General features: G+C 51.7%; 55 protein-coding genes, 6 tRNA genes and 1 other RNA gene (1 of these 62 running past the window's edge). 48 read left to right on the forward strand and 14 right to left on the reverse strand.

The features are described from left to right. The first annotated feature begins 382 nt into the window (after positions 1-382). Positions 383-1,066, forward strand: a complete 684-nt coding sequence (ung, locus tag BZG14_RS03565; protein WP_069363430.1) for a uracil-DNA glycosylase — start codon at positions 383-385, stop codon at positions 1,064-1,066. A 71-nt stretch (positions 1,067-1,137) separates the two neighbouring features. On the opposite strand, the gene BZG14_RS03570 is transcribed toward ung, so the two are convergent. Continuing rightward, the gene (locus BZG14_RS03570; protein WP_046074061.1) at positions 1,138-1,317 is read right to left on the reverse strand and encodes a DUF3545 family protein; all 180 of its coding nucleotides are present in this window, start codon (positions 1,315-1,317) and stop codon (positions 1,138-1,140) included. 242 nt (positions 1,318-1,559) lie between these two features. On the opposite strand from BZG14_RS03570, the gene BZG14_RS03575 reads away from it, so the two are divergent. Further along, positions 1,560-2,984: an alanine/glycine:cation symporter family protein gene (locus BZG14_RS03575; RefSeq protein ID WP_158011724.1), complete on the forward strand. Its 1,425-nt coding sequence runs from the start codon at positions 1,560-1,562 to the stop codon at positions 2,982-2,984. 93 nt (positions 2,985-3,077) lie between these two features. Further along, a complete protein-coding gene (yaaA, locus tag BZG14_RS03580) occupies positions 3,078-3,851 on the forward strand; it encodes a peroxide stress protein YaaA (protein ID WP_077608000.1) in 774 nt (257 codons plus the stop codon). 69 nt (positions 3,852-3,920) lie between these two features. On the opposite strand, the gene serA is transcribed toward yaaA, so the two are convergent. The 5 genes from serA to zapA all read right to left on the reverse strand — a co-directional run bounded on the left by serA (position 3,921) and on the right by zapA (position 7,349). Further along, a complete protein-coding gene (gene serA, locus BZG14_RS03585; protein WP_069363433.1) occupies positions 3,921-5,153 on the reverse strand; it encodes a phosphoglycerate dehydrogenase in 1,233 nt (410 codons plus the stop codon). Between the two features lie 354 nt (positions 5,154-5,507). After that, positions 5,508-6,167, reverse strand: a complete 660-nt coding sequence (gene rpiA / locus BZG14_RS03590) for a ribose-5-phosphate isomerase RpiA (RefSeq protein ID WP_077458839.1) — start codon at positions 6,165-6,167, stop codon at positions 5,508-5,510. A 57-nt stretch (positions 6,168-6,224) separates the two neighbouring features. Next, a complete protein-coding gene (locus BZG14_RS03595) occupies positions 6,225-6,824 on the reverse strand; it encodes a 5-formyltetrahydrofolate cyclo-ligase (protein ID WP_077484362.1) in 600 nt (199 codons plus the stop codon). A 33-nt stretch (positions 6,825-6,857) separates the two neighbouring features. Continuing rightward, positions 6,858-7,040, reverse strand: a non-coding RNA gene (ssrS, locus tag BZG14_RS03600) — 6S RNA. 3 nt (positions 7,041-7,043) lie between these two features. Then, positions 7,044-7,349 carry a cell division protein ZapA gene (zapA, locus tag BZG14_RS03605; protein ID WP_077608001.1) on the reverse strand — a complete coding sequence of 102 codons (306 nt, stop codon included), beginning with the start codon at positions 7,347-7,349 and terminating at the stop codon, positions 7,044-7,046. A 483-nt stretch (positions 7,350-7,832) separates the two neighbouring features. Here zapA and BZG14_RS03610 point away from each other — a divergent pair, with 483 nt between their 5' ends. From BZG14_RS03610 to gcvH, 4 genes are all read left to right on the forward strand, one after another. Next, positions 7,833-8,408 (forward strand): UPF0149 family protein, encoded by a 576-nt coding sequence (locus tag BZG14_RS03610; RefSeq protein ID WP_069363437.1) that lies wholly within the window; start codon positions 7,833-7,835, stop codon positions 8,406-8,408. A gap of 56 nt (positions 8,409-8,464) precedes the next feature. Continuing rightward, positions 8,465-9,655, forward strand: coding sequence for a 2-octaprenyl-6-methoxyphenyl hydroxylase (gene ubiH / locus BZG14_RS03615; protein ID WP_077608002.1), 1,191 nt, complete (start codon positions 8,465-8,467; stop codon positions 9,653-9,655). Next, on the forward strand, positions 9,652-10,884 hold the full coding sequence (locus BZG14_RS03620; RefSeq protein WP_077608003.1) for an FAD-dependent 2-octaprenylphenol hydroxylase: 1,233 nt from the start codon (positions 9,652-9,654) through the stop codon (positions 10,882-10,884). Before ubiH ends, BZG14_RS03620 begins: the two co-directional genes overlap by 4 nt. 162 nt (positions 10,885-11,046) lie before the next feature. Beyond that, positions 11,047-11,436, forward strand: coding sequence for a glycine cleavage system protein GcvH (gene gcvH / locus BZG14_RS03625; protein ID WP_321166657.1), 390 nt, complete (start codon positions 11,047-11,049; stop codon positions 11,434-11,436). A 98-nt stretch (positions 11,437-11,534) separates the two neighbouring features. On the opposite strand, the gene BZG14_RS03630 is transcribed toward gcvH, so the two are convergent. The 5 genes from BZG14_RS03630 to ygfZ form a co-directional block, all read right to left on the reverse strand. Next, complete coding sequence (locus BZG14_RS03630; protein ID WP_077458833.1) at positions 11,535-11,780, reverse strand: DUF1107 domain-containing protein; 246 nt, start codon at positions 11,778-11,780, stop codon at positions 11,535-11,537. A gap of 118 nt (positions 11,781-11,898) precedes the next feature. Further along, entirely contained in the window at positions 11,899-12,099 is a 201-nt protein-coding gene (locus tag BZG14_RS03635; RefSeq protein WP_077608004.1) for a hypothetical protein, read from the reverse strand. Continuing rightward, positions 12,099-13,070, reverse strand: coding sequence for a LysR family transcriptional regulator (locus tag BZG14_RS03640; RefSeq protein ID WP_077608005.1), 972 nt, complete (start codon positions 13,068-13,070; stop codon positions 12,099-12,101). Before BZG14_RS03640 ends, BZG14_RS03635 begins: the two co-directional genes overlap by 1 nt. A 20-nt stretch (positions 13,071-13,090) precedes the next feature. Next, complete coding sequence (locus BZG14_RS03645; RefSeq protein ID WP_077608006.1) at positions 13,091-13,582, reverse strand: aminoacyl-tRNA deacylase; 492 nt, start codon at positions 13,580-13,582, stop codon at positions 13,091-13,093. A gap of 3 nt (positions 13,583-13,585) precedes the next feature. Beyond that, complete coding sequence (gene ygfZ, locus BZG14_RS03650; protein ID WP_077608007.1) at positions 13,586-14,563, reverse strand: tRNA-modifying protein YgfZ; 978 nt, start codon at positions 14,561-14,563, stop codon at positions 13,586-13,588. Between the two features lie 216 nt (positions 14,564-14,779). On the opposite strand from ygfZ, the gene BZG14_RS03655 reads away from it, so the two are divergent. From BZG14_RS03655 to BZG14_RS03665, 3 genes are all read left to right on the forward strand, one after another. Beyond that, positions 14,780-15,043 (forward strand): FAD assembly factor SdhE, encoded by a 264-nt coding sequence (locus BZG14_RS03655; protein WP_069363445.1) that lies wholly within the window; start codon positions 14,780-14,782, stop codon positions 15,041-15,043. 52 nt (positions 15,044-15,095) lie between these two features. Continuing rightward, entirely contained in the window at positions 15,096-15,422 is a 327-nt protein-coding gene (locus BZG14_RS03660; RefSeq protein ID WP_077484378.1) for a hypothetical protein, read from the forward strand. A 107-nt stretch (positions 15,423-15,529) separates the two neighbouring features. Continuing rightward, entirely contained in the window at positions 15,530-17,362 is a 1,833-nt protein-coding gene (locus BZG14_RS03665) for a methyl-accepting chemotaxis protein (protein WP_077608008.1), read from the forward strand. A gap of 78 nt (positions 17,363-17,440) precedes the next feature. Here BZG14_RS03665 and nadB read toward each other — a convergent pair whose 3' ends face one another. Then, the gene (nadB, locus tag BZG14_RS03670) at positions 17,441-19,057 is read right to left on the reverse strand and encodes an L-aspartate oxidase (RefSeq protein ID WP_077608009.1); all 1,617 of its coding nucleotides are present in this window, start codon (positions 19,055-19,057) and stop codon (positions 17,441-17,443) included. 332 nt (positions 19,058-19,389) lie between these two features. Here nadB and rpoE point away from each other — a divergent pair, with 332 nt between their 5' ends. The 11 genes from rpoE to acpS all read left to right on the forward strand — a co-directional run bounded on the left by rpoE (position 19,390) and on the right by acpS (position 28,336). Continuing rightward, on the forward strand, positions 19,390-19,971 hold the full coding sequence (gene rpoE / locus BZG14_RS03675; RefSeq protein WP_077608010.1) for an RNA polymerase sigma factor RpoE: 582 nt from the start codon (positions 19,390-19,392) through the stop codon (positions 19,969-19,971). A 32-nt stretch (positions 19,972-20,003) separates the two neighbouring features. Beyond that, a complete protein-coding gene (locus tag BZG14_RS03680; RefSeq protein WP_077484384.1) occupies positions 20,004-20,636 on the forward strand; it encodes an RseA family anti-sigma factor in 633 nt (210 codons plus the stop codon). Beyond that, positions 20,633-21,616: a sigma-E factor regulatory protein RseB gene (gene rseB, locus BZG14_RS03685; RefSeq protein WP_077608011.1), complete on the forward strand. Its 984-nt coding sequence runs from the start codon at positions 20,633-20,635 to the stop codon at positions 21,614-21,616. The genes BZG14_RS03680 and rseB overlap by 4 nt, the downstream gene beginning before the upstream one ends. Next, positions 21,613-22,110: a SoxR reducing system RseC family protein gene (locus tag BZG14_RS03690; protein WP_069363451.1), complete on the forward strand. Its 498-nt coding sequence runs from the start codon at positions 21,613-21,615 to the stop codon at positions 22,108-22,110. Before rseB ends, BZG14_RS03690 begins: the two co-directional genes overlap by 4 nt. 78 nt (positions 22,111-22,188) lie before the next feature. Continuing rightward, on the forward strand, positions 22,189-23,985 hold the full coding sequence (lepA, locus tag BZG14_RS03695; protein ID WP_077608012.1) for a translation elongation factor 4: 1,797 nt from the start codon (positions 22,189-22,191) through the stop codon (positions 23,983-23,985). 14 nt (positions 23,986-23,999) lie between these two features. Continuing rightward, positions 24,000-24,896, forward strand: a complete 897-nt coding sequence (gene lepB / locus BZG14_RS03700; RefSeq protein ID WP_077608013.1) for a signal peptidase I — start codon at positions 24,000-24,002, stop codon at positions 24,894-24,896. Between the two features lie 12 nt (positions 24,897-24,908). Then, positions 24,909-25,580: a ribonuclease III gene (rnc, locus tag BZG14_RS03705; RefSeq protein WP_077484501.1), complete on the forward strand. Its 672-nt coding sequence runs from the start codon at positions 24,909-24,911 to the stop codon at positions 25,578-25,580. Continuing rightward, positions 25,580-26,485 (forward strand): GTPase Era, encoded by a 906-nt coding sequence (gene era, locus BZG14_RS03710; protein WP_077458824.1) that lies wholly within the window; start codon positions 25,580-25,582, stop codon positions 26,483-26,485. The genes rnc and era overlap by 1 nt, the downstream gene beginning before the upstream one ends. 40 nt (positions 26,486-26,525) lie before the next feature. Then, positions 26,526-27,221: a DNA repair protein RecO gene (recO, locus tag BZG14_RS03715; protein ID WP_069363455.1), complete on the forward strand. Its 696-nt coding sequence runs from the start codon at positions 26,526-26,528 to the stop codon at positions 27,219-27,221. Between the two features lie 2 nt (positions 27,222-27,223). After that, complete coding sequence (pdxJ, locus tag BZG14_RS03720; RefSeq protein ID WP_077608014.1) at positions 27,224-27,955, forward strand: pyridoxine 5'-phosphate synthase; 732 nt, start codon at positions 27,224-27,226, stop codon at positions 27,953-27,955. Continuing rightward, on the forward strand, positions 27,956-28,336 hold the full coding sequence (gene acpS / locus BZG14_RS03725; protein WP_077608015.1) for a holo-ACP synthase: 381 nt from the start codon (positions 27,956-27,958) through the stop codon (positions 28,334-28,336). A gap of 85 nt (positions 28,337-28,421) precedes the next feature. On the opposite strand, the gene barA is transcribed toward acpS, so the two are convergent. After that, positions 28,422-31,187 carry a two-component sensor histidine kinase BarA gene (gene barA, locus BZG14_RS03730; RefSeq protein WP_077608016.1) on the reverse strand — a complete coding sequence of 922 codons (2,766 nt, stop codon included), beginning with the start codon at positions 31,185-31,187 and terminating at the stop codon, positions 28,422-28,424. 146 nt (positions 31,188-31,333) lie between these two features. Here barA and rlmD point away from each other — a divergent pair, with 146 nt between their 5' ends. From rlmD to rpoS, 13 genes are all read left to right on the forward strand, one after another. Beyond that, on the forward strand, positions 31,334-32,659 hold the full coding sequence (gene rlmD, locus BZG14_RS03735; protein WP_077608017.1) for a 23S rRNA (uracil(1939)-C(5))-methyltransferase RlmD: 1,326 nt from the start codon (positions 31,334-31,336) through the stop codon (positions 32,657-32,659). An 82-nt stretch (positions 32,660-32,741) separates the two neighbouring features. Further along, positions 32,742-34,958 (forward strand): GTP diphosphokinase, encoded by a 2,217-nt coding sequence (gene relA, locus BZG14_RS03740; RefSeq protein ID WP_077608018.1) that lies wholly within the window; start codon positions 32,742-32,744, stop codon positions 34,956-34,958. A 50-nt stretch (positions 34,959-35,008) separates the two neighbouring features. Further along, positions 35,009-35,806, forward strand: coding sequence for a nucleoside triphosphate pyrophosphohydrolase (gene mazG / locus BZG14_RS03745; RefSeq protein WP_077608019.1), 798 nt, complete (start codon positions 35,009-35,011; stop codon positions 35,804-35,806). 151 nt (positions 35,807-35,957) lie between these two features. Next, positions 35,958-37,592, forward strand: coding sequence for a CTP synthase (locus BZG14_RS03750; RefSeq protein WP_077458818.1), 1,635 nt, complete (start codon positions 35,958-35,960; stop codon positions 37,590-37,592). Positions 37,593-37,668: 76 nt separating this feature from the next. Next, a complete protein-coding gene (gene eno / locus BZG14_RS03755; RefSeq protein WP_046074096.1) occupies positions 37,669-38,967 on the forward strand; it encodes a phosphopyruvate hydratase in 1,299 nt (432 codons plus the stop codon). 158 nt (positions 38,968-39,125) lie between these two features. Next, positions 39,126-39,404, forward strand: a complete 279-nt coding sequence (ftsB, locus tag BZG14_RS03760) for a cell division protein FtsB (RefSeq protein ID WP_046074097.1) — start codon at positions 39,126-39,128, stop codon at positions 39,402-39,404. A 42-nt stretch (positions 39,405-39,446) separates the two neighbouring features. Further along, a complete protein-coding gene (ispD, locus tag BZG14_RS03765; RefSeq protein ID WP_274532383.1) occupies positions 39,447-40,163 on the forward strand; it encodes a 2-C-methyl-D-erythritol 4-phosphate cytidylyltransferase in 717 nt (238 codons plus the stop codon). Beyond that, positions 40,160-40,642, forward strand: a complete 483-nt coding sequence (ispF, locus tag BZG14_RS03770) for a 2-C-methyl-D-erythritol 2,4-cyclodiphosphate synthase (protein ID WP_077608020.1) — start codon at positions 40,160-40,162, stop codon at positions 40,640-40,642. The genes ispD and ispF overlap by 4 nt, the downstream gene beginning before the upstream one ends. Then, a complete protein-coding gene (gene truD / locus BZG14_RS03775) occupies positions 40,639-41,673 on the forward strand; it encodes a tRNA pseudouridine(13) synthase TruD (protein ID WP_077608021.1) in 1,035 nt (344 codons plus the stop codon). The genes ispF and truD overlap by 4 nt, the downstream gene beginning before the upstream one ends. Continuing rightward, positions 41,657-42,394, forward strand: coding sequence for a 5'/3'-nucleotidase SurE (gene surE, locus BZG14_RS03780; RefSeq protein ID WP_069363467.1), 738 nt, complete (start codon positions 41,657-41,659; stop codon positions 42,392-42,394). The genes truD and surE overlap by 17 nt, the downstream gene beginning before the upstream one ends. Before the next feature lie 85 nt (positions 42,395-42,479). Further along, positions 42,480-43,100 carry a protein-L-isoaspartate(D-aspartate) O-methyltransferase gene (locus BZG14_RS03785; RefSeq protein ID WP_069363468.1) on the forward strand — a complete coding sequence of 207 codons (621 nt, stop codon included), beginning with the start codon at positions 42,480-42,482 and terminating at the stop codon, positions 43,098-43,100. 34 nt (positions 43,101-43,134) lie between these two features. Next, positions 43,135-44,037 carry a peptidoglycan DD-metalloendopeptidase family protein gene (locus BZG14_RS03790; RefSeq protein WP_069363469.1) on the forward strand — a complete coding sequence of 301 codons (903 nt, stop codon included), beginning with the start codon at positions 43,135-43,137 and terminating at the stop codon, positions 44,035-44,037. A gap of 101 nt (positions 44,038-44,138) precedes the next feature. After that, positions 44,139-45,113: an RNA polymerase sigma factor RpoS gene (gene rpoS, locus BZG14_RS03795; RefSeq protein ID WP_077608022.1), complete on the forward strand. Its 975-nt coding sequence runs from the start codon at positions 44,139-44,141 to the stop codon at positions 45,111-45,113. A gap of 125 nt (positions 45,114-45,238) precedes the next feature. On the opposite strand, the gene mutS is transcribed toward rpoS, so the two are convergent. Beyond that, positions 45,239-47,842, reverse strand: a complete 2,604-nt coding sequence (mutS, locus tag BZG14_RS03800) for a DNA mismatch repair protein MutS (RefSeq protein WP_443508498.1) — start codon at positions 47,840-47,842, stop codon at positions 45,239-45,241. A gap of 87 nt (positions 47,843-47,929) precedes the next feature. Here mutS and BZG14_RS03805 point away from each other — a divergent pair, with 87 nt between their 5' ends. The 14 genes from BZG14_RS03805 to BZG14_RS03870 all read left to right on the forward strand — a co-directional run. Continuing rightward, positions 47,930-48,415, forward strand: coding sequence for a CinA family protein (locus tag BZG14_RS03805; protein WP_077608029.1), 486 nt, complete (start codon positions 47,930-47,932; stop codon positions 48,413-48,415). 130 nt (positions 48,416-48,545) lie between these two features. Further along, positions 48,546-49,595, forward strand: coding sequence for a recombinase RecA (gene recA, locus BZG14_RS03810; RefSeq protein ID WP_069363470.1), 1,050 nt, complete (start codon positions 48,546-48,548; stop codon positions 49,593-49,595). Beyond that, the gene (locus BZG14_RS03815) at positions 49,595-50,062 is read left to right on the forward strand and encodes a regulatory protein RecX (protein ID WP_241824612.1); all 468 of its coding nucleotides are present in this window, start codon (positions 49,595-49,597) and stop codon (positions 50,060-50,062) included. The genes recA and BZG14_RS03815 overlap by 1 nt, the downstream gene beginning before the upstream one ends. A 128-nt stretch (positions 50,063-50,190) precedes the next feature. After that, positions 50,191-52,773: an alanine--tRNA ligase gene (gene alaS / locus BZG14_RS03820; protein WP_077608023.1), complete on the forward strand. Its 2,583-nt coding sequence runs from the start codon at positions 50,191-50,193 to the stop codon at positions 52,771-52,773. A gap of 439 nt (positions 52,774-53,212) precedes the next feature. Continuing rightward, positions 53,213-53,410: a carbon storage regulator CsrA gene (csrA, locus tag BZG14_RS03825; RefSeq protein ID WP_077608024.1), complete on the forward strand. Its 198-nt coding sequence runs from the start codon at positions 53,213-53,215 to the stop codon at positions 53,408-53,410. A 199-nt stretch (positions 53,411-53,609) separates the two neighbouring features. Beyond that, a tRNA-Ser gene (locus BZG14_RS03830) sits at positions 53,610-53,702 on the forward strand. 23 nt (positions 53,703-53,725) lie between these two features. After that, positions 53,726-53,802: transfer RNA gene (locus BZG14_RS03835), tRNA-Arg, on the forward strand. A gap of 8 nt (positions 53,803-53,810) precedes the next feature. After that, a tRNA-Ser gene (locus BZG14_RS03840) sits at positions 53,811-53,903 on the forward strand. Positions 53,904-53,934: 31 nt separating this feature from the next. Beyond that, positions 53,935-54,011, forward strand: a tRNA-Arg gene (locus BZG14_RS03845). A 55-nt stretch (positions 54,012-54,066) separates the two neighbouring features. Then, positions 54,067-54,143: transfer RNA gene (locus tag BZG14_RS03850), tRNA-Arg, on the forward strand. A gap of 27 nt (positions 54,144-54,170) precedes the next feature. Next, positions 54,171-54,247 (forward strand) — tRNA-Arg (locus BZG14_RS03855). 504 nt (positions 54,248-54,751) lie between these two features. Further along, on the forward strand, positions 54,752-55,006 hold the full coding sequence (locus BZG14_RS03860; RefSeq protein WP_069363473.1) for an OadG family transporter subunit: 255 nt from the start codon (positions 54,752-54,754) through the stop codon (positions 55,004-55,006). Between the two features lie 32 nt (positions 55,007-55,038). Further along, entirely contained in the window at positions 55,039-56,829 is a 1,791-nt protein-coding gene (gene oadA, locus BZG14_RS03865; RefSeq protein ID WP_077608025.1) for a sodium-extruding oxaloacetate decarboxylase subunit alpha, read from the forward strand. Between the two features lie 9 nt (positions 56,830-56,838). Next, positions 56,839-57,671: the 5' portion of a sodium ion-translocating decarboxylase subunit beta gene (locus BZG14_RS03870; protein WP_069363475.1), read on the forward strand. It continues 298 nt past the right edge of the window; the window shows 833 of its 1,131 coding nt (coding positions 1-833); it begins with the start codon at positions 56,839-56,841; its stop codon lies off the right edge, out of view.

Below are 57,671 nucleotides of genomic sequence, written 5' to 3' on the forward strand. Positions count from 1 at the left end.
GCGCAATACTTTGATGAAAATTGTAGTAATAAAATTACAAAAGAAAGCGGCGTGTGTGCGCAAAAAAGAGGCAAATTTGCACCACTTGTGCTCATTTTGCGGCTCATACTGTTCGGGATGTTGGCTAATGGTATGATTTTATTGCGTTTGTAAAGTTGGCATTAAAATTTCATTGTCTACGATGAATCCATAATGATGAGGAAAGCACCATGATTAAGCCAACCATGACTCGCGCGAGCTTACCGGCCCCCAACCGCGCGGTACAAGGCCGCTGTCAGCGTCATTACCACGCTCATACCGAACGAACAAAAGATCGTTCTACACACTGATTTTGCCAAGCTGCCTCGTTAGAATAGCGCCAATGTGATCAAAAGGAGCAACCATGACTCAGGCGCAAACGTGGCAGCAAGTGCTGGCTGATGAGAAACAACAAGCTTACTTTCGCGAAACCCTCGCCTATGTTGAACAGACACGTGCCAATGGCGTGACGGTTTTTCCACCGAAAGAAGATGTGTTTAACGCCTTTCGCTATACTGAGCTGGGCGACGTCAAGGTGGTGATTCTGGGCCAAGACCCGTATCACGGGCCGAACCAAGCTCACGGGCTGTGTTTTTCTGTGCGTCCAGGCGTGAAAACACCACCGTCATTGGTCAATATCTACAAAGAGCTTGCCACCGATATTGAAGGCTTTACGCCACCTTCTCACGGGTATTTAAAAAGCTGGGCAGAGCAAGGTGTGTTGTTGCTTAATACCGTGCTCACCGTGGAGCAAGGGAAGGCACACTCCCACGCCAAACTGGGATGGGAAACCTTCACGGATCGTGTCATTGAGGCGGTAAACCAACAATGCCAAGGTGTGGTGTTCTTATTATGGGGCGCGCACGCCCAGAAAAAAGGCAAAGCGATTGATCGTCAGCGCCATCATGTACTCACCGCGCCTCATCCGTCGCCACTGTCAGCGCATCGTGGCTTTTTTGGTTGTCAGCACTTTTCACAAACCAATGCGCTGTTGCAAGCGCAGGGAAAAATGCCCATTGATTGGCAGCCTTATCTCGAGACGGAGTAGGCGAAGTCGCTGATGGGGGATAAAAAAGGTGCTCGATGAGCACCTTTTAACAATCCTATATTGAGGGTGAGTTAATCGAGGTCCAGTTGAGAGAAATCGCCAAAAATATCGATTTCTTCCAATTCTTTTTTTAGCCGCTGTTTGTCTTTCAGCGCTTCAATTTCTCTCCATTTACGTTTGACTGGTTTTGCGCGTCCGTTGCGTTGTGGCTTGTCTTGCTCGAATAGATCGTTAAAGGCAATGTTTTCCATAGTCACCTCTTTTTCACCTTGCGGTCAGTTTCTAAATACCACAGCTCCCCCTAACGTAAAATTGAAGTATTTCTCATTTGTGGCAGTCAGATGAAGTTTTTATGAGACTGCAATCACTGATTTTTAAAATCAGTGACTGTTGCCCCAGCCGTGATGGGTTTGAATTGACCTAGGCGGTGGTTCACGCGAAGATTGCGCCGCATCGCTATTACCCTTACTGAATCACGACGAGGGACAGTCCATTGAGCCTACTCACTTTTATTAATGATCTGATTTGGGGCTCGGTGCTCATTTATGTGCTCATCGGTGGCGGGATCTTTTTTACCTTAAAATTAGGGGGGATTCAGTTTCGTCACTTTTCTCATATGTTTTCGGTTATGCGTCATAGTCGACGCCGTGAGGGGAGCAGTATTTCGTCTTTCCAAGCCTTGTGTACCGGGCTTGCCGCGCGTGTTGGGACGGGCAATATGGCTGGGGTGGCGGTTGCCCTGTCATTGGGTGGCCCGGGGGCGATTTTTTGGATGTGGCTAATGGCATTCCTCGGCATGGCCACAGCGTTTGCCGAGAGCACGCTGGCACAAGTGTATAAAGTGCGGGATCCCGACGGCTATTTTCGCGGTGGTCCAGCCTATTACATGGAATATGGGTTAGGCATGCGTTGGATGGGCGTGCTTTTCTCGATATTGCTGATCCTGGCGTTTGGCTTGGTGTTTAATTCGGTGCAAGCTAACTCTATCTCWCAAGCGGCACAGGTGGCATTTTCATGGCCGCCGGCCTATGTTGGTGCGGGATTGGTGCTGGTCAGCGGATTGATCATATATGGCGGGCTACGCCAAATCGCGCGCACGGCCGAAGTGATTGTGCCCGTGATGGCACTCCTGTATTTGTCGTTATCCGTGTATGTGGTCGTCACCCATCTTGAGCAGGTACCTGCGGTATTCATGCTGGTGGTAAAGAGCGCATTTGGCCTTCACGAAGCGGCATCGGGGGCATTGGGTTACACCTTGGCACAGGGCATGATTCAAGGCATCAAGCGCGGCTTGTTTTCGAATGAAGCTGGCATGGGGTCAGCGCCCAATGCTGCCGCTTCGGCGACGCCTTATCCGCCTCATCCTGTTTCGCAAGGCTATGTGCAAATGCTCGGCGTGTTTGTCGATACCTTGGTGATCTGCACCGCTACCGTAGCGATTATTCTGCTATCAGGTGAGTACATTCCCGGCGGCGAAATCACGGGAGTCGAGTTGACTCAGCGGGCGTTAAGCGCACAAGTGGGTGACTGGGGGGAGCAGTTTGTGGCCGTCGCGATTTTCTTCTTCGCCTTTACCTCTATTATTGCCAATTATTCGTATGCAGAAACTAACCTGTTGTTTATCAATCATCGTTGCCGTCCGGCGTTGCCGTACTTCCGTGCTTTAGTCCTGGGCATGGTCATGTTTGGGGCACTGGCGGAACTGCCGCTGGTATGGACCCTCGCGGATGCGTCTATGGGGATGATGGCACTGGTAAACATGATTGCGATTTTTTTGTTATCGGGCATCGTCAAGCGTTTGGCAAAGGATTATCACACTCAACGTTCATTGGGGCGACTGCCTGTGTTTGACAGTCGTCGTTTTCCTGATCTGCACAGTCAGCTTGATGATAAGGCATGGCCACTCCCCAAACGTTAGCCATCGGTCAGTGCGATGTGCGGTGGCGGGCGGTGGTTTTTTTATGCGGGAATGATAGGCTTAGCAAAGATATTTAATAAAAGGGCGAGCAACATGCTGATAGTGGTTTCTCCTGCAAAAACCTTGGATTATGAAACGCCATTGCCGACAGACCGTTATACCCAACCTCAGCTGACTGAACACTCAGAGGCGTTGATTGAGGTTTGCCGCCAGCTGACGCCGGCAGACATTGCCTCGCTGATRAAAGTCAGTGATAAAATCGCCAGTCTTAATGCTGTGCGTTTTTCTGAATGGTCTCCCTCTTTTACCCCAAATAATGCACGACCCGCCGCGCTTGCCTTTAAAGGGGATGTGTATACAGGGCTAGATGCCAATTCAATGTCTGAGCAAGACCTCGATTGGRCACAAGATCATTTTCGTATGTTATCCGGCTTGTATGGACTGTTGCGGCCGCTCGACTTGATGCAGCCCTACCGCTTAGAGATGGGCACCAAGTTGTCGACGCCACGCGGTGATAACCTCTATCAGTTCTGGGGAGATATCATCACAGAGGCACTGAATGATGACTTGGCAGCGCAAGGCAGTGAGCTATTGGTGAACCTTGCCTCTAATGAATACTTTAAAGCGGTTAACAAGAAAGTGCTTAACGGCGACATCATCACCCCGGTGTTTAAAGATTATAAAAACGGTCAATACAAGGTGATCAGCTTCTATGCCAAAAAAGCACGTGGCATGATGGCGCGTTATTTGATTGATCAGCGCGCGAGTTCAGTGGCAGACATTAAAGCGTTTAATGTGGCAGGCTATTATTTCAGTGAAGCGGACTCAAAAGGCAACGAGTTGGTATTTCTGCGCGACAAGCAATAAGTGTTGCCAGGTATAACAAGCAAGCATCCAAAAAGCCCCAGTCGGGGCTTTTTTCGTTTCTGGCACGAATCAGTGCAGGATCCGCGCGCGTATGGTGCCTTCGATAGCTTTTAGCTTTTTCAGTGCTTTGTAGGCATGGTCACTGTCTTCGACATCAATCACCACATAACCAATTTGCGACGATGTTTGTAAGTACTGTGCCGCGATATTAACGTTTTCGTCCGCGAACGTTGTATTGATTTTGGTCAGCACCCCGGGACGGTTGGCGTGTATATGCAGTAAGCGCGAGCGGCCTTGATGCTCTGGTAGTGATACTTCAGGGAAGTTGACGCACGACAGAGTCGAGCCATTGTCAGAATACTTAACCAACTTACTGGCGACTTCCAAGCCTATATTTTCCTGTGCTTCCTGCGTTGAGCCACCGATATGCGGTGTGAGTAGCGCATTATCAAACGCTTGTAGCGGAGAGCTGAATGCGTCTTTGTTGGTTTTTGGCTCAACTGGGAAAACATCGATCGCCGCACCGGCCAAATGCTTGCTTTCTAGCGCCCCGCATAGGGCATCGATATCGACCACGGTGCCGCGTGAGGCATTTATAAAGATTGCCCCTGGTTTCATGCGGGCAAAGGCCTCGGCATCAATCATATTCTGCGTACTTGGCGTCTCGGGGACATGGAGCGAGACAATATCACTGCGATTAAGCAGCTCTGTGAGCGAGTTAACTTGAATCGCGTTGCCTAACGAGAGTTTGTTGTCGACATCATAGTAATACACGCGCATCCCTAAGTTTTCCGCCAAGATGCTCAGCTGGGTACCGATATGGCCATAGCCAATAATGCCCAGTACCTTACCGCGCGCTTCAAAAGAGCGGTCAGCAGACTTTTGCCACTCGCCGCGATGCGCTTTAGCATTCTTTTCGGGGATCCCGCGTAGGAGCAGCAGGATCTCACCTAAAACCAGCTCTGCGACACTGCGGGTGTTGGAGAAAGGCGCGTTAAATACGGGGATCCCGCGCTTGGCCGCTGCATCAAGATCGACTTGGTTGGTGCCGATACAAAAGCAGCCAACCGCGACCAGCTTCTTCGCTTTTGCAAAGACAGCTTCCGTTAATTGGGTGCGAGAGCGTAGCCCTACAAAGTGTGCATCTTGGATAGCTTGTTCGAGATCCTCACCAGTGAGTGAGCCTTTGTGGTACTCGATGTTGGTATATCCGGCCTGCTTGAACGCTTCAACAGCAGTAGGATGGACGCCTTCGAGTAATAGGATTTTGATTTTATTCTTGTCCAGTGAATAGTGTGACATGCGGGCTGTTCTCTTCCTTAGAAACAATAATGGTAGCAATGTTGCGCCTGAGTGCCGGGGCGCATCGTACCTTATTCCCTCGCGTGGGTGGCGAAGAGGAGTGGCGGTTGATTGACCTGGTCATTAGCGTGATCTTTTACGTCAAAAGACCGCAGGGCAGGCGATGTGCCGGTATCAGAACAGTGACCAAGATAACAAAAATTCCCATAAGGGGTAAGAATTATCCGTTCTAGACCATAAAAAAAGCACCTTGAAAAAGGTGCTTTTAACTTATTGATTACATTGAGCGCAAACGTTTGGCTTTTTTTGTTATTCCCCGTGGGGTGTAAGCATTTGATTTGCTGTGTTATGCACTCAGTTTGCCACTTTTTTCACGCCAGTGTCGGTACCGGTTAACACTATGTCTGCGCCGCGATTGGCAAACAGGCCAACCGTCACCACACCAGGAATCGCATTGATGGCGTCCTCTAACCCTTTGGGATCTTGGATTTTCATATTGTGTACGTCGAGGATCACGTTGCCATTGTCCGTGATCACACCTTGACGGTAACACGGGTCGCCCCCTAGCTTGAGCAATTCACGCGCGACATAAGAGCGTGCCATAGGGATCACTTCAACGGGAAGTGGAAACTCACCCAACACATCCACATGTTTGGTGTCGTCGATAATACAAACAAACTTGTCTGCGATTGCCGCGACGATTTTCTCRCGCGTCAGGGCAGCACCACCGCCTTTAATCATATGATTGCGTGCATTGATCTCATCTGCACCATCAACATAGATATCTAAACTCGCCACTTCATTGGCGTCGAGTACCTCAATGCCCAAGGCTTTTAGTCGCTCGGTCGAGGCTTCTGAGCTAGACACCGCGCCTTTTATTTGCTCTTTAATTGGCTCGAGGGCATCAATAAAGTAGTTCACGGTCGACCCCGTTCCCACACCAATGATGCTGCCGGGTTTGACATATTCCACCGCGGCTTCGCCCGTGGCTTTTTTCTTTTCGTCTTGGGTCATGCTAACTCCTGAATCTAGGGGGATTGGGCGTGATTATAGCGAAGCCAATCGATGGCGTCAGGGTTTAGGTCGCGAAATACGCGTTGGCCATTGCCAATGTTGGCTGGGGGTCAATATATGGGGTAAAGGCACATCCCATTGCTCGGTCGGTAACGCGGGCCATTGCTGGCAATCATGCGCGAGCCCAACCGCGACCGCATCCGGTGCACATAACCCGAGTGTACGATCGTAGTAGCCTCCTCCCATGCCAAGGCGTTGTCCTTTTGCGTCAAACGCCACCAAAGGCGTGGCAATCACGTCGAGTTTTCTACTCGGTATCAAGGTGCGAATGTCGAGCTGGGGCTCAGCAATCCCATAACCATTAATCCGCATTGGGGTGGTCGGGGTGTAGTGGAGAAACAGTAAGTGACCACGGCTAAAGGGATGAATGACGGGCAAGTAGACATTTTTGTTCGCCCTCCAGCACGCCTCAATGACAGGCGTTGTATCTAGCTCGCCATCGAAAGAGAGGTACAGAGCAACGTTTGTAGATTGTTCAACATCAGCCAGTGCGATAAATCGTTTGGTCACCGCCTCTGCGGCGAACGTTTGTTGCTCAGGAGAGAGCTGACGACGTGCGTCACGGATGGCGTGTCGTATGTGTTGTCTAGGCTGCATAACTGTCCTTGATGCTAGCCAAAGGGTAGTGAAGAGGACCCCGGGGTGCCGTTGGGATCGATGGCCCTTGAACCCGCTGGTTCAAGGCGGGTGGGTAGTATAAACCGTAGGCTTCTCGGTGCATGCCGAGCTTGCTCAGTAGCTTATAACAACGCACCCTTAGTTTTGCTTATCGGCTCAGGGACGTAGATCCGCTGACAAACACCCCAGGGAATTGGGTTATTCTTGCGATCCTTGCGCTGCCATTGCTTTATCGAGTTGTRATGTCATCAGGGCGGTCCGTTGCGTTACCTGATCTTGCAGTGTCTCTAATGACTGTTTGGCATCATTTAATTCGTGGCAAACATTGAGAGCGGCAATGGCAATTAGCTGTTCTGTATTGCTTACTTTAGTGCGCTCAGCCAGCCGATGCAACCGTTGATCGAACTCGCTTGCTGCATCTTTAAGCGCTTGCTCTTGCCCGGGTGGACAATTGACGCGAACAAGACGATCTAGAATTTTAATTTCAACCGGTTGTGTGCTCATAGTCCCACGCTGGCTCCTCATACGGCCCGATTTGTCGAGGGCCCAGTACACAGTAATATGGCGCTATTCTAGCAATTATTCTGGTGAATACACTACATCGAAAACCATCTCCGCCACTGGTGCCGCGAATTTAATCAAAAAGTGGTATTCAAACGACGCATAGGTCTAACAATAACAACCCTTTAAGGGCGATAATATGACGGCAGTCGTGCCTATCATTCACTGAGTGTTTCAGCTTTTAGACAGAACTGTGAATTGGCTCGCTAAGAGGAAAGCCCCCCGCCGGTGTGGGTTGATCCTTGTCATCGTGATTGGCTGGTTGATGCCTTTACACTGTGCTTATCAACCAGCCACCCAACACGCAATGTACCGCGTGGCCGTTGCATCGGCGTGAGATCGTTTTTAATCGCAATGATTCAGCCCAGTGGTGTGAAATGCTAAACTAAGCCTCTTATTTTTGATGGCACAGCAAGGGGCAAGATTGTGACTGATACCCGTTTACCCGCTTATGCGACAACAGCAGACACACTGAGAGCTGATAGTTTGGCGGTAACGCCTGCAGAAATGCACGGTTTAATCGCTGGCATGCTCAGTGGCGGGTTAGAGCTGGAAGATGGTAGCTGGCTAACCATGCTTTATGATTACACCCATCAAGGGATGGGGTGGCCAACAGAGTCTAAGACACTTGCCATGCAAAGCTATCACCAGCTAAAAGCACAGCTTACCGGCAGTGATCTTGATTTAGAGATTTATGTCCCTGACGACGAACAATCCGGTGTCGTGGCTCGAGCCGAAGCACTGGTGGAGTGGATCAACGCGTTTTTAGCCGGTGTGGGATTGATCGGAACTAAAGGTCGCACCTTATCTAAGGATGTGACAGAAGCGTTGGGCGATCTTAAAGACGTGGCGCAGCTGGGTGTCGATGAAGATGGCGACATGCAAGAGCAAGCAGAGTTGCTTGAGCAGGTTGTCGAGCATGTGCGCGTGTGCAGCATGGTGGTGCATGCCGAACTTGGGGCGCGTCCGGACAGTGACGATACGCCTAAAACATTGCATTAATCTCAATGACGCGTTCAGATTGAGGCGTCAGTGACTCAGGGTGAGGAAAGAGTGGGATGAAAGCCTATGACATAGTGATCGCAGGCGGCGCAATGGCCGGGGCGACTGCCGCACTGGCCTTAGACACATTGAGTGGCGGCACACTGCGTATTGCCGTGGTCGAGGCGATGGTGCCCGATCATCGCGAGCACCCAGGTTACGATGCACGCAGTATCGCATTAGCACAAGGCAGTTGTGCAGCCTTTGCGAGCTTAGGGCTTTGGGAGTCACTCGCCTCCTTTGGCACGCCGATTCAGCATATTCATGTGTCTGATCGTGGTCACGCCGGACAAACCCATATTGACGCACAGTCGCAGGGCGTGCCTTATCTTGGCCAAGTTATCGAGTTGGCGGATGCCGGAGCGGTGCTTCACCAAAAGTTGCAACACCGCGAGGCGATCGATGTGTTTTGCCCGGATGCCGTGATGGCGATTGAGCGAACGCCGGCGGCGGTAACGGTGCGATTAAAGCAGGGACAATCTCTAACTGCTTCGCTACTCATTGCGGCTGACGGTGGGCGCTCGTCTTGTTGCCAGCAGCTTAATATTCCGCGTCAGCAACACGATTTTGGCCAGGTGGCAGTGATTGCCAATGTATCAACCGCACTGCCTCATCAAGGCCGCGCCTTTGAACGCTTTACTCAAACCGGCCCTGTGGCACTGTTACCCATGTCGCAAGGGCGTTGCTCGTTGGTGTGGTGTATGACAGCCGAGCAAGCAGAAGGGCTGATGCAAGTGAGTGATGATGCGTTTCTTCATCGCCTGCAGCAGGTGTTTGGCTGGCGTTTAGGCAAGTTGCTGCACGTTGGAGAGCGTCATGCGTATCCATTGACGCTTAACCAAGTGGTTCGCCCGGTGAGTCATCGTGTGGCCGTGGTGGGGAATGCGGCACAAAGCCTACACCCGATTGCCGGACAAGGCTTTAACCTTGGTTTGCGAGATGTGATGACGTTGGCTCACACGCTGACGGAGGCGGCATCGCGTGGTGATGATATCGGTGCGATGCCAACATTGATGGCGTACGCCAAACAACGAACACCAGACCGAGATGCCACAGTGGCATTGACATCAGGGTTGGTTCACCTCTTTTCCAATGATAGCCCGCTTCTGGCGGGGGCACGTAATGCCGGGTTAGGATTAATGTCAGCATTAGAGAGTATGAAACAACCGCTTGTGCAACGCACCATAGGATGGGTAGAACCGAGATGAAAATGATCAATGCCGATGTGGCCATTGTCGGTGGCGGCATGGTGGGGCTCACACTTGCAGCCTCTCTAGCCGACACGGATTTGCGGGTGGTGGTGATAGAAGGTAAAGCGCCGGAAACGACCTTAAACGACGTACCAGAGAACCGTGTCTCTGCCTTAAGCCGAGCGAGTGAAAACATACTGCGCACCCTGGATGTCTGGCTGGGCATCGTCTCACGGCGTGCGGCCAGTTACCAACAGATGCGTGTGTGGGAGAAAGACAGTTTTGCCGACATCCATTTTGATGCGCAGGCGTTTGGCCAGCAAAACCTCGGCCATATTGTTGAAAACCGTGTGATTCAGTTGGCTTTGCTCGATAAAGTGCAAACGCAAGACAATGTGACTGTGTTGATGCCAGCGCAATGCCAATCCATGCTGCAAGGAGAGAGCGAAACCTGGTTACAACTCGCGTCTGGGGKCGGCGTGACGGCGAAACTGGTCGTGGGGGCTGATGGAGCGAGATCCTGGGTGCGTGAGCAAGCCGACTTCCCTATGGTACAGCGTGACTATGGTCATCATGCAGTGGTGGCGACGGTGCGCACGRTGGAGCCGCATCAGGGCGTTGCACGACAAGTATTTACACCGGACGGCCCCCTCGCTTTCTTGCCACTTTCAGACCCGCATTTATGTTCAATTGTTTGGTCTGTTCCCCCAGAACAAGCGACGGATTACGTCGCGATGGACTCAGCGTCCTTTAACCGTGCCTTAACCGCTGCGTTTGATGTGCAACTCGGCTTGTGCGAGGTAGTAGGCCCACGCGCCAGTTACCCGCTTACCATGCGTTATGCCCAACACTTTGCGGCGCAGCGCCTGGCTCTGGTCGGTGATGCGGCGCACACTATCCATCCTCTGGCTGGGCAAGGGGTGAATCTGGGGATGCTCGACGCGGCCGCTTTGGCGCAAACACTGACGTCACTCGCCGACAAAGGGAAAGATATTGGGCATTACGCCGGCTTACGCCAGTATGAGCGTTGGCGTAAAGCGGAAGCGGTGCAGATGATTGCGGCGATGCAAGGGTTCCGCAGCTTGTTCGCAGGCGATAATCCGATGAAAAAGCTCGTCCGTGGCGTGGGCATGCGTGCGGTCAATCATTTGCCCGGCGCCAAGCAGCCGTTTATGGCGCGGGCGTTAGGGTTGGAGGGGAACCTGCCTGATCTGGCAAAGCTTACGACGCGCACGACCACTTTTTGATGATTGCGTGATGGCTGAAATTGGCGAAAAACAGAGAATATGCTAAATAGCACAAAGACCATTGCCGAGTCGGCATGCGATCAGGTTGTGAGAGATGTTGAATGTACCGATTGACGGTGTGAGTTGTCATTGGGTGTAACAAGGAACAAGATTATGAGTGATATCCCATCTGAATTAAAATTTACCGCTACACACGAATGGGTTCGCCCTGAAGGGGAAGGCCTATTTACCATTGGCATTTCTGATCACGCCCAGGCCCTACTGGGGGATATGGTGTTTATCGATTTGCCTGATGAAGATGACACTTTTGATGCGGGTGACGATTGTGCGGTTGCAGAGTCGGTAAAGGCGGCGTCGGATATCTATGCGCCCATTTCTGGTCAAGTCGTGGCCGTCAATGAAGAGTTAGATAGCGCCCCTGAACTGGTTAACAGCGACCCATACGGCGATGGTTGGTTGTTCCAGATTCAAGCGACAGATGAGTCTGAAATCGATAGCCTGCTCGATGCGCAAAGCTATGAAGAAACGTTAGGCGATCAAGACGCAGACTAAAGGGTCAGGGGGAAGCACGTATGCTATGCCTGTCCTTTTTATCTAAATAATAAACAGGGGCCCGTCTGACGAGCCCCTATTTGTATGGTACGGCGAAGTCAGTAAGCGGTCGGCAATGAGCCCGATTGTTCTGGCTCTCGAAGCCCGTCCTGATACACATCTCGAATCAACCCGTTAACTTCCTTCACGGTTCGGTAGTGACAGATGGTGGCGTGATCCGGTGCTTTTAACCAACCATTATCAAAATCAAATCGGCCTCTTCCTGCAATRTAGACGCGACCCGAGAATAATCGTGTGACATGTTTGGCGACAAGCTTGGGGGAATAGCGATTAAAAACGCGCATAACCTCTTCTTACTGGTGTGAGTGGTTGTCACCCTATAGGGGTGTGAAAACGGCACCGATTGTGAAGTGGGTTTATGTCGCCGTGATGACACTGCCTAAAGAAATAATCACTTTATCCTTACCATAAATCCGCTTGGTTGAAGGGACTGTCCAGCATCCCCCAACCATGGCAGTCTTCACGAGGCGTTTCACCGAGCAGCTTATCGATCAAGTGATGAATGACTTCGCCGGTGTCGGCCCCCTCACTGTGCGTGAACGTTTCACTGACCCGTTGAGCAACGTAAGCAGGGTTAAGGATCGACAGAGAGACGATGTTCATTAGGTTTCCTCTTGCGCGTGAGGCTGGGTAGATAACGCTTTCAGGGAAGCGACGCGCTTATCGACAATGGTGGTTATCTGGTCAATGAGCCACTGCATTTTGGGGTGACCGCTGGCTTGATGTCGCCATGCCAAGCCAATATCAAACCCTGGGACATCAATAGGGGGTGGGCTAAATGCCAGATGGTTAGCATCGTTAAAGGTATCAAGTCGCGCCATAAGCTCTGGCACGGTACACAGCAGTTGTCGCCCCTTTAGCAACTGCCTTACGGTTAAAAAGCGCTGCGATCCCATCACCACTTGTCGATGATAGCCTAGCGCTTCTAAACGCGTATCTATCGGGCTAGAAAGCTGGCCGTAAGTGCTCACCAAGGCGTGCGGCGTGGCGACAAAATCGGCCACGCTGATGGGGGCATCCAGTCCTGTACTTTGAGGGTCAAACAGACACACGTGTTGTTCGCGATATAATACCTGGCTGTCGAGAATATCGCTGTTTTCCGGGATCACGCCGATCACCGCGTCGACATCATCATTTTTAATCGCATCCAGACAGTGGCGACGATCGACTGGCCGTAAGCTAAGTTGTGCTAAAGGAAGTTGTTGGTTGAGGGTGTCGAACAACGCCGGCGCGAAGATAAGCTCCGCGTAGTCGGTGAGTCCAAGGCGGATCTGACCATCAAAAAGGGCAGGTTCAAAAGCGGGCGGAGTCAGCACGTCCGTGGCGAGTGTGTCGAGTAGCGCCTCAATTTTAGGGGCGATATCGAGCGCGCGGGCGGTGGGCACCATTTGGTGTCCGCGCCGCTCAAAAAGGGGATCGTCGAGCATCGTACGCAGACGCGCCAAGCTGTGGCTCATGGCTGATTGACCCAGAGATAGGCGCTCTGCAGCCCCAGTCACACTGCGGGTTTCCATTAAAGTGACAAAGGTCACCAACAAGTTGAGATCGTATTTCCGCCAGTATTTTTGCGCCATCCGTTGCGTGACTCCTACATCTAACCGTCTTGAACGCGGCATATGTCACCGCGCAGAGGCTGGCAAAGTACGAGAAGATCTTTCACTCTCACCCATAATCCGGCGTGAGGTTCACCGCTGCTAATGGTGACCGTTTCATAGCGCCAGATCTGCTCATCAAACACCAACGCCAGATCCGGTGACAGTCCCAATGGCGCGACAGTACCGCGCGCGTAGCCGGTTGTGCTTTGCACTTGTTGTGCACTGGCAAGCGTCATTCGTCGGCATCCCAGCAGCTGGCGGACTTTGGGCGGGCTCACTTGTTGGTTGCCTGGTACGCAGGCCACCGCATAACGCCCGCCCATATCGCGCAACACCATGGTTTTAAGCATCTGAGCAGGATCAATCCCCCGTTGTGCAGCGGTGTCTTCAATCGATTGGGTCGCGCGTGACTGCCACAGTATTTGGTAGCGAATATCGGCGCTATCGAGTGCGGCAGTCACGGGTGTTTGCCAATGAGGATCCGTGTGCACGGCTCAATCGTCGTCTTCGAGTGAATAGGGGAGTGGCTCTCGGTGCCATGCATGTGAGGGAGACTCAGCCAGGCGGAAAGCGGTGTCGTCGTCCAGGTTATTTGGTAGTACGGCTAACACGCTCGCATTACCATTCACATCGCGATAGCCAGCAATAACTGTCCCGCCTGAACGCCAATTGTCGCCCACCGCGCGTTCGATTTTATCGCCTGCAACAGGTGTGTGCTCGGCTTGGCCGCTGAGTTTGTACATGGCACGCTTGTTCATGCCTCGATACTTGGCTCGCGCCACAGTTTCTTGGCSGGTGTAACAGCCTTTGGTGAAGCTGATCGCATCCAGCGCCTGAAGGTTTAACGATTGCGGGATAAATTCGCCGCTGGTGGCCTGCTCAATACGGGGTAATGCGGCATCAATATCCCACTTATCCCAATACTCATGGGTGAGCAAGGTCGCAGAGGCTTGATTGATAAGCGCTGTGGCGTTGGCCGCGTCAACCACCAGTAACCAGCGGTGTGGTTCAATGTATACGGCGGTACCCGCTTGCCCTTGGCGAACGTCACCTTGCGGGCCAAAGTGATCGGCCACCCACTTGTCTGCCTGCGTGCCAATCACACCGAGCAACACGGCATCGACTTTTTCAAACGCAATCTTTGAAAAGATGGCGTATTTTTTTACCTCTTGAACTTGGGTGGCTTCAATCGAGGCCGGTTGCACCATGGCGAGCCCGTCTTGGTAATGGAAAAAACGCAGCACAGACCAGATTTTACCTTTTGGATCGCAATGAGCGGCAAGGGTCGATTTATCCTCTGCAAGGCTGGCAATGTCGCAAGTGAGCTGACCTTGTAAGTAGCTTTTTGTATCGTCGCCGCTCACTTTAGTGATTGCCCAGTTATCAAGAGCAACTATCGCCAGTTCAGGCTGTGGGTCACTGGGGTGTGTATCCGCAGGCTCAAAGGCCACGGTTTGATACCATTCGCTCATAACACTCACGCTCTCTGTTGAGAAAATATAGACTCTGTCCCGTATACTAATAGGGAGGATAAAGCTTGTCAGCCTTTGTATTGTAGGGCTATTACGGTGTCTTGCTGATTAACGCTAGAGAGCTCTCAGATTCACCGTTTGTTTTCCGGCAAAAGTAGTCGCCTGATGGCGGCATTGATAGTATGCAAGCACTGACATCATTGATAGAGGTAAGCAATGGTTAACACCGAGGATAAAGCGCGGATTCGTTGGGCATGTCGTCGTGGCATGTTAGAGCTGGATGTGTTGGTTATGCCTTATTTTGAAGCCTGCTACGACACGCTAAATGAACAAGAAAAGCAGGATTTTGTCGCATTTTTGGAAAGCGCAGATCCGGATTTGTTTGCGTGGTTGATGGGGCATGGTAAACCTGACGACCCCAAGATGAAGTCTGTTGTCGATAAGGTCGTCGCTTATAACCGCAGCAAGTTACGTACATAGTCACCTACAGTGCCCGCGTTATGTCACTGTCTGCCTGGTTTTGCTGGGAACGATGGTGACTTGGCTGGCCATGGCGCATGTTTCCCTTCCTTTAAGTGCTCGTGCTGTGCTAACCCTTTGGGCGGTGCGAGACTTGCGCTTTTTCCATGCTCACCTCATCGGTAGCGAGGGGCCTTTTCGCTTTTCCTCTGACGCTTGGGCTGTGATGCCCAATGGACAGTATCGAAAATTATCCTGTGTTTATGCGACCCCATGGCTGCTGGTGCTGACCTCTCGTGTGGATGCGCAATACGTGTATATTTGGCGTCATGGCCTTCCAGATTATCATTTTCGTCTGATTTATCGGCACTGCTGTCAGCAAGGTCGGGATATGATGTGACATATTTGTGACAAACTGATTGCGTGGCTTTACTTTTTCACTTTGTCACCGATATTCAAGGGGCACGGATAAAATCCAATCTGCTCAGATAATGCTGTAGGGTCGCTATGAATATTAAACAAAAACTTTTGTCACTCACCTTGATGTCGGTGTTGGCACTCCTCGCGGTGGCGGCGATTGCGTGGAAGGCGGAAACACGACTGCAAAAAATGCACAATCAGCTAACCACAGTCTCTGATCTTGAGGTGATATTGCTCAACTTACGCCGCAATGAGAAAGACTTTCTCGCGCGCATGGATCCTAAATACCTCTCCCGTTTTGATAATAATGTTGATGCGTTTAATCAGCTGCTGAGTGATTTCCGCGCCCGCAGTGCCTCTCTGGGGTTAGAGACCGCGACCATTGATAAAGTGAAAAGCGCGATGAAAGGATATGCTAGTGGGTTTCGTGATCTGGGTAAGGGCTACCAAACATTGGGGTTAACCCCTGAACAGGGGATCCGCGGACAAATGCAAAACGCGAGCAAGAAAATGGTGGCAGCGACCCAAAATGACATTGTACTGGAGAGTAGCGCTCGCCTGTTAGCCGCAGATGCCAAACTGTTTGTACAAAGCAGTAACCTTGACTACATCGATGAATATCAAAGCCAAATGCAAGAGCTTGAAGATTACCTTCGTGGTGACCTACTGGCGTTGTTTCAAGCGCATCAGACGCAAGTGGACCAAATTGTYGCCCAGAAAAAGACACTGGGGTTAGCGGCGGACAAAGGTTTGCTCGGACAAATTCGTGGCAAAACCCACCAAGTGGAAGAAATGTTTGATGTGCTAAGCCAAGAATATGAGCAGGCCATCGAGCAAGCATTGCGCCAAACCGTGACGTTTACCGGCTCGGCGGTATTAATACTGGCACTGATCATGACAGTGATTTCTTTATGGATGAACCGTGGCATTCAACAGCGTATTTACCGGTTCAGTGAGCAAATGGCTGCCATCACCAAGCAGCGGGATCTGACCCTGAGAGCGGATGAAAACGGGCGTGATGAGATCTCATTGATGGCTAAAGATGTCAATCAGATGCTCGCCAGTGTCCAGGCTATGGTGGTCGACGTGAGTCGCGCCATACAAGCGCTTAACCAAAGTGCAGAGCAGGTGGAATCTCGTACTAAGGAAACAGGCGCCGCCATGACCACCCAGTTAGATGAAACCACCCATGCGGCAACTGCGATGAATGAGATGGAAAGTACCATTCGCGATATCGCGGGCAACACGGATCAGGCCGCGGAGAATGCGCGTACCAGTTTAAGCCGGGCCGAAAATGGACAAAAAGTGGTCGACGATACCAAGGCAATGATCATGACACTGGCAGACACGCTTAGTAATACCAGCAACGAGGTGCTTGAGCTAAGTAAGCTGTCTGAAACCATCGGCTCCGTATTAGATGTGATTAAAGATATCTCTGAGCAAACCAACTTGCTGGCCCTTAACGCGGCGATTGAAGCGGCGCGCGCCGGTGAGCAAGGGCGTGGCTTTGCGGTGGTGGCGGATGAGGTGCGTCAGTTGGCGACCCGTACTCGTGAGTCGACCGATGAAATTTCTGGCATCATTACGTCGTTGCAAGAGCAAACCCAGTCGGTGTCTGAGCGTATGGAGCAAAGCCGAGAAGATGGGGAAACATCTGTGGGTAAAGTGGAAGCGGCCTCGCAAGAGCTATCGCAAATCATGGCAGATATGCAAAACATTATGGATATGAGCACCCACATTGCCACGGCGATCGAGCAACAAAGTTCGGWGGCGAAAGAAGTCAACCAAAACGTGCACAACATTCAAGATATCGCGCAAAACAGTACCGAACGCGCCAACCAGAACCGCGAAGCGGCACACAAGGTGGCCGAAGAAGCGGCGCACCTTGAGCGTGCAGTGAGCGAGTTTAAAAGCGAATAACCACGATGATATCCAGTAAAAAGGCCAGCCTCGTGAGGCTGGCCTTTTTCGTTAAAGCAGCAGACGGCGCGAAACCCACTAGCAGGGCTGGTCCGGGATTAACACGGTGGGACCGGATTGCTCGTTAGGCTCAGGGTAATCAATGGTGTAGTGAAGGCCGCGGCTTTCTTTACGTTGCATGGCACAACGAACCATGAGTTCTGCCACCTGTAAAAGGTTACGTAATTCCAACAGGTTGTTTGAGACCCGGAAATTCGCATAGTACTCATGTGTTTCTTGCTTGAGCAGCTCGATACGGCGTAGTGCTCGTTCTAACCGTTTGGTTGAGCGGACAATGCCCATGTAATCCCACATAAAAAGACGTAATTCATGCCAGTTGTGCTGGATCACCACTTCTTCGTCAGAACAAATGACCTGACTTTCATCCCAAGGGGGGAGTGCGGTATGGGGCTCGATATGGTCTGAGTGCGCTTTAATATGTTCAGCCGCTGACCACGCATACACCACACACTCTAGCAGCGAGTTAGAGGCCATACGGTTGGCCCCATGCAAGCCGGTGTAGCTTACTTCCCCAATCGCGTATAAGCCGGGCAAGTCTGTGGTGCCGTTTTTATCCACCATCACGCCACCACAGGTGTAGTGGGCGGCAGGGACAATAGGGATCGGCTCTTTGGTCAGATCGATGCCGTATTGTTTGAGCTTTTCGTAGATGGTGGGGAAGTGTTTGATCACAAAGTCAGGGTCTTTGTGGCTGATGTCGAGATACATGCAGTCGGCGCCAAGGCGCTTCATCTCGTAGTCAATCGCTCGGGCCACCACATCACGCGGGGCAAGCTCGCCGCGTGCGTCGAAGTCTGACATAAAGCGTGAGCCATCTGGGCGTTTTAAGTGTGCGCCTTCACCGCGTAACGCTTCCGTGAGCAAAAAGTTGCGCGCGTCTGGATGGTACAGGCACGTAGGATGAAACTGGTTGAATTCTAAGTTGGCGACGCGACAACCTGCCCGCCATGCCATGGCGATGCCATCACCGGATGACACATCGGGGTTAGAGGTATATTGATACACTTTGGAAGCACCGCCAGTGGCGAGCACCACATAGTTAGTGCGCACGGTCTCAACCACTTCTTGGTTTCGGTTCCAGATGTAGGCCCCGAGCACGTGGTTAGCGCCACCCAATCCGACTTTTTTACGGGTGATGATATCCAGCGCATTGTGCCGCTCGAGCAGGGTGATATTTGGGTGCTGACGGACATTGTCTTGCAGAGAGTTTTGCACGGCCATCCCGGTGGCATCGGCGGTATGCAAGATACGGCGATGGCTATGGCCGCCTTCACGGGTTAAATGATACCGAGGGGTGTCGTCGTCGCTATCTTCTTGATCGAACGGGACACCGCCATCAATTAACCACTGCACGCAATCTTTAGCATTGCGAGCAATAAAGTCCACGACCTGGGTATCGCAGATACCTGCACCCGCGATTTGGGTATCTTCGACATGAGACTCGACCGAGTCTTGCTCGTCAAACACCGCGGCAATACCGCCCTGTGCGTAAAGCGTGGCCCCTTCGCTGAGCGGGCCTTTGCTCAATACAATCACCTTGTGGGTTGGCGCTAAGCGGAGCGCCAGTGACAAGCCAGCGGCACCACTGCCGATAACTAGCACGTCACATTGATGTTCCTGGGTTGTGGTCGTCATGATCCCTAATCCTCTTTCTGCGCACCCAATGTTACACCAATTTGACGTAGCTGCGCGCGGTAAGATCAAATCCCGTACCGCTTGGGTGAAAGTTTGCAACCATGGCATGGTTCGGGCGACAATGCCCTCAGTCAAAGAGACCGTCTTTGACCATTCCGTCACAGTAATGTGATTCAACGCATAATAAAACCAACATGGTGAGGAACTTTTCGCCGGCTGGATTATCGAATCGTGTGCGAAAGCTCGCAAGCGGGTTTAACCGCGCTCTGACAACGTCGGGCCTAGAATTTCGATAATCGGGCGGAAAGATCAACCAAGGAGTAAACGCTCGAATGGGCGAGCAGCTAACCGACCAGGTTCTAATAGAACGTGTACAGAATGGTGACAAGCAAGCTTTCAATCTGTTAGTCGTCAAATATCAGAATAAGGTATGTAACCTTATCGCCCGCTATGTCGGTACACACAGTGGCGATATTCCAGATATTGCGCAAGAGGCGTTTATCAAAGCGTATCGTGCATTGCCGGGATTTCGGGGCGAGAGTGCGTTTTATACTTGGCTGTATCKCATTGCTGTGAACACCGCAAAAAACCATTTGGTGGCGCAAGGACGACGTCCGCCAGGCAGCGATATTGATGCCGACGAAGCAGAAAATTACGAAAGTGGGGGGTCTTTAAAAGAAATATCGAACCCTGAAAACTTGATGTTGTCAGATGAGTTAAGACAGGTGGTATTTTCGACCATAGAAACACTGCCTGACGACTTAAGAACCGCAATTACCTTACGGGAGCTCGATGGGCTCAGTTATGAGGAAATTGCACAGGTAATGGATTGTCCAGTCGGTACGGTGCGGTCGCGTATTTTCCGAGCGCGTGAAGCGGTTGAAAAACGCATCCGGCCACTGATGAAACGGTAACGAGTTTTACTGGCTGCATGACGGTGACTTGAATGACGGATAGAGAAAAAATTTCAGCGTTATTGGATGGCGAATTAGTGGATACGTCAGTGATCCACGAGATTGAGCGAGATGATAATGCGCAACAGGCTTGGGGGCGTTTTAGCACCATTCGCGATGTGATGCGTGGTGAGGCACCCAGCTCTTTGCAATGGAACATTGCCGATTCTGTAGCGTCCGCGCTGGAAGCAGAACCTGCTTATCAAGGCGATCATCTTGATAATAATGTGCACCCGATGCACGAGTCACAGCCGCGTCCGGAAAAGGCGCGTCGCCACTTACCAGGGTGGCTGCAGCAACTGACGCAGGTAAGCGTTGCCGCGTGTGTCTCGTTGGCCGTGATCGTGGGCGTGCAGCACTATAATCAGTCTGATGCGAGTTCGCCGGTGGCCAGTACGCAAACCCAGCCGCCCGTACTCGAAACCATTCCTTTTGCAGGGGCTGCTGAACCCGTGAGTTTGAGTCGTGACGATCTACGTGCCACGCCTTCTGAGGCAGAGTTGATGGAGCAGCGTCGCCGCGTCAATGCCATGCTCAAAGACTATGAATTGCAGCTTCGCTTGAATAAGGATAGGCTGTCTAACCATCAGACAATGGCACCGTCGACAAGCAGTAATAATCAATGAAAAAAACTCTGATCGGTGCGCTTGCGCTGATCAGTTTGATGTCTGCGCAAGCCTCGGCCGAACCCTCTGCCGAGGCTTTGTTACATCAAATGGATACCGCAAGCGACACCCTAGATTATGAAGTGTCCTACATCTTGGTAGGTAAAAATAGCCTCGAACCCCTTCGCTTTCGTCATGCTCAAGTTGGGGATGATGCTTATGGCCACCTTATGTATCTCAGTGGCCCACCGCGAGAAGTGATCCGTCGAGGCGGTGAAATCAGTTATTTTGAACCCGGCTACGACCCTTTCACCATTGCCAGTGATCATATGGTTGCGCCTTTGCCAACGCTTATCCAAGCCGATATCGATGTGCTGGCTAACCATTATGATTTTGTTTCTATGGGGCACGCGCGTGAAGCGGGGATGGATTGCCAAGTAGTTCGAATTACACCGAAAGACGGGGAGCGCTATTCGTACGTATTATGGTTAGATGAGAACAGCAAACTCCCTGTTAGAGCGGATTTGCTCGACCGTGATGGCGATCCGCTTGAGCAATATCGTGCGTTGTCGTTGGTCGTCTCGTCACAAATCAGTACCTCGATGCAAAAGCTGGCTGAGCTGGCTCTGCCACCGGTACTAACCTTGCCGCAAACCACGCAGCGCTCCGACTTGGATTGGCAGGTCACTGCGTTACCCGAGGGATTTGAGCCTGTGTACAGCAATCGCCACCGTTTGATGATGACCAAGCGCGCGGTGGAGAGTCAGATGTTTAGTGATGGCCTATTTAGCTTTTCTGTGTATCTTGCCAAAGCCGATGATGTCTCGGTGCGTAAGCAAATTGTTCGCCAAGGTCGGCGCACACTGCATAGCGTGACCAGTGGCAATGCAGAAATTACGGTGGTCGGCGATATACCGCCTGAAACCGCTAAACGGGTGGCGGAGTCTGTCCGTATTATTGATATGCCCGCGAGTCAGTCAGAGCAGGGGGTCGAACCATGATCAAAGCATTGGCAGAAGTCACCAGTTACCAAGATGGTTGGTTGTCATTGGCCTGCCAGCAGCAAACCAGTTGCGGTAGCTGCCAGTCACAAAGCCAATGTGGCACTGGTATTGTGTCCAAAGCCCTTCCGGGTAAGGTTAAACACCTCAAGGTGCGCGCGCCAAAACCCTTGCCAGCCGGCACCTTAGTTGAAATCGGCTTGGGTGAGGCGACCTTGTTACGCTCCGCGTTATTGGTCTACATGGTCCCTCTGGCGATGATGCTAATAGGGGCATTGCTCGGGCAATTCTTCTTCGCCACACTTGCCGGCAGCGGGGAAGGCGGGGTGATCGCATTAAGTCTAGGGCTGGGCGCGGTTGGTGTGGCGCTCGCCCGTTACCTCGCACCGCGTATCGGTACCCAAGATGAGCAACAACCTCTGCTTTTACGCGTGATGGGGGAGCCGGTCTCAGACTTGTCCGTCATAAATACCACACAGCAGGATAGCGACTAGCCACTATTTTCGGTAGAATCGCGCTCACTTGATCTTAGGATCCCATTCTTATTGATAACGAGTAAGTCACTCCAACACATGAAGCATATTCGTAACTTTTCGATCATCGCCCATATTGACCACGGTAAGTCGACGCTTTCTGACCGACTGATTCAAGTATGTGGCGGCCTAACTGACCGGGAAATGGCAGATCAAGTTCTTGATTCAATGGATCTGGAACGTGAACGCGGTATCACCATCAAAGCACAAAGTGTGACACTGAACTACAAAGCCAAAGACGGCAATGTGTATCAGCTCAACTTCATCGATACGCCAGGACACGTTGACTTCTCTTATGAGGTGTCACGCTCGCTCAAGGCGTGTGAAGGTGCTTTGCTGGTGGTCGATGCAGGACAAGGGGTTGAGGCACAGACGCTCGCCAACTGCTACACCGCCATTGATATGGACCTGGAAGTGGTACCTGTTCTGAATAAGATTGACTTGCCAGCCGCTGATCCTGATCGCGTGGCGCAAGAAATTGAGGACATTGTCGGTATCGAAGCGATTGAAGCGACTCGCTGCTCGGCGAAAACCGGCATGGGTGTTGATGATGTCCTTGAAGACATTGTACGCCAGATCCCGCCTCCACAAGGGGATCCTGATGCGCCAACGCAAGCGCTGATTATTGACTCCTGGTTTGATAAATACCTGGGCGTGGTGTCTTTGGTGCGTATTCGTGAAGGCTCGCTGAAAAAAGGCGACAAAGTGAAAATCATGAGCACGGGCCAAGAATGGAACGTGGACAGCATTGGTATTTTCACGCCTAAGCGTAAAGAGCTTAATGGCCTGCAAACTGGTGAAGTTGGCTGGGTGATCTGCGGGATCAAAGATATCCTCGGTGCACCAGTGGGCGATACTATCACCCATGCTAAAAACGGCTGTGAAAAACGCATCGAAGGTTTCCAGCAAGTGAAGCCGCAAGTGTATGCCGGACTTTTCCCGATTTCATCGGATGATTACGAAAGCTTCCGTGATGCTTTGGATAAGCTGAGCCTGAATGATGCTTCTTTGTTCTTTGAGCCGGAAAGCTCGGCGGCACTGGGCTTTGGTTTCCGTTGTGGCTTCCTTGGCATGCTGCACATGGAAATCATCCAAGAGCGGTTGGAGCGCGAGTATAACCTCGATCTTATCACCACCGCCCCGACTGTAGTGTACGAGGTGAGCAAAAATGATGGCGAGATCATTTACGTTGACAGCCCATCCAAACTGCCACCAATCAATGATATTGAGGCGATTGGTGAGCCGATCTCGCGTTGTAATATATTGGTGCCGAGTGAGTTTGTCGGTAACGTCATTTCACTGTGCGTAGAAAAGCGTGGTGTGCAGGTTGATATGGTTTATCACGGTAACCAAGTGGCACTGACCTATGATATTCCGATGGCTGAAGTGGTCCTCGATTTCTTTGACCGGATAAAGTCGACGTCGCGCGGTTACGCATCGTTAGATTATAACTTCGAGCGCTATGAAGTCTCTGACATGGTGCGGGTGGATATCCTCCTTAACGGTGAACGTGTCGATGCGCTGGCGATTATCACTCACCGTGCACACGCACAGCCGCGTGGTCGCGAGTTGGTGGAAAAAATGAAAGAGTTTATTCCTCGCCAACAGTTTGATATTGCTATCCAAGCCACGATTGGCAACCATATTATTGCCCGTTCGACGGTGAAACAGTTACGCAAAAACGTGACCGCGAAGTGTTACGGTGGTGACGTGAGTCGTAAGAAGAAGCTTCTGCAAAAGCAAAAAGAAGGTAAAAAGCGAATGAAGCAGGTCGGTAATGTCGAGCTGCCGCAAGAAGCCTTTTTGGCCATTTTGCACGTGGGCAAAGATAAATAACGACGGACTCCATTATGGCCAATACGTTTTCTTTGATTTTAGTGCTGGTGACCTTGGTCACCGGCATTGTTTGGGCGTTAGATAAATACCGCTGGGCACCGCGTCGTCGTCAGACAGCAGGGGAAACCCTCAAGGTGTCAGCGCGTGAACTGGATGCTGAACAAGTCGCTAAAGTGTCGCCTCAACCGAGCTGGGTTGAAAATATGGCGTCTATTTTTCCAGTGATCGCGGTGGTACTGGTGCTGCGCTCGTTTATTTATGAGCCGTTCCAAATTCCATCCGGTTCGATGATGCCTACCTTATTGGTCGGGGACTTCATCTTGGTGGAAAAGTTTGCCTATGGCTTACGCGATCCTGCCTTCCACACTGAAATTGTCGAAACCGGCAAACCAGAGCGTGGTGATATCGTGGTGTTCAAATACCCACCTCAGCCCAATATTGATTATATTAAGCGTGCGGTGGGGCTGCCCGGCGATACCGTGGTGTATGAAGACAAGCGCCTATGTATTCAGCCCAAGGGCGAATCCCAGTGCCAGCCGGTGCCGATTGACGACATTCAGCCAAGCGCGTTTGTGCAAGCGGGCATTAACTTGGTACAAGCACAGGAGCAACTGGGTGAACAGTCTCACCAGATCCTTGTCCATCCGAAAAAACGTGACCGCGTGAGTGCGTACCAGCCACGCCCTGGCGTCAACCGCTGGGTCGTGCCAGAAGGACACTACTTTATGATGGGAGATAACCGCGATAATAGCGCCGATAGTCGCTTCTGGGGCTTTGTCCCTGAGCGCAATCYCGTGGGCAAAGCCGTCGCTATTTGGGTCAGCTTTGAATTTGAGCGCTCCAGTGATAGCTGGCTACCATCGTGGGTACCGACAGGCATTCGCTTTAACCGTATTGGTGGAATTGATTAATTCTGGACTATGATGACAAAACTAACAGATAAGTTGCAGCGTGATATCGGCTACCAATTTAGCAACGCTGCGTTACTCGAATTGGCGTTAACGCACCGCAGTGCCAACGGCACCCATAATGAGCGTCTGGAATTTTTAGGCGACTCGATTTTGAGCTTTGTAATTGCCGAGGATCTTTACCACCGTTTTCCGAAAGTGGACGAAGGCGACATGAGCCGCATGCGGGCCACCTTGGTCAGGGGGAACACCTTGGCAGAGATTGGGCGCGAGTTTTCTCTGGGCGAAGTGATGCGACTTGGCCCAGGAGAACTTAAAAGTGGCGGATTTCGTCGTGACTCGATTCTCGCTGACGCCGTAGAAGCCTTGATTGGCGCGATCTTTTTAGACAGTGATATCAACCGGGTACAAGCCATTATTTTAAATTGGTATCAACACCGTCTCGAGACCATTCAACCTGGCGCGAGTCAAAAGGATCCGAAAACCCGATTGCAAGAGCACCTGCAGGGTAAACGCAAACCCTTGCCGTCCTACACGGTGATGAAGGTGCGCGGCGAGGCACATAACCAAGAATTTACGGTAGAGTGCCAGGTATCAGGACTGGAGTGTTCTGTGATTGGAAAAGGCAGCAGTCGTCGCAAGGCAGAGCAAGCGGCTGCAGAACTCGCGTTACAGAAGTTAACATAATGACTGATACACAGCGCTGTGGCTTTATTGCCATTGTAGGCCGGCCGAACGTCGGCAAATCAACATTACTAAACCGCTTAGTGGGGCAAAAGCTGTCGATCACTTCGCGTAAACCGCAAACGACACGTCACCGCATCATGGGGGTTGATACCCGTGATAATTATCAAGCGGTCTACGTGGATACCCCAGGGCTGCATATCGAGGAAAAGCGCGCGATCAACCGCTTGATGAACCGCGCGGCGAATAGCTCGTTAACCGATGTTGAACTGGTGTTATTTTTGGTCGATGGCACCCATTGGACCAAAGACGATGAGATGGTGCTCAACAAGTTGGCACGCTCTGGTCTGCCAACGGTCTTATTGGTTAATAAAGTCGATAATGTGAAAGAGAAAACCGAGCTCTTTCCACACCTACAAACCTTGTCGGAGAAGATGGAGTTTGTTGACGTGATCCCGGTGTCGGCGAAACACGGCACCAATATCGATGTGGTTGAGCAGAAGGTACGTGATGCCTTACCGGAAAGTGAGTTTTACTTTCCTGAAGAATATATCACTGACCGCTCTCAGCGTTTTATGGCCTCCGAAATTATCCGCGAAAAGCTGATGCGCTTTACCGGTGAAGAGCTGCCTTACTCGGTCACCGTCGAAATTGAGCGCTTTGACTACAATCCAGAAACGGACGGCTTTCATATCAATGGGTTGATCTTGGTTGAGCGCAATGGCCAAAAGAAAATGGTCATTGGTAAAGGCGGTGAGAAGATCAAGCGCATTGGCCGTGAAGCGCGTTTAGATATGGAAGAGCTGTATGAGCGCAAGGTGTATCTTGAGCTTTGGGTAAAAGTGAAGTCAGGTTGGGCCGACGATGAACGTGCCCTGCGTAGCCTCGGCTATATTGACGATCTCTAAGCGATCGACGGATTCCAGTCGCGATGCGAGGAGGGATTGAGTGGACGGGTTTCAACGCGGCTTTGTATTGCATACACGCCCTTACAGTGAATCCAGTCTGCTTTTGGATATCTTTTCTGAGCACGAGGGGCGCGTTACTCTGCTTGCCAAAGGGGCACGTCGGCCACGCTCGGCGATAAGAGGGGCCTTGCAGCCTTTTACCCCTTTGCTGCTCAAATGGGGCGGACGTGGTGAACTGCGCACCTTACGCAGTGCCGAAGCCACAGGTCTCGCCCTGCCGTTGTCAGGTAATGCCCTGTATTCCGGCTTCTACCTCAACGAGCTGGTAATGCGTGTATTGGAGCCTCACACGCCTTATCCCGCGCTATTTCATGACTATGTGACCGCACTGACCCAGCTGGCTCGCTACAATAATCCCGAGCCAGCCCTGCGTTGTTTTGAGCTCGCGGTGTTAGAAGCTTTGGGCTATGGGGTTGATTTTCTTCATTGTGCTGGCAGCGGTGACCCGATTAACGATAACATGACGTACTTATATCGCGAGCAGCAAGGCTTTGTGGCATCGATCATGAAAAGCCAACACCGACAATTTACGGGGGCCGATCTACGTGCATTAGCGATGCGTCACTTTGAGACAGTCGAACAGCTACGTGCTGCCAAGCGTTTTACGCGTATGGCGCTTAAGCCCTATCTTGGCCCCAAGCCGCTCAAAAGCAGAGAATTGTTTAGAAGGAAATAATCATGGATAAAATCTACTTGGGTGTGAACATTGACCACATCGCGACCGTGCGCAATGCGCGTGGCACCGCGTATCCGGATCCGGTTCATGCTGCTGAGTTGGCAGAGCGTGCAGGCGCGGCCGGGATCACGGTTCACTTGCGTGAAGATCGCCGCCACATCACTGATCGTGATGTTCGTTTCCTCAAAGAAACCTTGCAAACCCGGATGAACTTGGAAATGGCGGTCACCGATGAAATGGTCGAGATAGCGTTGGAGACCCAGCCTGAGTTTGTATGTTTGGTGCCAGAAAAGCGTGAAGAGCTGACCACCGAAGGTGGCCTCGATGTCGCGGGCCAGCTGGATAAAGTCAAAGCGGCGACCCAAACATTGACGGACGCAGGGATTAAAGTGTCTTTATTTATCGATGCTGACCGTAAGCAAATTGAAGCCGCTCACCAGTGTGGAGCGCCGTTTATTGAACTACACACGGGGCATTATGCCGATGCTGCGACCGACAATGATCGCCAAGCCGAGCTGAAGAAAATTTCCGCGGCGGCCAGTTATGCGGTTGATTTGGGGATCAAAGTGAATGCCGGCCACGGATTAACTTATCACAACGTGACCCCGATAGCGGCGATGCCAGAAATGCATGAACTGAATATTGGCCACGCGATTATTGGCCGTGCCATGTTCGATGGCTTGCAAAAAGCGGTCGCGGACATGAAAGCTATTATGGAAGCGGCGCGTCGATAAATGGCGATCGCAGGGATTGGCACAGACATTGTTGAGATTGCGCGTGTGGAAAAAGCGCTCGCGCGTCAACCGCGGTTTGCGGTCAGGATCCTAACCGAAACCGAGCAAGCCAGCCTGGCATGCCATAAAACCCCCGGCCGTTTCCTAGCTAAACGCTTTGCGGCCAAAGAAGCTGCCGCCAAAGCACTGGGCACCGGCATTGCCAACGGCGTGACATTTCACGATTTTACCATTACCAATCAGGCTTCGGGCCAGCCGGCATTGCACTTTTCGGGTCGCGCGGCAGAGCTGGCACATGCGCGTGGCATTGCGCATTGCTGGCTGACGCTATCCGATGAAAAAGCGTATGCTATCGCGCATGTGGTGTTAGAGCGCGCATAATCTTACTGCCTATAAGGTGACACTTCACGCGGTGTGACTTTGGGTGTGTTGAGGTGGGCCTCTCCGGGCCCACTGCCATCCTTTTTTAGTCGTTTTGTGAAGCATCCAAGTATTGTGGTGCCAACTGCTCAATGTGCGCAATTTCATCTTGCAGCTCTAACAGCTCTGGCTCAATGGTGGCAATATCCGCCCCGGCTTTWAATTGAGTCTCTAGCTCATGACATAAGCTTTTTAGCTGCGGGACACCGCTATACGCGCAACTCCCATGGAGCTTGTGAATAGCGTGCCATAACGGATCCGTCTCTAACTCTCCCGCCAATGCTTGCTCAACCGCCTCGTTTACCGACTCAAACGAGGCAAGCAGCATGGCGAGCATTTCTTTGGCCAAGTCGGTTTTCCCTGCTGCTTGATGCAGTGCCCGTTGCCAATCTAGGTGTCGTGCACTTTGGTCTTGGCTCGCTGAAGGACTTGGAGATGGCACGCTCTGCGCTTGAGAGGCTGCGTCATCAAGGTGCAGCCAGCGTGCGAGGGTACTCTCCAGCATGGCTTCTTCAATCGGCTTGGTAAGATAATCATCCATTCCCGCCTCGAGCAGTCGCTCACGCTCTCCGGGCATCGCGTGGGCGGTGACGGCAATAATCGGTGTTTGTTGATTGAATCCCGCTTTACGAATTTCTTGGCTGGCGGTGACACCGTCCATTTCTGGCATCTGGATGTCCATCAAAATAATGTCAAACGCTTGCTGGTGGGCAAGCGCGACCGCTTTGACTCCATCTTCTGCGGTGATCACCTTCTCGACCCGTTCGGCGAGCAAGGCAGTGATCAGCTTTAAGTTGGCTGGATTATCATCGACGGTCATCACCGTATAAGGCGCTTTTTGTGATGCACTGGGTTTGGGCAGAGGAAGCGGCGTGGCGTCAGGCGAGCCGATTAATGCCTCCAACAGCTTACGTTGTGGAATAGGTTTGGCAATACAAGCGCTTACCCCGGCTTTTAAGAGATGCTCAGAGGCTTCTAGTTCCGTGGTAGGCAAGCATACCACCACGGATTGTGCTTGCTGCTCGCAGACCTGTACCGCTTGTTGCATCGCATCCAGATCCGGCATGCTTCCCGCATCGAAACAGAGCAGGGCAAAGTGATAATGACGGTCTGTCAGCACATTGGTGCCAGATGCGGTGTCCACATTCAGCCCCACTTGCGTCAGTCGCTTGCGCAAAATCTCGCGGGTACGCGCATTCGGCTCAACGATCACGATGTCGCGCCCCACCAAGGGTTCAATGTCAAGCGGCTGTGACACTGGCAAATCGGTTTGGGTGAGCTGCAGGGTAAACCAGAAACTTGAGCCTTGGTGTAGACGACTGGTAAAGCCAATATCGCCGCCCATTTGCTGGACCAGCTTCTGTGTGATCACCAGGCCAAGGCCGGTTCCCCCATAGCGGCGTGAGATACTGGCGTCCGCCTGCCTAAAGGCTTGGAAAAGCTGTGCTTGCTGGCGTTCGGAAATGCCAATGCCAGTATCTTTAACCATTAACTGTAGCTCAACGGTTTCATCGTGAAGCTGCTTGAGATCGACACTGACATCAATATTGCCGCGTTCAGTAAACTTGGCGGCATTCCCAATCAGGTTTATCAGTACTTGTTGAATACGGAGTGGATCGCCCACAGCCCCAGTGGGAATGCGTGCATCGGTGCGTAGGGTAAGTTCTAATCCTTTCTCGTGTGCCATTGGCGCAAGCAGGCGCATCACTTCATCAAGCATGTCCTGAACATCAAAGGGAATATTTTCCAGCAGCAATTTACCTGCTTCTAACTTAGAGAAATCAAGGATGTCATTGATGATGGTGAGTAGGTTGTTGGCCGACTTTTCAATGGTGAGCAAGTAGTCACGCTGGCTGCTGCTGAGCTCAGTTTTGAGCATTTGACGGGTAAAGCCAATCACCCCGTTTAGAGGGGTACGCAGCTCGTGAGACATGTTGGCCAAAAATTCTGATTTTACCCGCGCCGCTTCTTGCGCATTTTTCTTGGCGATATCGAGTTCAACGTTTTGAATTTCTAGCTGTTCGAGGGTTTCGCGCAGATCACAGGTTGCTTGGTCAATGCTTTGCTGCATTTCTAAGTGGTACTCTGACAACGAAATCGCCATCGCATTAATGCCGTTTTTCAAGGTATCCAACTCACCGAGCAGCTCTCCTTCAATCCGGACATCAAGATGGCCGCGCCGAATTCTATCGACCAAGGTCACCATGTTACCAATCGGRTGGGTGACATCCGCAATTAAGCGATAGGCAAAAAAGCACGACAATATCCCGCCTAAAGCAACCATCACCAGTGCAGTGATCATCTCTTGGTATTGCTTTAACCGCACCGAACTTAAATCCAGCTCCATGGCTATATAGCCCAGCGGGCGCTCAACATTGAGCCCGGGGGTAAACCGACCAATCTCCAAAATGGGGGCGCGCAGAATCAAGGTATCCTGCTGTTGGCTTATCTGCAGTTGTGTGGGGATGGGTTGGCCACTGTCAACCGAGAGCATGGCCAGATCGCGATGATAGTTCGAGGTGACAAACAGCTCATTGCGACGATCGAACACCGCAATACTGCGCACAAATTGCGAGTGTTGGCGGTGAGCAAAGCCAATCAACCGACGCACATTTTCACGACTATCATTTTTTAACCCCACTTCACTGGCAATCGCCAGCGGCTCAATGATCGCAGAGCCGGTGACAGTGAGTTGTTGCTCGAGGTCTTGGTAGCGGGTGCTGGTAAAAAACGCACTCAGCAGTAAGCCGACAATGAGGGTCGGAGCGATGGTCAGAACGGAGACACGGGTGCGGAGGCCATATTTGGTCATGCTAGATAAACTATGGGAAAATGATCACGATATTTAGCCGCCAGTGTACATGATTCAATCACAAAATAGTCAGCGAACTATCACAACTCCCACTGGCAGGATCTCTTGACTGGCTTGATGACAAGCTTTTAACACTGGAATAAATCATGGCGCGCTTTTTTAAGCCCGAGAAAAAGAAAAAGGTTGAGCAAAAGCATCAACTACTGACGATAAAACGCCTGGATCATCATGGTGACGGCGTCGGTTTTTGGCAGAAAAAGCCTGTCTTTGTCCCAGGCACCTTGCCCGGCGAGCAAGCCCTGGTGCAATTGACCGAGCAAAAGCGCCAATATGCGCGCGGTCAGCTTATTAAGTTGGATAGCCATGCGGCGCAGCGTGTTGAGCCTGGTTGCCCGCTCTATCAGCAATGTGGCGGTTGCAGCCTTCAGCACTTGAGTCATCAAGGGCAGGTGGCGCACAAGCAGCAAGCGCTGAATGAATTAATGCAAAAATTTGCCGGTGATGAGATCACGCTGTCAACGCCGATAGAGGATGCGCCGTGGCATTATCGCCGCCGTGCGCGTATCAGCTTACAAGTTGATAAAAAAGGCGCATTGGCGATGGGCTTTCGTGCGCGTCAGCGCAGCGCCATTATCGATGTCAGTCATTGCCCGGTGTTAAGCGAGCCATTAAATCACATCTTGGCTGGATTACGCGCCTGTTTAGATAGCTTGCGTGGTCGCCGAATTTTAGGCCATTTGGATCTTATCGAAGCCGATAATACGCGTGTGGTGTCGCTACGCACCACCAAGGTTTTACACAGTGATGACCGCCATACCTTAATGGAATGGGCGCAGGCACAAGATTGCACACTGTATTTACACCAAGGTGATAGGGATGCCGAGCGTTTGACGGGGCCAGCCCCCTACTATCAAGTGGCTGGTTGCCAATTGGCGTTTGCCCCCAGTGACTTTATTCAGGTGAACGCTAGGGTCAATCAACAAATGGTGGCGCAGGCACGCGAGTGGTTAGCACTGGAGAAAGACGATCGCGTGCTGGATCTTTTTTGTGGCTTGGGTAACTTTAGTGTGCCGATGGCTCAGCATGTTAGCCAAGTGGTTGGCGTTGAAGGCGTACAGGCGATGGTTAATCAAGCGGCGGATAACGCAGCGGCCAACCAGTGTGATAATGCCTCTTTTTATCAAGCCGATTTAAACAGCGACCAGCTGATGGGTGAGTGGGTGCAACAGGATTTTACCAAAATCTTACTCGATCCGGCACGCGCAGGGGCTGCTGGTGTCATAGACTTTGTGGCACAATCTAAGGCTTCACATATTGTTTATGTGTCTTGTAATCCAGCCACGTTGGCACGTGATGCACGTGTACTGCTCGATAACGGCTATCAGTTAGTGAAGCTGGGTATGTTGGATATGTTTCCACAAACAGGACACATGGAGTCGATGGCCTTGTTTATGCCGGTAAAGAAAAAATAGGCATCAATAAGCGTGGCCCTTGTGGCCGATCGATACGGATACGCCTCTCTGGTCAGTTTGAGAGATAAGGATAGGAACGGTTATGGTTGCGGTACGAGAAGCCCACCTACATGAAAACGAAGCGTTTGAACTCAGCACTTGGGTAAAGCGGTTAGGGCAAGACGCATCGACCACCCAAGCGCTGGTGGATGCTTACCAATACTGCCGAGCATTGAGCGAGGAGGAGTCAGATCTCAGCCAACCATTGTGGCGTGGCCGAGAGATGATCGAAATTCTCGTCACCTTAAGTATGGATGCCGATACCTTGTTGGCTGCCCTGTTTTTTCCCGTGGTGGAAGCCAAGCTCGTCAGTCTAGAGACCCTTGCTGACACCTATTCGACGTCGATTGTTTCCCTGATTGAAGGGGTGCAACAGACGGCCGCTATCCGTCACTTAAATACCCAAACCGAGACAGAAGCAACCTCGTCTCAGGTCGACAATGTTAGGCGTATGCTGTTGTCGATGGTGGAAGATTTTCGCTGCGTGGTAATAAAACTGGCGGAGCGTATCTGTTACTTGCGTGAGGTGAAAGATGCCTCGGAATCGGTTCGCCAACAAGCGGCAAAAGAAAGTGCGAACATCTACGCCCCTTTAGCCAACCGGTTAGGGATTGGCCAGTTAAAGTGGGAGTTGGAAGACTACGCGTTCCGTTACCAGCATGCGCAAACCTACAAACAAATCGCCAAGCAACTCGCGGAACGACGGATTGACCGTGAGAACTACATCACCGCCTTTGTAGCAGATCTTCAGCAGGCGATGGAAGCGTCCAACATTAATGCGCAAGTCTATGGCCGCCCCAAACACATTTACAGTATTTGGCGCAAAATGCAGAAAAAGAACCTGCAATTTGACGAGTTGTTTGACGTGCGTGCGGTACGCATCATCGCTGAAGAGCTACAAGACTGTTACGCCGCATTGGGGGCGGTGCACACCAAATTCCGCCATCTACCCAAAGAGTTTGATGACTACGTCGCTAATCCGAAACCGAATGGTTATCAATCCATCCATACCGTAGTGTTAGGGCCGGAAGGTAAACCGGTAGAAATTCAAATCCGCACCAAGCAAATGCACGATGATGCAGAGCTTGGGGTTGCGGCACACTGGAAGTACAAAGAAGGGGCGGCCAGTGGGCGCAGTGGGTACGACGAGAAAATTACCTGGCTGCGTAAACTGTTAGCATGGCAAGAAGAAATGTCAGACTCGGGTGAAATGCTCGATGAGCTGCGCAGCCAAGTGTTTGACGATCGCGTCTATGCCTTTACTCCGCGCGGTGATGTGGTGGACTTGCCCAGCGGTGCCACACCGTTGGATTTTGCTTACCATATTCACTCCGAGGTCGGGCATCGGTGTATCGGTGCCAAAGTGGAAGGGCGTATTGTTCCGTTCACCTATCACCTTCAAATGGGCGATCAGGTAGAGATCATTACCCAAAAAGAGCCCAACCCCTCGCGAGATTGGCTAAATCCCAGCCACGGCTTTGTGAATTCCAGCCGGGCACGTGCCAAAATTAATGCCTGGTTCCGCAAACAAGATAAAGATAAGAACATTGCCGCGGGTAAAGAGATCTTGGATACCGAGCTACAAAAAATTGGCGGTACCAGTAAAGATGCAAACTTGGCGCTAAAACGCTTTAACGTGAATACCTTAGATGAATTGTACGCTGGGATAGGTAGCGGCGATTTGCGCATTAATCAGGTGGTTAACCATATCAATGGCCTGATTAACAAGCCAAGCTTGGAAGAAGAAGAGCAGCAGCTATTAGAAAAACTACAACAAAGCGAGCAAAAGCCGAATACGGGCAAGGCACACCGTGATGCAGTGGTGGTTGAAGGGGTCGATAACCTCATGACTCACTTGGCGCGTTGTTGTCAGCCACTACCGGGTGATGAGATCAAAGGTTTTGTTACTCAAGGGCGAGGCATTTCTGTGCACCGCGCTGACTGTGAGCAACTCAACGAACTGAGTCACCACGCGCCCGAGCGCATTATTGCCACGGTTTGGGGCAAAGGGCACATTGGCCAATATCATGTGCGTATCCGCTTATCTGCCAATGAGCGCACCGGGTTGGTGAAAGATATTAATACCGTGTTGAGCAATGAGAAAGCACGCGTAGCGGGCATGCAAAGTCGCGTGGATTATAAAAAGCAAATGTCTATCATGGATTTTGATTTGGAAATCTCCGATCTCGACACCCTGAGCCGCGTGGTTAACCGGCTTGAACAAGTGAAAGACGTAGTTGAGGCTAAACGTCTTCGCTAATTATTTCTCGCCCTGTCTCGACAGGGCGTTTTTTTAGAAGGAACACTTTCATGGCAGCCATCGAGCAATTACTGACCATCATGACCACCTTACGTGATCCAGACAACGGCTGTGAGTGGGATAGGGCGCAAACTGCTGACACCATCGTGCCGCATACCTTAGAAGAAGCGTATGAAGTCGCGGATGCGATTGAGCGTGAAAACTGGTCAGACCTAAAAGATGAGCTAGGTGACTTACTTTTTCAAATTGTGTTCTACAGTCAATTGGGGCGGGAAAAAAACCAATTTGACTTTGAGGATGTGGTGCGTGGCATTTGCGACAAACTCATCCGTCGTCATCCTCATGTTTTTGGTCCCAAAGATGCGCAGGGAAAGCCTTTAATGGCACCAGATTGGGAAGGTATCAAAGCGAAAGAGCGCGCCGAGAGCGCAGCCTCTATGCAACCGCAAAGTGTGCTGGATGGGGTGACTCAAGGACTACCCGCTTTAACAAGAGCGTACAAATTGCAAAAGCGTTGTGCACGAGTGGGCTTTGATTGGCCGACGGTGGCCCCTGTGATAGATAAAGTGCAGGAAGAGATTGCAGAGGTTGAGCAAGAACTGGCGCAAGCCTCTGTTGATCAGGCGCGTGTGGATGAAGAAGTCGGGGATTTGTTATTCGCGGTGGTAAATTTGGCTCGCCACCTAGGGACAGATGCCGAGCAAGCCCTACGCCGTGCCAACCAAAAGTTTGAAGCTCGCTTTCGTGGTGTTGAAAAGCACTTACGTGATAATGAAAAAAATATTCAACAATGTCAGCTAGATGAACTAGAATCGGCATGGCAGGCCGTCAAAAAGGCGAATAAGTAAATATCCTGTAATTGGCATAATTGATTTGTGACAATTAAAAACACCAGGGTGTGTGGTAGCTTTCACATTGTGGGAGTCAGTGGGGTCTGGTATCATAATATCCCGTCCAGAACTTCATTAATTTCCTCTAAATCCAACTCTCAGGTTTAGCATGACGACGAACTACATTTTTGTTACGGGCGGTGTTGTATCCTCCCTCGGTAAGGGTATTGCTGCAGCCTCATTAGCAGCCATTCTTGAAGCGCGTGGCCTCAACGTCACCATCATGAAACTCGACCCTTATATTAACGTGGATCCAGGGACAATGAGCCCTACCCAGCACGGGGAAGTATTCGTCACGGAAGACGGCGCAGAGACCGACCTTGACCTCGGTCACTATGAGCGCTTTATTCGCACCAAAATGACCAAGCGTAATAACTTTACCTCTGGTCGTGTGTATGCGGATGTACTGCGCAAAGAGCGCCGTGGAGATTACCTGGGAGCTACCATTCAGGTGATTCCGCACATCACCAATTCAATCAAAGACCGCATCATCGCCGGTGGTGAAGGTCACGATATTGCGATTGTGGAAATCGGCGGTACCGTCGGTGATATAGAGTCGCTGCCATTTTTGGAAGCGATTCGCCAGCTGACGGTTGAGGTTGGCCGCGAGCGTGCGATGTTTATGCACCTGACTCTGGTGCCTTATCTGGCGGCAGCAGGTGAAGTGAAAACCAAGCCGACTCAGCATTCGGTAAAAGAACTACTCTCAATTGGTATCCAGCCTGATGTGCTGGTATGTCGTAGTGAGCGTCCGATCCCGGCTAATGAGCGCGCAAAAATTGCGCTGTTCTGTAATGTGGCAGAAAAAGCCGTGATCACCATGAAAGACGTAGATTCTATCTACAAAATCCCATCACTTATTCGCTCTCAAGGCCTGGATGATCTGGTTTGTAATCGTTTTGGCATTGAAGCGGCGGAAGCTGACCTGTCAGAGTGGGAGCAAGTTAGCTACGAAGAAGCCAATCCTATGGGCGAAGTGACCATTGGTATGGTGGGCAAATACATCGAGCTGCCGGATGCGTATAAGTCCGTCAACGAAGCCTTGAAACACGGTGGGTTGAAAAACCGTCTCACCGTCAACATCAAGTATGTAGACTCGCAAGATCTTGAAACACGCGGCTCAGAAATGCTGCAAGATTTGGATGCTATCTTGGTACCCGGTGGATTTGGTGACCGAGGTGTGGAAGGTAAAATCCTGGCAGCACAATATGCCCGTGAAAACAAACTGCCTTACTTGGGTATCTGCCTCGGTATGCAAGTCGCTCTGATTGAATACGCGCGTAATGTCGCGGGGATGGAAGGGGCAAACTCGACCGAGTTTAACAAAGAGAGCAAATACCCGGTGGTGGGACTGATCACTGAGTGGGTCGATGAAGAAGGGAAAGTGGAAGAGCGCAGTGAAACCTCTGATCTTGGCGGTACCATGCGCCTTGGTGCTCAACTTTGCCACCTTGCCGAAGGCTCTAAAGCCCATCAGCTTTATGGCAACACGCAAATCCACGAGCGTCATCGCCACCGTTATGAAGTTAACAACTTATTGCGTCCGCAGCTAGAAAAAGCGGGGCTGTCAATCTCAGGCCTGTCTGCGGATAAAAAGCTGGTGGAAATCATTGAAAACCCTGAGCACCCTTGGTTTGTTGCGTGCCAGTTCCACCCAGAGTTCACGTCGACACCACGTGATGGCCACCCACTGTTTGCCGGATTCGTTGCGGCGGCAGGCAAAAAACAGCGCGGTGAGCTATAAACGAGATTCGAGCGGTCGCCTGAAAATGGGCAGCTGCTTTTATTTTTAAAAACAATGACAGACGAGAGGAATCACAATGTCTAAGATCGTTAAAGTTCTAGGCCGTGAAATCATTGATTCACGCGGTAACCCAACCGTTGAAGCAGAAGTCCATCTAGAAGGTGGCTTCGTCGGTATGGCGGCAGCACCTTCAGGTGCATCAACGGGTTCTCGCGAAGCGCTAGAACTGCGTGATGGTGACAAGTCACGTTTCATGGGTAAAGGCGTTCTAAAAGCGATTGAAGCGGTTAACGGTCCAATCGCCGAAGCCCTACAAGGCAAAGATGCGAAAGCCCAAGCCGATATCGACCAAGTGATGATCGATCTCGACGGTACCGATAACAAGTCTAAATTCGGTGCCAACGCTATCTTGGCGGTGTCTCTGGCTAACGCGAAAGCAGCCGCGGCGGCGAAAGGCATGCCTTTGTTTGAGCACATTGCTGAACTCAACGGCACAGCCGGTCAGTTCTCAATGCCTCTGCCAATGATGAACATCCTTAACGGTGGTGAGCACGCGGATAACAACGTTGATATCCAAGAGTTCATGATCCAGCCTGTGGGTGCGAAAACCCTGAAAGAAGCACTGCGCATTGGTGCGGAAGTATTCCACAACCTCGCAAAAGTACTGAAAGCCAAAGGCCTAAGCACTGCCGTGGGTGACGAAGGTGGTTTTGCACCGAACCTAGAATCAAACGCTGCTGCACTGGCTGCGATTAAAGAAGCGGTTGAGCAAGCGGGCTACGAGCTGGGTAAAGACATCACTCTTGCGATGGACTGTGCGGCGTCTGAGTTCTATGACAAAGAGCAAGGCATCTACAACATGAAAGGTGAAGGTAAAACCTTCTCTTCAGAAGAGTTTAACCATTACTTGGCAAAACTGGCTGAAGAATACCCAATCGTGTCTATCGAAGATGGCCTAGACGAGTCAGATTGGGATGGCTTTAAGCACCAAACTGAACTGCTGGGTGATAAACTTCAGCTAGTGGGTGATGACCTGTTCGTAACCAACACCAAGATCCTCAAAGAAGGTATCGACAAAGGTGTGGCGAACTCTATCCTGATCAAGTTCAACCAGATCGGTTCTCTGACCGAAACGCTGGCGGCGATCAAGATGGCGAAAGACGCAGGCTACACAGCCGTGATCTCTCACCGTTCAGGTGAAACAGAAGACGCCACTATCGCTGACTTGGCGGTTGGTACGGCTGCAGGCCAAATCAAAACCGGTTCGATGAGCCGTTCTGATCGTGTGGCTAAGTACAACCAGCTAATCCGTATTGAAGACGCGCTGGGTGAAAAAGCACCATTTAATGGTCTAAAAGAAGTGAAAGGCCAATAATCGGCACTTAAGCACTTTTTGCCAAAAAGCCGTCCCGTTTAACGGGGCGGCTTTTTTCATTTAGGAAAACCATGACACCAGCCAGCGGATCCGCTAGCCTATGCGGTTAGTCAATCAGGGTGTGAATACCCTGAGCCGATATTGGAAGGAGTACAGGTATGAGGCTGCTATCGGTTGCACTGTTTCTCACGCTCGTGTGGCTGCAGTACGAACTGTGGCTGGGTAAAAATGGCGTGACAGACTATTGGCAAATTGAAGCCAATGTCGCCGTACAGCAACAAGCCAACCAAAAACTCGTTAAGCGTAACCAGCAAATGTACGCAGAAATTGCGGATTTGAAGCGTGGGCAAGAAGCGATTGAAGAGCGCGCACGCAATGAGCTGGGCATGATAAAGCCGGACGAGACATTTTTCCGATTAGTCGATAAATCCCAGTAACTGACAGCCGTTGACTGGCGGTACAACCAAAGAAGATAACTTGTGGTCGAACAACCCCCTTTGCAGCACAACACCGCTTTACAACCCGGAATAAGCGCCGTGGTCCCTGCCGCAGGTGTCGGCAGCAGGATGCAAGCTAGCTGCCCGAAACAATACCTCCCTCTAGCCGGCAAAATGTTGATTGAGCATACCGTTGAGCGTTTACTCTCTCACCCTGCCGTGGCTGACGTGATCATCGCCATTGGTGCGGACGATAGCTACWTTGCGCACACTCGCTTGAGTGAGCGTCCCAATGTGCGTGTGGTCTTGGGTGGAGCGACGCGTGCCGCGTCGGTGCAAGCTGGACTCGATGTGGTCAATACGCAATGGGTGATGGTGCATGATGCCGCACGCCCTTGTGTGTCGCATGCCGATATCGACGCCTTGATTAGACAGGCGCAATCTCACCCGGATGGCGCCTTACTCGCGGCGCCGGTTAGAGACACCATGAAGCGTGCGGACGCGCAAGGGCAGGTGGCTCACACTGTCGAGCGAGAGGCGCTTTGGCATGCATTGACCCCACAAATGTTTTTAACCCAAACGCTAATCCAGGCACTTAATGTGGCAGGCGATCAGGTGACTGACGAAGCATCTGCCGTTGAAGCGCTTGGGGGGAAGCCTGTGCTGGTCCCTGCCAGTGCCAGCAACATAAAAGTCACCCACCCTGAGGATAAGTGGTTGGCCGAGTTTTACCTTTCACAACAAGAAGGCAAATCATGATTCGAATTGGACATGGGTTTGATGTACACAAATTTGGTGGTGATGGCCCTGTCATTATCGGCGGGGTCAGTGTCCCTTATGCGCAAGGTTTGATCGCGCACTCAGACGGTGATGTGGCGCTTCATGCACTGTGTGATGCCCTGTTGGGCGCGATTGCTGCCGGTGACATTGGCCAGCATTTCCCAGACACCAGTGATGAGTGGAAAGGCGCCGACAGCCGTATGCTGCTGCGCGACGTTTACCGCAAAGTACAAGACAAAGGCTATCGCTTGGGCAATGCAGATATCACTATCATCGCGCAAGCGCCTAAAATGGGCCCACATATCGACGCCATGCGTGAAACCATCGCCAGTGATTTGTGTGTGACGGTGGATGCGGTTAACGTCAAAGCCACCACCTCAGAGCGTTTGGGGTTTACCGGACGCAAAGAAGGCATTGCCTGTGAGGCGGTGGTGCTATTAAACAAAGAGGCCGTATGACAGACTTACTCGCGCCCTTGGCTTACTTACATGGCCAACCGACACAGTCAGGAACGTTAAAAGCGTCACCGGACGATTTTATTGTCTCAGAATCCCTGGGTTTCACCCCATCAGGTCAAGGTGAGCACTTTTTAGTGCGGATTAAAAAGCGTGGTGAAAATACCAAATACGTCGCCAATGAGCTGGCAAAAGCCTGTGGGGTTAGCTCGCGGCAAGTGAGCTGGGCGGGCCTTAAAGATCGTCACGCCGTGACTGAGCAATGGTTCAGTGTTCATCTGCCAGGCAAAGCGGATCCGGACTTAGCGGCGTTTGTTCAAAATCATCCAGGCGTTGTGAGCATTGAAGGGACAGCCCGGCATCAGCATAAATTGCGTCCTGGCGATCTGACCGGCAATCAGTTCACGCTCTGTATTCGTGATCTGGCGTCGCCACAGGCTTTAGTGCCGCGGCTAGAGGCTATCACAAAGCAGGGCGTGCCCAATTACTTTGGTGCGCAGCGCTTTGGTCGTGATGGCAATAATGTCGAGATGGCGCGCGCCTGGGGGCGTGGAGAAATAAAAGTCCGTGACAAGAGCAAGCGCAGCTTTTATCTCTCAGCAGCCCGGTCGTTGCTGTTTAATCAGGTGTTGTCTGCACGGATAGAAGCGGGCGTCTTTTCCTCTACCCTGAGCGGCGACCTATGTCTCGATGAACAACAGCAAACCTACTTGGTTGAGCAAGAAGGCCGTCATCAGCCTGGCATTACCGGCCCTTTAACGGGTGACAATGCGTTACCCACCGAGGGGCAAGCACAGGACTTTGAGCAAGCGGTGGTCGACAAAGAGCCTGAGCTATTAGGCGTGATCCGTGATAATCGCATGCGTCATGACCGTCGTGTGCTGTGTTTACTGCCGCAAGCGATGACCTGGACACACGATGCTGACACCTTAACCGTGCGTTTCTTTTTACCCGCGGGCGCATTTGCCACCGCGGTGATGCGAGAGTTAGTCGTCGCGACCCCACAAGGAGAGCACAATGCGAATATTGATTAGTAACGACGACGGTTATCACGCCCAAGGGATCCAAACCTTGACCGAGGCGTTATCGACCATTGCAGATGTGGTGGTGGCCGCGCCTGATCGCAACTGCTCAGGCGCGTCAAATTCACTCACATTAGAAAACCCCTTGCGCGTGCGCGAACTCGCACCGCAGCGTTATGCGGTTCAGGGGACCCCCACAGACTCGGTGCATTTGGCGCTACGGCAATTAGTGCCCTGGGAGCCTGACTTTGTGATCACTGGGATTAACCATGGTGCTAACCTCGGTGATGATGTGCTTTACTCGGGGACAGTGGCCGCGGCGACAGAGGGCTTTTTCCTGGGCGCGCCAGCTATTGCGGTCTCACTATGTGGTCACCAACACTTTGAGACAGCTGCGCACGTCGTGAAACAATTCTTAGCCAAGAACCAGCGCCATGCTGCGCCCAGTCACCGCCTCATTAATATTAATGTGCCCGATGTGCCAATCGATAGCCTAGAGGGGTGGAAAGTGACACGTCTTGGCGCCCGTCATCATGCCGAAGACGTGATAAAACAAAGCGATCCGCGGGGCAAACCGATATACTGGGTCGGTGCGCCCGGTCAAACCCAAGATGCAGGACCAGGAACCGATTTTCACGCCATTGCGGCGCAATACGTTTCTATAACACCACTGCAGGTAGACTTAACCGCGCATGATACCCTGGGCGTGTTTTCACAATGGTTAAGCGAGTAGTCGGCAGATACGCCATCGTTGGTGAGCCGCATTGAGGCGGCGGCCGTTTCAATAGACTTATACTCAGTGATAAAGGAAGCAGACGTTGAGTCAAGCGCAATCACTTATTCAATTTTTGCAGCAACAAGGTGTGACTGACACCCATGTGCTAAACGCCATGCAGGCTGTGCCTCGGCATTTATTTGTCTCTGAAGCCATGACCCACCAAGCTTATGGAAACAATGCGTTACCCATTGGGTGGGGACAAACTATTTCACAACCTTATATCGTGGCTAAGATGACATCATTGCTCAATTTGCGACGCGATAGTCGCATTTTGGAAATTGGCACCGGATCCGGTTATCAAACGGCGGTCCTCGCTAACTTGGTGGATCATGTTTATTCTGTCGAGCGGATCAAGCCACTACAAATGCTAGCCAAACGGCGCTTAAAGCAGCTAGATATTTATAATGTCTCGACAAAACATGGAGATGGTTGGCAAGGGTGGCCGTCGAAGGGCCCCTATGATGCGATCATGGTAACGGCAGCCGCGGCGCACGTGCCCGATGCCTTGTGCGATCAGCTTAATGACGGCGGCGTGATCTTGATTCCGATTGGTGATGATGAGCAAACATTGATGCGCGTCACTCGCCAAGGCACCACTTTTCACACCGAGACGGTTGAATCGGTTAAGTTTGTTCCCCTGGTGGCAGGTGAGCTGGCATAAACTGTCTCAGAGATGGAGCTGTGTTTAAAAACAGATGAAAATCGCGCTTTTTCTTTCACTGCTAGTGGTTATATCTGGTTGCTCTTGGCGAGGGCCGGCGCCGGTATCCAGCGTGACACCCGACTATACCAGCGTCGATAGAGGCAGCTATCGCGGCAGCTATTACGAAGTTAAGAAGGGCGATACCCTCTACTATATCGCTTATATCACGGATCGTGATATCGACGACATCATCGAACACAATAATCTACAGCCCCCCTATACCATTTATCCCGGGCAGACACTGGCGCTGTGGAAGCCCGCCTATCAACGTCCTGACGTGGCTCAATCCACATCAGGCGCGACAAATGTGGCCTCTGCCACGGCGTCAGCTGCAAGCGCGAGCGTGGCAGCATCTTCTTCTAGAAAAGGCGCTAAATCTAGCAAATTCGAGGAAAAAAAGAAGTCAAAAACCGCGAGTGAACGCACAAAAAGCGTTGAATCGGGGTCATCGTCGAGGTACAGTCAACCTAAAGACAAAAGTAAACAAGCTGTTAACAAGCGGACCGCTAGCGCATCTAACCAACAGATTAGCTGGCAATGGCCATCCAGAGGCCGAATGGTGTCCCGATTTTCTAGCACAGAGCGAGGCAATAAGGGCATAGATATTGCTGGACAACGAGGACAGGGCATTCAGGCAGCGGCAGATGGAAAAGTCGTTTACGCCGGAAGCGCACTTCGAGGTTACGGTAAGTTAATAATAGTGAAACACAATGATGATTATCTAAGTGCGTACGCGCACAACGATTCGTTTTATGTTTCAGAAGGCCAAGCTGTCAAAAAGGGGCAGAAAATAGCTTCCATGGGCAGTTCTGGTGCAAACAGTGTTCGGTTGCATTTTGAAATTCGCTACAAAGGAAAATCGGTCAATCCGTTACATTATCTGCCAAAGCGGTAGCACAGGGTAACCAAGGTGATATCGCCGCAGCCACCAATGTGACGGGGCCGGTATAAGCAGAAATGAGTTCTGCTTAGCTGCTACGTCATTAGGGAGGCGCTATGAGCCAAACAAATACCGCAAAGAAACTGGACGGCTTGAACCAAGACGTTGAATTCGACACCGTGGAAGCACAAGCTGACGAGGTGCTCGAAGAAGTCGAAGAGGCAGTACAGCAACAAGCGGCCACTTCAAAGGCCTCTGATGCCACCCAACTCTACCTCAGCGAAATTGGCTTTTCACCGTTGCTTACCGCTGAAGAAGAAGTGCTCTATGCGCGCCGAGCGTTGCGCGGTGACGAGGTTGCTCGCAAGCGTATGATTGAGAGTAACCTTCGCTTGGTGGTGAAAATTTCACGTCGCTATTCTAATCGTGGTTTAGCGCTGCTCGRTTTGGTCGAAGAAGGAAATCTTGGCTTGATTCGTGCGGTGGAGAAGTTTGACCCTGAACGCGGCTTCCGCTTTTCAACCTACGCAACCTGGTGGATTCGTCAAACCATTGAACGTGCCATCATGAACCAAACGCGCACCATTCGTCTGCCGATTCACGTCGTCAAAGAGCTGAACGTGTACCTGCGAACCGCGCGCGAGCTGGCACAAAAGCTTGACCATGAACCGACCGCTGAAGACATCGCGGCGCAGCTCGATAAGCCGGTAGAAGATGTGAATCGGATGCTTCGTCTCAACGAGCGTATTGGCTCCGTGGATAATCCCATTGGCGGTGATTCGGAAAAAGCCTTGCTAGACATCATTCCAGATGAGAAGCAAGACGGCCCAGAGTACACCACACAAGACGATGACATGAAAAAGTCGATTGTCCAGTGGCTACAAGAGCTTAACCCAAAACAACGCGAAGTATTGTCACGGCGTTTCGGGCTTCTCGGTCATGAAGCATCAACGCTGGAAGATGTGGGACGTGAGATTGGCCTAACCCGCGAGCGGGTACGTCAAAYCCAGGTGGAAGGGTTACGCCGCCTGCGCGACATGCTGACGCATCAAGGGCTGAGCATCGAATCGCTCTTTAACGTAGAGCAATAATCAGCCTGTTAATGTCGCATCAGTCATAGAGCGAGCATCACAGTCATAGACACTAATGAAGGGACAGCGATGGCTGTCCCTTTTTATTGGCTGGCATGACGCTCACAGGATGATGGCGTGGTCGATTAGCGAGATTGCTGTAACGCCTTGAGCGCATAGAGGGCGTCTAAGGCTTGCCGTGGGGTCATCTCATCGGGGTTTAAGGCATCGACCGCGTTATCCAGTTCGCTAGGCTCAGGCAGTAAGGCGAGCTGAGCGGGCGCTGGATCACCGACCGTTTGTTTAGCATGAATGGTATGTTGGCCGCTTTGCTCGAGTTGTGCCAGTTTATGCTTAGCACGCCGTATTACCGGCTTGGGAACCCCCGCGAGACTCGCGACGGCTAGGCCATAAGACTTACTGGCTGCGCCTTCCTGCACAGCGTGCATAAACGCAATGTCATCGCCATGCTCCATGGCATCAAGGTGCACATTCACCAAGCCTTCCATTTGCCCTGGCAGTTCGGTGAGTTCGAAATAATGGGTGGCAAACAAGGTCATTGCATGAATTTTCTCTGCCAGCCATTCCGCACTGGCCCATGCTAAAGACAAACCATCGTAGGTACTGGTACCGCGGCCAATTTCGTCCATTAACACCAAGCTGTTTGCCGTCGCGTTATGGAGAATATTGGCGGTTTCCGTCATTTCCACCATAAAGGTTGAGCGGCCGGAAGCGAGATCGTCAGAGGCGCCGATACGGGTAAAAATCCGATCTACAGGCCCAATAGTCGCGCGATCTGCGGGCACATACGCACCAATATGGCTCAGCAAGGTGATCAACGCCGTCTGGCGCATATACGTGGATTTACCCCCCATATTCGGCCCGGTAATGATCAACATCCGCCGCGCAGGGCTTAAGGCGATGGGGTTAGGGATAAAGGGGTCACTCATGACTTGCTCTACCACTGGGTGGCGGCCCGCTTCGATATCGATGCCCGGTTTGTCGGTAAGCACTGGGCGATGGTAATTGAGCGTCTCAGCGCGTTCAGCAAGATTACACAGCACATCCAGCCCAGACAATGCCTCAGAGGCATGTTGCAGTTGGGCCAAATGTGGCAGTAATAAATCAAATAACTCTTCCCACAACCGTTTCTCTAACGCTAATGCGTTGGACCGAGAGCTTAAGACCTTATCTTCGTGCTCTTTTAATTCGGGGATAATGTAACGCTCTGCATTTTTAAGCGTTTGCCGGCGGATATAATGTGCAGGTACTCGGTCACTTTGCGCGCGGCTGATTTGAATGTAAAAGCCGTGCACCTGGTTATAACCCACCTTCAGGGTATCGATGCCATATTGCTCGCGCTCGCGGGTTTCGAGTTCTTCTAAGTAGCGTGATGCGCCTTCCGATAAGTCGCGCCATTCATCCAGTTCCGCGTTGTACCCTGGCGCAATCACGCCGCCATCACGGATCACTACCGGCGGGTTCTCGACCACCGCGCGGGTGAGCAAATCTTGCAGCTCTGGCATCGGTGTGGTGGCCGTTTGGTAATCGCAAAACGCACGGTGATCTAGCTCGGTGAGCAGCGTCTGTATCTCAGGCAGCTGCGCTAATGCGGTGCGCAGCCTTGCCATATCGCGGGGGCGAGCAGAGCGCATCGCCAAGCGAGCCAGTACGCGCTCAATGTCGCCAACCGGTTTGAGTGCGGCGCTTAAGTCTGTGTATAGGCCACTATCAAGCAGCGCGCCGATCGCATCCAAACGTTGGTTGAGCACTTGAGGGTCGCGCAGGGGTTGATGCAGCCAGCGTTTCAGTAAGCGACTGCCCATTGGCGTTGTCGTGCGATCCAAAACGTCAGCCAGGGTGTTGTCGGTGCCGCCAGCGAGGTTTTGGGTGATCTCTAAATTACGTCGTGTCGCGGCGTCCAACACCACAGAGGTGTCTTGCTGATCTTTGATGATGGCACGAATATGGGGAAGCGCAGTGCGCTGGGTTTCTTTGGCGTATTGTAATACACAGCCGGCGGCACTGAGCCCCAGCACGCAGTCTTCCACGCCAAAGCCGACTAAATCGCGGGTGCTAAATTGACTGGTCAGTTGACTGCGAGCGGTGTCGAGATCGAATTCCCAAATGGGTCGGCGCCTTGCGCCGCGGCTCGCTGCGAGTAAATCAGGGTAGGGAAAGTCTTCTGGATAAAGCAGCTCAGCCGGTTGCGTGCGTTGCAGCTCGGCTTGCATTTGCTCGTAGGTAGCAGGCTCGGTCAGCACAAATCGCCCCGAGGTAATATCTAAGGTGGCGAAGCCAAACTGCTCGTTATCACAAGTCAGTGCGGCAACCAAATTATCAACCCGCTCGCTAAGCAGCGCTTCATCGGATACTGTGCCGGGGGTGACGATTCGCRCCACCTGGCGCTCAACCGGGCCTTTACTGGTAGCCGGATCGCCAATTTGCTCACAAATCGCCACCGGCTCGCCCAATTGCACTAACTTCGCTAAATACCCCTCCACGGCATGAAAGGGCACACCCGCCATGGGGATCGGCTCACCGCCTGAGCTGCCGCGCTTAGTCAGCGATATATCTAAAAGCTGAGAGGCGCGTTTGGCATCGTCGTAAAAGAGTTCGTAAAAATCCCCCATGCGGTAGAACAGCAGCTCTTCAGGGTGCTGCGCTTTGAGTTTGAGGTACTGTTGCATCATCGGGGTGTGCTTTTCGAGCGCTTGTACTGTCACGACTAGACCTGCAAAATGGAACATTGAAAAGGGTAGGTAGAATACGTGATCGTACGGCAAAGGGTAAAGTTGCGGTACCGGTTTCTTCCCCTTCAACAAAAGGAGCGCATGGTGGAACAGTTATTCTCGCTAGCAAAGCAACTCGGCGATGCCTTATTGGATGCAGGGCTGACAGTGACCACCGCAGAGTCTTGCACCGGGGGCGGTATCGCTTACTGCTTGACGGACGTGCCAGGAAGCTCGCAATGGTTTCAGCAAGCATGGGTGACCTACAGCAATCCAGCCAAACACCAACAAGTGCACGTACCAGATGACCTATTAGCACAATATGGCGCGGTGAGTGAACCTGTGGTGATGGCGATGGCGGAAGGTGCGCGCCAAGAATCAGAAGCAGACTTGGCGATTGCCGTGAGTGGCGTGGCTGGCCCATCGGGAGGGAGTGCTGATAAACCTGTGGGTACCGTGTGGTGCGCATGGGCTTGGCATGGTGGCGAAATTGACACAGAAGTCTGTCATTTTGAGGGGGATAGGCGCGCGGTTCGTGAACAAACGGTCGCGCATGTGTTGTCCCATGCTTTAAGGCGCTTGTCCCCGTAACTGGAGACGTGTCGCACCACAGAGATTTTTTCTATACAGGGCTAGACACTGTATGTATGGACAGTATACTTAGCCCCAATGACTGATAGCTTTCATCGCATAGATAGCGGTTTATTTCCTGGAGACTGAAATGGACGATAACAAAGAAAAGGCGCTCGCAGCCGCACTCGGGCAAATCGAAAAGCAATTTGGCAAAGGCTCAATCATGCGTCTGGGTGATGACCGCACCATGGACATCGAAACCGTATCGACCGGCTCTTTGTCTCTCGATATTGCCCTAGGTGCCGGCGGGTTGCCTTTTGGTCGTATTATCGAAATCTATGGCCCAGAGTCATCAGGTAAAACGACGCTGACGCTAGAAGCGATTGCCGAAGCACAAAAAATGGGAAAGACCTGTGCCTTTATCGACGCTGAGCATGCCCTTGACCCTATTTATGCGCGCAAGCTGGGTGTCGACATCGATAACCTTTTGGTCTCTCAGCCAGATACCGGTGAGCAAGCGTTGGAAATTGCCGATGCCCTGACACGCTCGGGCGCTGTCGATATGATCGTCATTGACTCGGTAGCGGCATTGACACCTAAAGCTGAGATTGAAGGCGAGATGGGCGACTCACACATGGGTCTGCAAGCGCGTATGTTGTCACAAGCGATGCGTAAGCTCACAGCCAACATCAAAAACAGCAATACCATGATGGTATTCATCAACCAAATTCGCATGAAAATTGGTGTGATGTTTGGTAACCCAGAAACCACGACTGGGGGTAACGCGTTAAAATTCTACGCCTCGGTTCGCCTGGATATTCGCCGCATAGGTGCGATTAAAGAAGGTGACGAAGTGGTGGGGAACGAAACCCGCGTCAAAGTAGTAAAAAACAAAGTTGCTGCACCCTTCAAACAAGCTGAGTTCCAAATCCTTTACGGCCAAGGCATTAACTTGCAAGGTGAATTAGTGGACTTGGGCGTGAAACACAAGCTGGTAGAAAAAGCCGGTGCTTGGTACAGCTACAAAGGCGATAAAATTGGCCAAGGTAAAGCCAATGCATGTAAATACCTGAAAGAAAACCCACACATTGCGGAAGAAATTGACACCACCTTGCGCGAGATGTTGCTGCAGCCTGGCCTTAACAACGAAGCGGTCGACGCGAACGCGGAGGCAGAAGCCGAGGACGATCAGCTGTAATGGCCGTATCGTGCCAAGACGTTGCGGTGGGCTTGTTAGCCCGCCGTGACCATTCTGTTCACGAGCTGCAACAAAAACTGACTCAACGCGGGGTTGATCAAGACACCATTGCGCTGACCCTTGATGAGTGTCTCGMCCGTGGTTGGTTAGATGATGCCCGTTTTGCGGCTAGCTTATTGCGCCAAGGTGTGAGCAAACATCATGGGTGGCTACGTATTTGTCAAGATGCCAAGCGAAAGGGCATCGACACTGAGTTGTTATCACGTGCCGAACAAGAGCAAGAGGTTGACTGGTATGCGCTAGCCAGAGAGACCGCACAGCGTAAATATGCCGATCTCGATGGCCGCCTTCCGCCAGCCGAGCAAAAGGAAAAAGCCAAACGCATGCGCTTTTTACAGTCACGTGGCTTTAACTTTGATCAAATCCAATACGCACTCAGTCACGACGATTCGGACACGCATTTCTAAACCAATCCCACTCTGTCTCTTTTCCGCACGCGATCGGTTGTTTACAATGGCGTAAATAAAACCATGCTTCCATCGCGTCACGACCATATCTGGTTGCTAACGCAATATTCGATTATCAGGATTAGCCAATGTATATGAGCACTGATGAGATCCGTACAGCGTTTCTCAAGTTCTTTGAAAGCAAAGGGCACCAGATTGTGCCTAGCTCGTCGCTCGTGCCTGCCGATGACCCAACGCTTTTGTTCACCAACGCAGGGATGAACCAGTTTAAAGATACTTTTTTAGGGGTTGAAAAGCGTGACTACACGCGTGCAACGTCAGCACAGCGTTGTGTGCGGGCGGGCGGCAAACACAACGACCTTGAAAACGTCGGTTTTACCGCGCGCCACCATACCTTCTTTGAAATGCTCGGCAATTTCAGCTTCGGTGATTACTTCAAGCAAGATGCGATTCAATACGCATGGGCATTTTTGACCGAAACCATTGGCTTGCCAAAAGAAAAGCTGTTGGTAACCGTATACGAAACCGATGACGAAGCATTTGATATTTGGCATCAGCAAATCGGTGTCCCAGCGGATCGCATTGTGCGTATCGGCGATAAAGAAGGTGGTAAGCCTTACGAGTCAGATAATTTCTGGCAAATGGGCGATACTGGGCCATGCGGACCATGTAGCGAAATTTTCTATGACCATGGTGAGCATATTTGGGGTGGCCCGCCAGGGACGCCAGAAGAAGACGGGGATCGCTTCATCGAGATCTGGAATATCGTCTTTATGCAGTTTAACCGCCAAGCAGACGGCACCATGGAAAATCTGCCTAAGCCGTCAGTGGATACCGGGATGGGGATTGAACGCATAGCGGCAATTAAGCAGGGCGTGCACTCTAACTATGAAATCGATGTTTTCCAGCAATTGATTAAGCAAGTCGCTGACATCATTGGGGTTGAAGATCTCACTAACCAGTCTTTGCGCGTAGTCGCTGACCACATCCGCTCGTGTGCATATTTGATTGTTGATGGTGTGATGCCTTCTAACGAAGGGCGAGGCTATGTGTTGCGCCGAATCATTCGTCGTGCGGTTCGTCATGGTAACAAGCTTGGCAGCAAAGAGGCGTTTTTCTATAAGCTGGTTGGCCCTCTCGCCACCATCATGGGGACGGCAGGTGAAGATCTGCGTGCACAGCAAACCATGGTGGAAAAAGTCCTTAAGATTGAAGAAGACAATTTTGGTCGCACGCTTGAGCGTGGCATGTTGATGTTGGAAGAGGCCTTGGACAAGGTTAAGGGTGACGAGTTAGATGGTGAAACCGTCTTCAAACTCTATGACACTTACGGCTTCCCGGCAGACTTAACCAATGATGTTGCGCGTGAGCGCGGTTATCGCATTGATGAAGCCGGCTTTGAAGCGGCGATGGAAGCCCAGCGTCAGCGCGCGCGCGAAGCCGGTCAGTTTGGCACTGACTACAACCAAGCCATAAAAGTGGAGCATGGCTCTGATTTTTGTGGTTACACAGGGACAGAAGGCACAGGCCAGATCACTGAGATTTTTGTCGACGGTGACACCGTTGATAGCTTGGTATCGGGCGATAAAGCGGTGGTGATCCTTGACCACACGCCTTTCTATGCCGAGGCCGGTGGCCAATGTGGTGATACAGGGGTGATTGACACTGACCAAGGGCGATTTACCGTGACGGATACCCAGAAAGTGGGGCAAGCCATTGCACATTACGGTAGCTTGTCGGAAGGGCAACTGAGTGTCGGGGCACAAGCAACCGCTCGCGTGGATGCCGCGCGTCGTCACGCGGTAGCGATGAATCATTCCGCGACTCACTTGCTGCACGCCGCACTGCGTGAGGTACTAGGGAAGCACATTGCGCAAAAAGGCTCGCTAGTCCGGCCTGATGGGTTGCGTTTTGACTTCTCACACCTTGAGCCGGTCACCGCTGACGAACTCAAAGCGGTTGAGCGGATCGTGAATCAACAAATCCGTGAAAATAGCCCCGTGCAGACAGAAGTGATGGATATCGAAGCCGCCAAGCAAAAAGGCGCGATGGCACTGTTTGGTGAGAAATACGATGACCAAGTGCGTGTATTAAGCATGGGTGACTTTTCTATCGAGCTGTGTGGCGGGACACACGCGACGCGTACGGGCGACATTGGCATGTTTAAAATCGTCTCTGAAGCGGGTATCGCGGCCGGTGTACGCCGCATCGAAGCCATTACCGGGCAAGCGGCCATTGATAGCGTTTATCAGCAACAGGCTGACTATGAAGCCAAACTTGACGAAGCCCAGAGCAAAGCGAAAGCGTTAGAGAAACAAATTCAGCAGCTTAAACAGAAACTGGCCGTACAAGAAAGTGCTGGGCTGATCAATCAGGTCCGTGAGCTAAACGGGGTAAAAGTGCTGATTAGCCAGCTTGATGGTGCGGATAACAAAGCACTGCGTAGCATGGTGGATGATCTGAAAAACCAAATGGGCAGTGGCATTGTGCTGCTCGGCAACGTGGCCAATGATAAAGTCGGCCTGATTGCGGGGGTGACTAAAGATCTGACCGGCACGGTAAAAGCGGGTGAGCTGGTCAACCTTGTCGCCCAACAAGTGGGTGGCAAAGGCGGTGGTCGTCCTGATATGGCACAAGCCGGCGGGAGTGATGTGAGTGCACTGCCGAGTGCGTTAGCCTCCGCGGAGACCTGGCTCGCTGAGCAACTATAAGTCGCTTTTGTTTTTTAAAAAGTCAAGAGGGTCGCGTATCGCGACCCTTTTTTGTGATCTAGATTAATAATTGCACTTTTTTTCTGATTCTGTATAGTGCAACGCCTTAAGCGATGCGCTGGCATAAGACGTGATACTGGTTAGATTTTATCGCTCCGCCAGCCAATGCCGTACAGATTTCTCTTACACTGTTATCTCAGGTCAATCGCCTCCACGGCTAACGGCATGATGATAAAACAGTAAATTTCTCTGCCTTTTTCTGGATATGGTGTGATAAATCGACCATAGTGTGGAATACGGACGCGAGGCAGCGCCCGTATTGGCATCATGAGCAGGGAAATAATCCAACGATCACAGGTAACGGGCCGATACGCTGGCGGGTTATCTGGCTCAGACACTAATTGAATAAGTAAAAGATTGATACTCAAGGAGTAGAAGCATGCTGATTTTAACTCGCCRTGTGGGCGAAACCTTGATGATTGGTGATGAAGTCACTGTCACTGTATTGGGTGTAAAAGGTAACCAAGTCCGTATTGGTGTGAATGCACCGAAAGATGTTTCGGTACATCGTGAAGAGATCTACATGCGTATTCAGGCCGAAAAAGGCGCACCTGCAGGTGGTCAGAGCGACTACTAACAAGGCAAAAAGAGGTCGACCAAAGGTCGGCCTTTTTTATCCCTGCTTTTCCCGTAAAATCAGAATGAAACGGCGATAAATCCAACAATAGAATTGGGCTTTGGGTGATAATTGTCCATTTGTTGGTGGCAAGACTATTTTTGCCAGAAAAGTGTTTGACATATATGTGGCTCAAAGTAATATGTGCACCCGCAGCGACGGTGAGGTGGCCGAGTGGCTGAAGGCGCTCCCCTGCTAAGGGAGTATACGGTTTGTAGCCGTATCGAGGGTTCGAATCCCTCCCTCACCGCCATGTTGCTGCAGCAAGATAGATGCGCGTCCGTAGCTCAGCTGGATAGAGTACCTGGCTACGAACCAGGCGGTCGGAGGTTCGAATCCTCCCGGACGCGCCATAACTTGCGGTGAGGTGGCCGAGTGGCTGAAGGCGCTCCCCTGCTAAGGGAGTATACGGTTTGTAGCCGTATCGAGGGTTCGAATCCCTCCCTCACCGCCATGATTTACAAGCCTGCCTTGTATTAAGATGTGCGTCCGTAGCTCAGCTGGATAGAGTACCTGGCTACGAACCAGGCGGTCGGAGGTTCGAAYCCTCCCGGACGCGCCATCTCTTCACGGAAGACCCGCAACACGGTTCATGATGAACGTAAGATTGACGACACGCGCTCGTAGCTCAGCTGGATAGAGTACCTGGCTACGAACCAGGCGGTCGGAGGTTCGAATCCTCCCGAGCGCGCCATCTTCAATCTTAAGCAAATCTGTCAGCGCGTCCGTAGCTCAGCTGGATAGAGTACCTGGCTACGAACCAGGCGGTCGGAGGTTCGAATCCTCCCGGACGCGCCATTTTGCTCGCTTCTCTGCCTTATCGCATACCATCCTTCGTTTACTTCTATCGCTTCGATAGTTATCGTTGACCTCTTCATGTCTCTCTGCGTTTCTTTTATATCTCCCTTTACGTTTTGATTGCTTGTCTGTCACGTTCAGTGCGTCGTTTGGACAGTTGATACAAATAATCACGATAGGAAAAAGGTTTTTTCCAAAAGTGCGATAGTCTGAAAATTGGTATCGTTCCCCATTTTATTCGGTGCTCGCGTCAGTGGCTCTCGGCCCTGTATTGACGGTAATTGTATATAAACACTTAGTTTGTTTGGTTTGATCGCGAAGTGGCTAAAAATGCCCATTGGTGGGCGTTATGAGGTAACAAAAACGCAATCGCCAGATTGTCATTGATACGAATTGTTAGTATTTTGAACGCCGTTGATGAGTTTGCCACCAAAATAAATGGATAATAATGGGGGCAATCACTGCTTATAAGTAAGCAATAGTGAGTGTGACAAGGAAGAAACCATGGATTTAGGCCCGCTTTTAGAACAGGCAACGATGCTGATGTTAACCGGCATGGTTGTGGTATTTGTATTTCTTTCGATATTAATTTTTTTGGTCCGCCAACTGGAACGTTTTGGTGACCCTATCCCCCCTGCCGCGGCGAAAGCAGCCGCTCAGCCCAAAGCCCAAGCAGCACCTGACGTATCGCAGCCTTCACCGGATGTGATTGCCGCGATCACTGTCGCTGTTCAGCAGTACCGCCAACGTCACCGTTGAGTGGCCAGGCACATATAAAAAAGGAGTTTGTTATGTCTACGCCGTTAGCTATTACCGATGTGGTATTGCGTGATGCCCATCAGTCGTTGTTTGCCACACGTCTGCGTTTGGACGATATGTTGCCGATTGCCGCCGAGCTGGATCAAATTGGTTTTTGGTCACTGGAAACCTGGGGTGGGGCGACCTTTGATGCTTGTATTCGCTACCTGGGTGAAGATCCTTGGGTGCGCTTGCGAGAGCTCAAAAAAGCGATGCCAAATACGCCGATGCAGATGCTGTTGCGTGGTCAGAACCTGTTGGGTTATCGCCACTACGCCGATGATGTGGTACACAAGTTTGTCGAGCGCGCACATGCAAATGGCATGGATGTGTTCCGGATCTTTGATGCGATGAACGATGTGCGCAACTTCCAAGCAGCGGTGGGCGCGGCGGTGGAAGTCGGTGCGCATGCGCAAGGCACTATCTCTTATACCACCAGTCCCGTGCACACCATGGACACCTGGACAGACTTGGCCAAACAGTTGGAAGATCTTGGCTGTCACTCGCTGTGCATTAAAGACATGTCTGGTTTGCTAAAGCCTTATGAAGCCCATGAGCTGGTGAGCCGTATCAAAGCGGCGTGTGATATCCCCCTATCCTTGCATTGTCACGCCACCACGGGATTATCGACGGCCACCGCCGTCAAAGCGGTTGAAGCGGGCCTAGATGTGCTCGATACCGCCATTTCTTCAATGAGCCAAACCTACGGGCACACGCCGACTGAAACCGTGGTCGCGATGCTCGAAGGCACTGAGCGTGAAACGAACCTCGATCTGAATAAGCTTGAGTCCATTGCCGCTTATTTCCGCACCGTGCGTAAAAAATACGCGCAATTTGAAGGGCAGCTTAAAGGCGTCGACTCACGTATTTTGATTGCACAAGTGCCCGGCGGCATGTTGACCAATATGGAGAGCCAGCTTAAAGAGCAGGGAGCGACCGACAAAATGGACGAAGTGTTGGAGGAAATTCCCCGGGTCCGTGAAGATTTAGGCTATATCCCCTTAGTCACCCCGACTTCGCAAATTGTCGGCTCTCAATCGGTGATTAACGTGCTGACCGGTGAGCGCTACAAGAGTATTACCAAAGAGACGGCTGCATTACTCAAAGGGGAGTATGGAAAAGCCCCCGCGCCGGTTAATGCAACACTTCAGGCTCGCGTGTTAGATGGCGAAGAGGCAATCACCTGTCGCCCTGCTGATAAGCTGGAGCCGGAAATGGACGCGCTGACTCAAGCACTGACCGACAAAGCCGCGGCCGAGAATGTCACTTTAGCGGATCAGACCATTGATGATGTGCTGACCTATGCCCTGTTCCCGCAGGTGGGGTGGAAAYTCTTACAAAACCGAGGTAACCCTGAAGCGTTTGAACCAGTACCAACCGGGGAGCCAACACCTGCACCCGCCGTACCTGAGCAATCAGGCTGGGGTGACGTGGAAACCTACAGCGTGCGTGTTAACGGTCAGGTCTATCAGGTCGATGTAGGGCCAGATGGGGCGCTGGGTGATATTCAGCCAGTGAGTCAGGCGCCAGTATCGACGAGTGCGCCAGCCCCTCAAGCTGCGCCAAGCAACCTTGAGCCGGTGACGGCCCCGCTGGCAGGGAACATTTTTAAGGTAATGGTCACCCCAGGGGAGCATGTCCAGGAAGGCGATGTCCTGATCATTTTGGAAGCGATGAAGATGGAAACCGAGGTGCGAGCTGCCCATGCGGGCACCGTCCAAGACGTACAAGTGAAAGAAGGCGATGCCGTGACCGTCGGCATGCCGTTATTGCACTTAGGATAAGAGGGCAGCATGGAAGGATTAATGATCCTGTGGTCGGAAACTGGACTGGCAAACTTCCAGTGGCCACAGTTGGTAATGATTGCCGTGGGCTGTCTATTGCTCTTTTTGGCGATTCGACGTGGGTTTGAGCCACTGTTGCTCCTACCTATCGGTTTTGGCGCCATATTGGCGAATATACCCAATGCCGGTTTTAACGAGCCAGGCGGCCTGCTCTACTATGTCTACCATGTCGGGATTGATACTGGCGTATTCCCCCTGCTGATCTTTATGGGGGTGGGGGCGATGACCGATTTTGGCGCGCTGATCGCTAACCCGCGCACCTTGTTGCTCGGTGCCGCGGCACAGTTTGGTATTTTTGCTACCTTGTTTGGGGCCATTTTACTTAACTTGGTGCCAGGCATGGCGTTTAGCCTCCAAGATGCCGCTTCCATTGCCATCATTGGGGGCGCGGATGGGCCGACAGCTATCTTCCTCGCCAGTCGATTATCACCGGATTTGCTCGGCGCCATTGCCGTCGCAGCCTATAGCTATATGGCGTTGGTACCCATTATTCAGCCACCCATCATGAAGTTGTTTACCTCTGACAGCGAACGCAAGATTGAGATGAAGCAACTCCGTCATGTGTCGAAGACAGAGAAGGTCCTGTTTCCGCTGGCGGTGCTGATGATGACCATCTTGTTCTTGCCCTCGGCGACCCCGCTGGTTGGTATGTTTTGTCTTGGCAACTTGATGCGAGAGTGTGGCGTGGTAGACCGTTTATCGGGAACGGCGCAAAATGAGCTGATCAACATTGTCACTATTTTCCTTGGTCTGGCGGTAGGCTCCAAATTGGAAGCCGATAA

Source organism: Salinivibrio sp. IB282, from assembly GCF_001995685.1.
Taxonomy (GTDB): domain Bacteria; phylum Pseudomonadota; class Gammaproteobacteria; order Enterobacterales; family Vibrionaceae; genus Salinivibrio; species Salinivibrio kushneri.

Bases quoted from the DNA above. Each gene is read 5' to 3' on its own strand.
- pdxJ (WP_077608014.1), top strand. From the start codon at position 27,224: ATGGATAAAATCTACTTGGGTGTGAACATTGACCACATCGCGACCGTG.
- ispF (WP_077608020.1), top strand. From the start codon at position 40,160: ATGATTCGAATTGGACATGGGTTTGATGTACACAAATTTGGTGGTGAT.
- mazG (WP_077608019.1), top strand. From the start codon at position 35,009: ATGGCAGCCATCGAGCAATTACTGACCATCATGACCACCTTACGTGAT.
- ung (WP_069363430.1), top strand. From the start codon at position 383: ATGACTCAGGCGCAAACGTGGCAGCAAGTGCTGGCTGATGAGAAACAA.
- recA (WP_069363470.1), top strand. From the start codon at position 48,546: ATGGACGATAACAAAGAAAAGGCGCTCGCAGCCGCACTCGGGCAAATC.
- BZG14_RS03750 (WP_077458818.1), top strand. From the start codon at position 35,958: ATGACGACGAACTACATTTTTGTTACGGGCGGTGTTGTATCCTCCCTC.
- surE (WP_069363467.1), top strand. From the start codon at position 41,657: ATGCGAATATTGATTAGTAACGACGACGGTTATCACGCCCAAGGGATC.
- lepA (WP_077608012.1), top strand. From the start codon at position 22,189: ATGAAGCATATTCGTAACTTTTCGATCATCGCCCATATTGACCACGGT.
- rlmD (WP_077608017.1), top strand. From the start codon at position 31,334: ATGGCGCGCTTTTTTAAGCCCGAGAAAAAGAAAAAGGTTGAGCAAAAG.
- rseB (WP_077608011.1), top strand. From the start codon at position 20,633: ATGAAAAAAACTCTGATCGGTGCGCTTGCGCTGATCAGTTTGATGTCT.
- BZG14_RS03570 (WP_046074061.1), bottom strand. From the start codon at position 1,317: ATGGAAAACATTGCCTTTAACGATCTATTCGAGCAAGACAAGCCACAA.
- BZG14_RS03640 (WP_077608005.1), bottom strand. From the start codon at position 13,070: ATGGCGCAAAAATACTGGCGGAAATACGATCTCAACTTGTTGGTGACC.
- BZG14_RS03635 (WP_077608004.1), bottom strand. From the start codon at position 12,099: ATGAACATCGTCTCTCTGTCGATCCTTAACCCTGCTTACGTTGCTCAA.
- eno (WP_046074096.1), top strand. From the start codon at position 37,669: ATGTCTAAGATCGTTAAAGTTCTAGGCCGTGAAATCATTGATTCACGC.
- rnc (WP_077484501.1), top strand. From the start codon at position 24,909: ATGACAAAACTAACAGATAAGTTGCAGCGTGATATCGGCTACCAATTT.
- truD (WP_077608021.1), top strand. From the start codon at position 40,639: ATGACAGACTTACTCGCGCCCTTGGCTTACTTACATGGCCAACCGACA.
- nadB (WP_077608009.1), bottom strand. From the start codon at position 19,057: ATGACGACCACAACCCAGGAACATCAATGTGACGTGCTAGTTATCGGC.
- serA (WP_069363433.1), bottom strand. From the start codon at position 5,153: ATGTCACACTATTCACTGGACAAGAATAAAATCAAAATCCTATTACTC.
- ubiH (WP_077608002.1), top strand. From the start codon at position 8,465: ATGAAAGCCTATGACATAGTGATCGCAGGCGGCGCAATGGCCGGGGCG.
- BZG14_RS03660 (WP_077484378.1), top strand. From the start codon at position 15,096: ATGGTGACTTGGCTGGCCATGGCGCATGTTTCCCTTCCTTTAAGTGCT.
- BZG14_RS03690 (WP_069363451.1), top strand. From the start codon at position 21,613: ATGATCAAAGCATTGGCAGAAGTCACCAGTTACCAAGATGGTTGGTTG.
- acpS (WP_077608015.1), top strand. From the start codon at position 27,956: ATGGCGATCGCAGGGATTGGCACAGACATTGTTGAGATTGCGCGTGTG.
- relA (WP_077608018.1), top strand. From the start codon at position 32,742: ATGGTTGCGGTACGAGAAGCCCACCTACATGAAAACGAAGCGTTTGAA.
- alaS (WP_077608023.1), top strand. From the start codon at position 50,191: ATGTATATGAGCACTGATGAGATCCGTACAGCGTTTCTCAAGTTCTTT.
- BZG14_RS03595 (WP_077484362.1), bottom strand. From the start codon at position 6,824: ATGCAGCCTAGACAACACATACGACACGCCATCCGTGACGCACGTCGT.
- BZG14_RS03860 (WP_069363473.1), top strand. From the start codon at position 54,752: ATGGATTTAGGCCCGCTTTTAGAACAGGCAACGATGCTGATGTTAACC.
- ftsB (WP_046074097.1), top strand. From the start codon at position 39,126: ATGAGGCTGCTATCGGTTGCACTGTTTCTCACGCTCGTGTGGCTGCAG.
- BZG14_RS03790 (WP_069363469.1), top strand. From the start codon at position 43,135: ATGAAAATCGCGCTTTTTCTTTCACTGCTAGTGGTTATATCTGGTTGC.
- era (WP_077458824.1), top strand. From the start codon at position 25,580: ATGACTGATACACAGCGCTGTGGCTTTATTGCCATTGTAGGCCGGCCG.
- BZG14_RS03680 (WP_077484384.1), top strand. From the start codon at position 20,004: ATGACGGATAGAGAAAAAATTTCAGCGTTATTGGATGGCGAATTAGTG.
- BZG14_RS03655 (WP_069363445.1), top strand. From the start codon at position 14,780: ATGGTTAACACCGAGGATAAAGCGCGGATTCGTTGGGCATGTCGTCGT.